General features: G+C 70.0%; 56 protein-coding genes and 1 tRNA gene (1 of these 57 only partly in view). 28 read left to right on the top strand and 29 right to left on the bottom strand.

The window, feature by feature from the left end:
- The 3 genes from C7C45_RS14835 to C7C45_RS14825 all read right to left on the bottom strand — a co-directional run.
- Window positions 1–593: the 5' portion of a BMP family lipoprotein gene (locus tag C7C45_RS14835; protein ID WP_110564248.1), read on the bottom strand. Its footprint begins 475 nt before the window's first position; only the first 593 of its 1,068 coding nucleotides appear in the window; it begins with the start codon at window positions 591–593; the stop codon falls past the left edge of the window.
- Between the two features lie 276 nt (window positions 594–869).
- The gene (locus tag C7C45_RS14830; RefSeq protein ID WP_110564247.1) at window positions 870–1,211 is read right to left on the bottom strand and encodes a hypothetical protein; all 342 of its coding nucleotides are present in this window, start codon (window positions 1,209–1,211) and stop codon (window positions 870–872) included.
- A 102-nt stretch (window positions 1,212–1,313) separates the two neighbouring features.
- Window positions 1,314–2,324 carry a hypothetical protein gene (locus tag C7C45_RS14825; RefSeq protein WP_208641171.1) on the bottom strand — a complete coding sequence of 337 codons (1,011 nt, stop codon included), beginning with the start codon at window positions 2,322–2,324 and terminating at the stop codon, window positions 1,314–1,316.
- A 96-nt stretch (window positions 2,325–2,420) separates the two neighbouring features.
- Between C7C45_RS14825 and C7C45_RS14820 the strand changes: the two genes are divergently transcribed.
- The 3 genes from C7C45_RS14820 (at window position 2,421) to C7C45_RS14810 (ending at window position 5,888) form a co-directional block, all read left to right on the top strand.
- On the top strand, window positions 2,421–3,026 hold the full coding sequence (locus C7C45_RS14820; protein WP_208641170.1) for a TetR/AcrR family transcriptional regulator: 606 nt from the start codon (window positions 2,421–2,423) through the stop codon (window positions 3,024–3,026).
- Window positions 3,027–3,177: 151 nt separating this feature from the next.
- Window positions 3,178–4,224, top strand: coding sequence for a LacI family DNA-binding transcriptional regulator (locus C7C45_RS14815; protein ID WP_110564245.1), 1,047 nt, complete (start codon window positions 3,178–3,180; stop codon window positions 4,222–4,224).
- Window positions 4,225–4,256: 32 nt separating this feature from the next.
- Window positions 4,257–5,888, top strand: a complete 1,632-nt coding sequence (locus C7C45_RS14810; RefSeq protein ID WP_110564244.1) for a glycoside hydrolase family 13 protein — start codon at window positions 4,257–4,259, stop codon at window positions 5,886–5,888.
- A gap of 154 nt (window positions 5,889–6,042) precedes the next feature.
- On the opposite strand, the gene C7C45_RS14805 is transcribed toward C7C45_RS14810, so the two are convergent.
- The 6 genes from C7C45_RS14805 to C7C45_RS14780 all read right to left on the bottom strand — a co-directional run bounded on the left by C7C45_RS14805 (window position 6,043) and on the right by C7C45_RS14780 (window position 10,712).
- A complete protein-coding gene (locus tag C7C45_RS14805) occupies window positions 6,043–6,480 on the bottom strand; it encodes a hypothetical protein (protein WP_091394593.1) in 438 nt (145 codons plus the stop codon).
- A 112-nt stretch (window positions 6,481–6,592) separates the two neighbouring features.
- The gene (locus tag C7C45_RS14800; RefSeq protein ID WP_167454723.1) at window positions 6,593–6,961 is read right to left on the bottom strand and encodes a GntR family transcriptional regulator; all 369 of its coding nucleotides are present in this window, start codon (window positions 6,959–6,961) and stop codon (window positions 6,593–6,595) included.
- A 17-nt stretch (window positions 6,962–6,978) separates the two neighbouring features.
- A complete protein-coding gene (locus C7C45_RS14795) occupies window positions 6,979–7,905 on the bottom strand; it encodes a YihY/virulence factor BrkB family protein (RefSeq protein ID WP_110564243.1) in 927 nt (308 codons plus the stop codon).
- 79 nt (window positions 7,906–7,984) lie between these two features.
- Entirely contained in the window at window positions 7,985–8,566 is a 582-nt protein-coding gene (locus C7C45_RS14790) for a 2'-5' RNA ligase family protein (protein WP_110564242.1), read from the bottom strand.
- 13 nt (window positions 8,567–8,579) lie between these two features.
- Window positions 8,580–9,605: a tryptophan--tRNA ligase gene (gene trpS / locus C7C45_RS14785; RefSeq protein ID WP_110564241.1), complete on the bottom strand. Its 1,026-nt coding sequence runs from the start codon at window positions 9,603–9,605 to the stop codon at window positions 8,580–8,582.
- A gap of 33 nt (window positions 9,606–9,638) precedes the next feature.
- Window positions 9,639–10,712 (bottom strand): hemolysin family protein, encoded by a 1,074-nt coding sequence (locus tag C7C45_RS14780; RefSeq protein ID WP_110564240.1) that lies wholly within the window; start codon window positions 10,710–10,712, stop codon window positions 9,639–9,641.
- A gap of 194 nt (window positions 10,713–10,906) precedes the next feature.
- Between C7C45_RS14780 and galE the strand changes: the two genes are divergently transcribed.
- Together galE and galK are read left to right on the top strand one after the other, a co-directional pair.
- Window positions 10,907–11,893 carry a UDP-glucose 4-epimerase GalE gene (gene galE, locus C7C45_RS14775; protein WP_110564239.1) on the top strand — a complete coding sequence of 329 codons (987 nt, stop codon included), beginning with the start codon at window positions 10,907–10,909 and terminating at the stop codon, window positions 11,891–11,893.
- A complete protein-coding gene (gene galK, locus C7C45_RS14770; RefSeq protein WP_110564238.1) occupies window positions 11,890–13,059 on the top strand; it encodes a galactokinase in 1,170 nt (389 codons plus the stop codon). Before galE ends, galK begins: the two co-directional genes overlap by 4 nt.
- 210 nt (window positions 13,060–13,269) lie before the next feature.
- On the opposite strand, the gene C7C45_RS14765 is transcribed toward galK, so the two are convergent.
- The 8 genes from C7C45_RS14765 to C7C45_RS14730 all read right to left on the bottom strand — a co-directional run bounded on the left by C7C45_RS14765 (window position 13,270) and on the right by C7C45_RS14730 (window position 21,038).
- On the bottom strand, window positions 13,270–14,598 hold the full coding sequence (locus tag C7C45_RS14765; RefSeq protein WP_110564237.1) for a sulfate adenylyltransferase subunit 1: 1,329 nt from the start codon (window positions 14,596–14,598) through the stop codon (window positions 13,270–13,272).
- A complete protein-coding gene (cysD, locus tag C7C45_RS14760) occupies window positions 14,598–15,509 on the bottom strand; it encodes a sulfate adenylyltransferase subunit CysD (RefSeq protein ID WP_110564236.1) in 912 nt (303 codons plus the stop codon). Before cysD ends, C7C45_RS14765 begins: the two co-directional genes overlap by 1 nt.
- 75 nt (window positions 15,510–15,584) lie before the next feature.
- Window positions 15,585–16,415 (bottom strand): inositol monophosphatase family protein, encoded by an 831-nt coding sequence (locus C7C45_RS14755; RefSeq protein ID WP_110564235.1) that lies wholly within the window; start codon window positions 16,413–16,415, stop codon window positions 15,585–15,587.
- A 156-nt stretch (window positions 16,416–16,571) separates the two neighbouring features.
- The gene (gene pth, locus C7C45_RS14750) at window positions 16,572–17,162 is read right to left on the bottom strand and encodes an aminoacyl-tRNA hydrolase (RefSeq protein ID WP_110564234.1); all 591 of its coding nucleotides are present in this window, start codon (window positions 17,160–17,162) and stop codon (window positions 16,572–16,574) included.
- A gap of 88 nt (window positions 17,163–17,250) precedes the next feature.
- On the bottom strand, window positions 17,251–17,940 hold the full coding sequence (locus C7C45_RS14745; protein WP_110564233.1) for a 50S ribosomal protein L25/general stress protein Ctc: 690 nt from the start codon (window positions 17,938–17,940) through the stop codon (window positions 17,251–17,253).
- A 341-nt stretch (window positions 17,941–18,281) separates the two neighbouring features.
- Entirely contained in the window at window positions 18,282–19,262 is a 981-nt protein-coding gene (locus C7C45_RS14740) for a ribose-phosphate diphosphokinase (RefSeq protein WP_030329105.1), read from the bottom strand.
- Window positions 19,263–19,320: 58 nt separating this feature from the next.
- On the bottom strand, window positions 19,321–20,856 hold the full coding sequence (glmU, locus tag C7C45_RS14735) for a bifunctional UDP-N-acetylglucosamine diphosphorylase/glucosamine-1-phosphate N-acetyltransferase GlmU (RefSeq protein ID WP_110564232.1): 1,536 nt from the start codon (window positions 20,854–20,856) through the stop codon (window positions 19,321–19,323).
- A 110-nt stretch (window positions 20,857–20,966) separates the two neighbouring features.
- Window positions 20,967–21,038 (bottom strand) — tRNA-Gln (locus C7C45_RS14730).
- Window positions 21,039–21,354: 316 nt separating this feature from the next.
- On the opposite strand from C7C45_RS14730, the gene C7C45_RS14725 reads away from it, so the two are divergent.
- Window positions 21,355–22,320, top strand: coding sequence for an acyl-CoA desaturase (locus C7C45_RS14725; protein ID WP_110564231.1), 966 nt, complete (start codon window positions 21,355–21,357; stop codon window positions 22,318–22,320).
- Between the two features lie 225 nt (window positions 22,321–22,545).
- Window positions 22,546–23,247 (top strand): TetR/AcrR family transcriptional regulator, encoded by a 702-nt coding sequence (locus C7C45_RS14720; protein ID WP_110564323.1) that lies wholly within the window; start codon window positions 22,546–22,548, stop codon window positions 23,245–23,247.
- Between the two features lie 7 nt (window positions 23,248–23,254).
- On the opposite strand, the gene C7C45_RS14715 is transcribed toward C7C45_RS14720, so the two are convergent.
- The 7 genes from C7C45_RS14715 to C7C45_RS14685 all read right to left on the bottom strand — a co-directional run bounded on the left by C7C45_RS14715 (window position 23,255) and on the right by C7C45_RS14685 (window position 29,806).
- Window positions 23,255–23,731 carry a DUF4383 domain-containing protein gene (locus C7C45_RS14715; RefSeq protein ID WP_110564230.1) on the bottom strand — a complete coding sequence of 159 codons (477 nt, stop codon included), beginning with the start codon at window positions 23,729–23,731 and terminating at the stop codon, window positions 23,255–23,257.
- Between the two features lie 219 nt (window positions 23,732–23,950).
- Window positions 23,951–24,406 (bottom strand): DUF4383 domain-containing protein, encoded by a 456-nt coding sequence (locus C7C45_RS14710; protein WP_110564229.1) that lies wholly within the window; start codon window positions 24,404–24,406, stop codon window positions 23,951–23,953.
- 102 nt (window positions 24,407–24,508) lie between these two features.
- Complete coding sequence (locus C7C45_RS14705; protein ID WP_110564228.1) at window positions 24,509–26,314, bottom strand: ABC-F family ATP-binding cassette domain-containing protein; 1,806 nt, start codon at window positions 26,312–26,314, stop codon at window positions 24,509–24,511.
- 112 nt (window positions 26,315–26,426) lie between these two features.
- A complete protein-coding gene (locus C7C45_RS14700; protein WP_110564227.1) occupies window positions 26,427–27,377 on the bottom strand; it encodes a 4-(cytidine 5'-diphospho)-2-C-methyl-D-erythritol kinase in 951 nt (316 codons plus the stop codon).
- Window positions 27,374–27,958, bottom strand: coding sequence for a Uma2 family endonuclease (locus C7C45_RS14695; protein ID WP_244200385.1), 585 nt, complete (start codon window positions 27,956–27,958; stop codon window positions 27,374–27,376). Before C7C45_RS14695 ends, C7C45_RS14700 begins: the two co-directional genes overlap by 4 nt.
- A 32-nt stretch (window positions 27,959–27,990) precedes the next feature.
- Window positions 27,991–28,860, bottom strand: a complete 870-nt coding sequence (gene rsmA, locus C7C45_RS14690) for a 16S rRNA (adenine(1518)-N(6)/adenine(1519)-N(6))-dimethyltransferase RsmA (protein ID WP_110564226.1) — start codon at window positions 28,858–28,860, stop codon at window positions 27,991–27,993.
- A gap of 46 nt (window positions 28,861–28,906) precedes the next feature.
- The gene (locus C7C45_RS14685; protein ID WP_110564225.1) at window positions 28,907–29,806 is read right to left on the bottom strand and encodes a TatD family hydrolase; all 900 of its coding nucleotides are present in this window, start codon (window positions 29,804–29,806) and stop codon (window positions 28,907–28,909) included.
- 140 nt (window positions 29,807–29,946) lie between these two features.
- Here C7C45_RS14685 and C7C45_RS14680 point away from each other — a divergent pair, with 140 nt between their 5' ends.
- The gene (locus C7C45_RS14680; RefSeq protein WP_110564224.1) at window positions 29,947–31,194 is read left to right on the top strand and encodes a hypothetical protein; all 1,248 of its coding nucleotides are present in this window, start codon (window positions 29,947–29,949) and stop codon (window positions 31,192–31,194) included.
- Window positions 31,195–31,239: 45 nt separating this feature from the next.
- Here the strand turns inward: C7C45_RS14680 and metG are convergent, their stop codons facing one another.
- A complete protein-coding gene (metG, locus tag C7C45_RS14675) occupies window positions 31,240–33,042 on the bottom strand; it encodes a methionine--tRNA ligase (RefSeq protein ID WP_110564223.1) in 1,803 nt (600 codons plus the stop codon).
- Window positions 33,043–33,191: 149 nt separating this feature from the next.
- On the opposite strand from metG, the gene C7C45_RS14670 reads away from it, so the two are divergent.
- On the top strand, window positions 33,192–34,238 hold the full coding sequence (locus tag C7C45_RS14670; protein ID WP_244200384.1) for a hypothetical protein: 1,047 nt from the start codon (window positions 33,192–33,194) through the stop codon (window positions 34,236–34,238).
- A gap of 167 nt (window positions 34,239–34,405) precedes the next feature.
- On the opposite strand, the gene rsmI is transcribed toward C7C45_RS14670, so the two are convergent.
- Window positions 34,406–35,245 carry a 16S rRNA (cytidine(1402)-2'-O)-methyltransferase gene (gene rsmI, locus C7C45_RS14665; protein WP_393141047.1) on the bottom strand — a complete coding sequence of 280 codons (840 nt, stop codon included), beginning with the start codon at window positions 35,243–35,245 and terminating at the stop codon, window positions 34,406–34,408.
- 141 nt (window positions 35,246–35,386) lie between these two features.
- Between rsmI and C7C45_RS14660 the strand changes: the two genes are divergently transcribed.
- The 3 genes from C7C45_RS14660 to C7C45_RS14650 all read left to right on the top strand — a co-directional run bounded on the left by C7C45_RS14660 (window position 35,387) and on the right by C7C45_RS14650 (window position 39,489).
- Window positions 35,387–37,054, top strand: a complete 1,668-nt coding sequence (locus tag C7C45_RS14660) for a dolichyl-phosphate-mannose--protein mannosyltransferase (protein ID WP_244200391.1) — start codon at window positions 35,387–35,389, stop codon at window positions 37,052–37,054.
- A gap of 369 nt (window positions 37,055–37,423) precedes the next feature.
- Window positions 37,424–38,707, top strand: a complete 1,284-nt coding sequence (locus C7C45_RS14655) for a VWA domain-containing protein (protein ID WP_110564319.1) — start codon at window positions 37,424–37,426, stop codon at window positions 38,705–38,707.
- The gene (locus tag C7C45_RS14650) at window positions 38,707–39,489 is read left to right on the top strand and encodes a peptidase (RefSeq protein WP_110564320.1); all 783 of its coding nucleotides are present in this window, start codon (window positions 38,707–38,709) and stop codon (window positions 39,487–39,489) included. Before C7C45_RS14655 ends, C7C45_RS14650 begins: the two co-directional genes overlap by 1 nt.
- A gap of 50 nt (window positions 39,490–39,539) precedes the next feature.
- On the opposite strand, the gene C7C45_RS14645 is transcribed toward C7C45_RS14650, so the two are convergent.
- Window positions 39,540–39,809, bottom strand: a complete 270-nt coding sequence (locus tag C7C45_RS14645) for a hypothetical protein (protein ID WP_110564220.1) — start codon at window positions 39,807–39,809, stop codon at window positions 39,540–39,542.
- 201 nt (window positions 39,810–40,010) lie between these two features.
- Between C7C45_RS14645 and C7C45_RS14640 the strand changes: the two genes are divergently transcribed.
- The gene (locus C7C45_RS14640; RefSeq protein WP_110564219.1) at window positions 40,011–40,667 is read left to right on the top strand and encodes a 4'-phosphopantetheinyl transferase family protein; all 657 of its coding nucleotides are present in this window, start codon (window positions 40,011–40,013) and stop codon (window positions 40,665–40,667) included.
- Window positions 40,668–40,871: 204 nt separating this feature from the next.
- Window positions 40,872–41,225 (top strand): hypothetical protein, encoded by a 354-nt coding sequence (locus tag C7C45_RS14635; RefSeq protein ID WP_110564218.1) that lies wholly within the window; start codon window positions 40,872–40,874, stop codon window positions 41,223–41,225.
- Window positions 41,226–41,328: 103 nt separating this feature from the next.
- Here C7C45_RS14635 and C7C45_RS14630 read toward each other — a convergent pair whose 3' ends face one another.
- Window positions 41,329–42,333: a hypothetical protein gene (locus C7C45_RS14630; protein WP_146247321.1), complete on the bottom strand. Its 1,005-nt coding sequence runs from the start codon at window positions 42,331–42,333 to the stop codon at window positions 41,329–41,331.
- 119 nt (window positions 42,334–42,452) lie between these two features.
- Window positions 42,453–43,538 carry a Gfo/Idh/MocA family protein gene (locus tag C7C45_RS14625; RefSeq protein WP_110564216.1) on the bottom strand — a complete coding sequence of 362 codons (1,086 nt, stop codon included), beginning with the start codon at window positions 43,536–43,538 and terminating at the stop codon, window positions 42,453–42,455.
- A gap of 216 nt (window positions 43,539–43,754) precedes the next feature.
- Between C7C45_RS14625 and C7C45_RS14620 the strand changes: the two genes are divergently transcribed.
- The 14 genes from C7C45_RS14620 to C7C45_RS14555 all read left to right on the top strand — a co-directional run.
- Window positions 43,755–44,642 (top strand): hypothetical protein, encoded by an 888-nt coding sequence (locus C7C45_RS14620; RefSeq protein ID WP_110564215.1) that lies wholly within the window; start codon window positions 43,755–43,757, stop codon window positions 44,640–44,642.
- A gap of 150 nt (window positions 44,643–44,792) precedes the next feature.
- Window positions 44,793–45,488 carry a hypothetical protein gene (locus tag C7C45_RS14615; RefSeq protein WP_110564214.1) on the top strand — a complete coding sequence of 232 codons (696 nt, stop codon included), beginning with the start codon at window positions 44,793–44,795 and terminating at the stop codon, window positions 45,486–45,488.
- 148 nt (window positions 45,489–45,636) lie between these two features.
- On the top strand, window positions 45,637–46,422 hold the full coding sequence (locus tag C7C45_RS14610) for a hypothetical protein (RefSeq protein WP_110564213.1): 786 nt from the start codon (window positions 45,637–45,639) through the stop codon (window positions 46,420–46,422).
- 514 nt (window positions 46,423–46,936) lie between these two features.
- Entirely contained in the window at window positions 46,937–47,644 is a 708-nt protein-coding gene (locus tag C7C45_RS14605; protein ID WP_146247320.1) for a restriction endonuclease, read from the top strand.
- Complete coding sequence (locus tag C7C45_RS33615; protein WP_146247319.1) at window positions 47,634–49,568, top strand: hypothetical protein; 1,935 nt, start codon at window positions 47,634–47,636, stop codon at window positions 49,566–49,568. The genes C7C45_RS14605 and C7C45_RS33615 overlap by 11 nt, the downstream gene beginning before the upstream one ends.
- 599 nt (window positions 49,569–50,167) lie before the next feature.
- Entirely contained in the window at window positions 50,168–50,485 is a 318-nt protein-coding gene (locus C7C45_RS14600; RefSeq protein WP_110564211.1) for a putative quinol monooxygenase, read from the top strand.
- Window positions 50,478–51,674: a helix-turn-helix domain-containing protein gene (locus C7C45_RS14595; RefSeq protein ID WP_110564210.1), complete on the top strand. Its 1,197-nt coding sequence runs from the start codon at window positions 50,478–50,480 to the stop codon at window positions 51,672–51,674. Before C7C45_RS14600 ends, C7C45_RS14595 begins: the two co-directional genes overlap by 8 nt.
- A gap of 186 nt (window positions 51,675–51,860) precedes the next feature.
- Window positions 51,861–52,193, top strand: a complete 333-nt coding sequence (locus C7C45_RS14590) for a hypothetical protein (RefSeq protein ID WP_110564209.1) — start codon at window positions 51,861–51,863, stop codon at window positions 52,191–52,193.
- Window positions 52,194–52,312: 119 nt separating this feature from the next.
- A complete protein-coding gene (locus tag C7C45_RS14585; protein WP_110564208.1) occupies window positions 52,313–53,242 on the top strand; it encodes a hypothetical protein in 930 nt (309 codons plus the stop codon).
- 109 nt (window positions 53,243–53,351) lie between these two features.
- Complete coding sequence (locus C7C45_RS14580; protein ID WP_110564207.1) at window positions 53,352–54,227, top strand: FtsK/SpoIIIE domain-containing protein; 876 nt, start codon at window positions 53,352–53,354, stop codon at window positions 54,225–54,227.
- Window positions 54,224–54,409: a hypothetical protein gene (locus C7C45_RS14575; RefSeq protein ID WP_110564206.1), complete on the top strand. Its 186-nt coding sequence runs from the start codon at window positions 54,224–54,226 to the stop codon at window positions 54,407–54,409. Before C7C45_RS14580 ends, C7C45_RS14575 begins: the two co-directional genes overlap by 4 nt.
- A gap of 84 nt (window positions 54,410–54,493) precedes the next feature.
- Window positions 54,494–55,009 (top strand): DUF6197 family protein, encoded by a 516-nt coding sequence (locus tag C7C45_RS14570; protein ID WP_110564205.1) that lies wholly within the window; start codon window positions 54,494–54,496, stop codon window positions 55,007–55,009.
- Window positions 55,006–55,428: a DUF6197 family protein gene (locus tag C7C45_RS14565; RefSeq protein WP_110564204.1), complete on the top strand. Its 423-nt coding sequence runs from the start codon at window positions 55,006–55,008 to the stop codon at window positions 55,426–55,428. The genes C7C45_RS14570 and C7C45_RS14565 overlap by 4 nt, the downstream gene beginning before the upstream one ends.
- A 770-nt stretch (window positions 55,429–56,198) precedes the next feature.
- A partial coding sequence (locus tag C7C45_RS14555) for an RRQRL motif-containing zinc-binding protein (RefSeq protein ID WP_280101376.1) occupies window positions 56,199–56,454 on the top strand: 256 nt, incomplete at its 3' end.

The following is a 56,454-nucleotide window of genomic DNA, read 5'->3' as shown; positions in this document are numbered from 1 at the left end:
CAACCGAGCGCCTGGACGTTCTTGCCCTTGGTCTGGTTGTAGTACGCCACGCCGTCGACGAAGCCGTCCATGAAGATGGTCACCGGCGGGATCGGCAGACCACCGTAGGTGCCCACCTTGCCGCTCTTGCTCATCCCGGCGGCCAGGTAGCCGGCCTGGAACGCGGCCTGGGCGGTGTCGAACTGCATCGGGTAGATGTTGTCCAGCTCGGAGTTGGAGTCGACGATGCCGAACTCCTGCTTCGGGTTCGCCGCCGCGATCTTCTTCGTGGCGTTGCCCATGAGGCCACCGACCGCCAGGATGAAGTTGCACTTCTGGTTGACGAACTGCGTCAGGTTCGGCTCGTAGTCGGCCTCGGCCTTCGACGCGACGAACTTGATGTCGATGTTGTCGTTGGCGGCCTTGGCCTCCTGCAGACCCTTCCAGGCCGAGGTGTTGAACGACTTGTCGTCGATGCCGCCGACGTCGGTCACCATGCAGGCGCTGAACTTCTTGGCGCCACTGCCGGCGTTGTTGTCATCCTTGGGGGCCTCGCCACAAGCGGCGGCGGTGAGCGCGAGCCCACCCACCGCGAAGATCGAGGCGATCCGCATCCCACGCACCGAGCGCAAGACGTCTCCTTCCCATTGCACACCGCGCCTAGTGCGGTGGCAGCCCATCAGCCGACCTGCGGTGTGCCGCCGGCTGTCCCACGTTACGGACGGGAGCGTACGCCCGCGCCCACCCACCGGCCGACAATCGTGCACGACTGTTGAGCGCCTGTTACCCGGGTGTAACCCTTGCGTGGGGCAAGTCACTCTTAGTGCTGGTAAGCGAGTCCCAGGGCGTCCGCAACGTCCGGTTTTTCGGGGCCGGTCCCTCCTCGGACGTTACCGCCAAAAGACCGCGACCGCCGCGTTGACCAGGGTCAGACCGACGATCGCGAGGAAATGACCGCGGTTTACCACGTCCCGCTTCCGGGAGAAGAAGACCATGACGAAGATCAGTAGCGCGATCACCAACTTCGTCACAAGTTTCGCCGGCGCCGGCTCGTCACCGTCGCGCAGCGGCGCGCTGAGCCCGATACCGGTCAGCAACTGGATCACCGCCCCCCAGAGCATGGCCGGGTTGACCCGCAGCCGGCCGCTGACGTACTGGGCGATCGAGCCGCCGAGCAGCAGGGCGAAGCCGATCAGATGGACATAGAGGAGGATCAGTCTCAACGCTTCCACGGGACACATCCTCCCCTATCAACGACACTTTGTAGTAGGGGGGCGCGCCGACCCGGCGCGCCCCCGCCCGACGAGCAGGCACCCGGCCTGCGGCCGGACCGATCAGGCCGCGGCCACCGCGGAGCGCTCGGCCGCCGCCGGACCGCCGACCACCGGCGCCGATCCGGCCCGCCGGGCGAGTAGCACCAGGAGCAGCCCTGCCACTGCGTACCCGGCGAGGATCGCCACCGCCTGCCCGGCACCGGCGCCATCGAAGAAGGCGGCGGAGCGCAGCGCGGTGCCGCCCGCGCCGACCGGCAGCCACTGCCCGATCTCGCCCCAGGGCTGCGGCAGCAGCTCGGGAGCGGCGGAGACAGCCGAGAGCGGGTTGCCAACCAGGAACACCAGCAGTGCGCCGAGCCCGATCCCCGGCCGGCCGAGCACCGCACCCAGCCCGGCGACGGTGGCCGCGGCGGCGAGCGCGAAGAGGCCGATCACGCCCCCCTCGGCGAGCCGGCTCCCGTCGATCACACCAAGCCAGTCGTGCAGCACGACAACGCCCGCCACCCCGGCGAGCACGGCGTAGGCCGCCAACCCGGCCAGCCGGGCGGTCCGCCCGCGCACGAGCAGGGTCAGCAGCGCACCGGCCAGCAGGCTGGTCATCGCGAACGGCAGGAAGCCGGCGGCGAATCCGGCGCCCCGGGGGTCGTCCGGATCGGCGGGGACCACCGACACCACCGGGACCGGCCGGCCGGCGGAGACCTGCCCGGCCGCCTCAGCGAGCAGTGCGGCGACCGTCGGGCTGGCGGCCGGCGCGGTATGCAGGGCCACACCGTCCGGGCCGGCGACGAAGGCGGCGTAGACCTCGCGGTCGCGCAGTGCCCGGTCGGCCGCTTCGGCGTCCGGCAGGGTGGTCACCACGAACGCGCCGGGCCGGGCCGCGGCGAGCCGGCCGGCCAGGTCCCCGGCCACGGGTGCCGGCCCGGCAACGGCGATCGGCAGGTCGCGGGGGGCGATGTTGGCCGCCGGAGCGGCGAAGAGTGGTACGAGCAGCGCCTGCACCGCCACCGCAAGGAGGGCGACCAGGAGGGCGAGCTGCAACGGCGAGCGGCTGCGGGTGGGTGACGGGGGCATGGCAATCTCCTAAAACGAACGCTCGTTCTTTTCTAGAAGAGTGCGCCGCGAGCCGGGGCTACGTCAAGAACGAGTGTTCGCTTTACACTGTGCGACGTGCCACGGGTCTCCGAAGAACACCGCACCGCCCGCCGCCGGCAGATCGTCGAGGCCGCCCGCCGGTGCTTCCTGCGGGAGGGCTTCCACCGCACCTCGATGCAGGACGTGATCACCGAGGCCGATCTCTCGGTGGGCGCGGTCTACCGCTACTTCCCGAGCAAGACCGACCTGATCAACGCGATCGCCGAGCAGGCGATCGGCGGTGCGGGTCAGGTGCTCACCGAGCTGACCCGGCAGGACCCGCCGCTGCCGCTGCTGGCGGTGCTCGACCGGATGCTGGCGTACATCGAGACCCAGCTCGACGAGGATGGTGCGCTGCGCATCGCGATCCAGGTCTGGGGCGAGTCGCAGCGCGACCCGGCACTGGCTGCCTTCGTCGCCGAGACGTACACGGGCCTCCGTGAGCACTTCACGGCCCTGGTCCGGCGGGCCCAGCGGTCCGGCGAACTCCCCGCCCACGCCGACCCGGACGCCACCGGGGCGGCGCTGTTCGGCCTGGTCCCGGGCTGGTACATCCAGCGCCTGCTGACCGGCGTCCCGGACCGCGCGACCTACCTGACCGGAGTGGCGGCCCTGCTCGGCGCGACCCCGCGATCGTCCTGAACCCCCGCGACGAACCTTCGCACCGACCAGCAGGGGCGCGAGCCCGAGCTCACCCCTCGCATGCTGCGAGGGCACTAGAAAGACCTTGCAGGTTATGGAAGGGCTTGCAGAGCACCCGGCAAGAACTTGCCGGTGGGCTAAAGTGCCGCTCATGCGCGCTCGACTGTCCGACATCGCCCAGCAGGCCGAGGTCAGCGAGGCCACGGTGTCGCGGGTGCTCAACGACCGCCCAGGCGTGGCTCCGGAGACCCGGCAGGCCGTCCTCACCGCCCTCGACGTGCTCGGCTACGAGCGCCCGGCCCGGCTGCGCAAGCGCAGCGCCGGCCTGGTCGGCCTGGTGGTGCCGGAGCTGGACAACCCGATCTTCCCCGCCTTCGCCCAGGTCATCGAGTCGACACTGGCGCAGAGCGGGTTCACTCCGGTGCTCTGCACCCAGACCGCCGGCGGCGTGACCGAGGACGAGTACGTCGAGATGCTGCTGGACCGGCAGGTCTCCGGGATCGTCTTCGTCTCCGGCCGGCACGCCGACACCGCCGCCAACCACGACCGCTACCGGGCGCTGCTCGCCCGACCGCTGCCGGTCGTGATGATCAACGGGTACGTGCCCGACATCGGCGCCCCCTTCGTCTCCTGTGACGACCGGGAGGCCGCCGAACTGGCGGTCGCCCACCTGGTCGCGCTCGGGCACCGGCGGATCGGCCTGATCACCGGCCCGGACCGGTTCGTTCCGGTGCAGCGCAAGGTGTCCGGCTGGCGCTCGGCGATGACTCGACTGGCCGGTGTCGCGCAGTCCGACCTGGGTCCACTGGCCGAGCTGTCGCTGTTCGGCGTGGAGGGTGGCGAGGCGGCGGCCGGCCGCCTGCTGGACCGCGGTGTCACCGGCGTGGTCTGCGGTTCCGACCTGATGGCGCTCGGCGCGATCCGGGCCGCCCGCCAACGCGGCCTCAGCGTGCCCGACGACCTCTCCGTGGTCGGCTACGACGACTCACCGCTGATGGCCTTCACCGACCCGCCGCTGACGACCATGCGGCAGCCGGTCACCGCGATGGCGGTGGCGGCCGTCCGGGCCCTGGTGGACGAGATCAACGGGTACGGGGCTCCGCACTCGGAGTACCTGTTCCGACCGGAGCTGGTGGTGCGCGGATCCACCGCCGTCGTCCCGACCACCGCACGATTGTCTTACGCAAGATCTGCTTGACTCTTGCAGCTCCCGGGCGGCATATTGCTCGGATGATCAGCACCGCCGGCCCACCCCACACCGACGACGACTGGTGGCGCTCCGCAGTCGTCTACCAGGTGTACGTCCGCAGCTTCGCCGACAGCGACGGCGACGGCACCGGTGACCTCCAGGGCATCCGGCACCGCCTGCCGTACCTGCGTGACCTCGGGGTGGACGCGCTCTGGCTGACGCCCTTCTACACCTCACCGATGGTCGACGGCGGGTACGACGTCGCCGACTACCGGGACGTCGATCCGATGTTCGGCACCCTCGCCGACTTCGACGCGATGATCACCGACGCGCACGCCCTCGGCCTGCGGATCATCATCGACCTGGTGCCCAACCACACCTCCAGCGCGCACCGCTGGTTCACCGCCGCCCTCGCCACCGGCCCCGGCTCGCCGGAGCGGGCCCGCTACCTCTTCGCCGAGGGTCAGGGCGCACACGGCGAGCTGCCCCCGAACGACTGGGAGAGCATCTTCGGCGGCCCAGCCTGGACCCGGATCGCGGACGGCCAGTGGTACCTGCACCTGTTCGACCCGGCCCAGCCGGACCTGAACTGGCGCCACCCGGAGGTCCGTGCCGAATTCGAGGACGTGCTGCGGTTCTGGCTGGACCGGGGCGTGGACGGATTCCGCATCGACGTGGCGCACGGCATGATCAAGGCCGACGGGCTGCCGGACGTGGGTTTCAGCACGATCACCACCGGCCAGCGTCAGGTCGAACTGCTCGGCAAGGGCCGGCTGCCCTACTTCGACCAGGACGAGGTGCACGAGATCTACCGCGCCTGGCGGCCCATCCTGGACAGCTACCCGGGCGGCCGGATGGCGGTCGCCGAGGCGTGGGCCGAGACGCCGCAGCGCCTGGCCCGCTACATCGGCCCGGACGAGCTGCACCAGGCGTTCAGCTTCGACTTTCTCGACGCCACCTGGTCGGCCGACTCGTTCCGCAAGGTGATCGACACGGCACTGGCCGAGGCGACAGTGGTCGGGGCCCCGACCACCTGGGTGCTGTCCAACCACGACAAACAGCGGCACGTCACCCGCTACGGCGACGGCGCCGAAGGGCTGCGCCGCGCCCGCGCCGCCAGCCTGCTGATGCTCGCCCTGCCCGGCTGCGCCTACCTCTACCAGGGCGAGGAGCTGGGCCTGCCCGAGGTCCTCGACCTCCCCGACGAGCTGCGCCAGGACCCGGCGTTCCTGCGCACCGGCGAGAGCCGCGACGGCTGCCGGGTGCCCATCCCGTGGAGCGGCGAGGTGGCCCCGTACGGCTTCGGGCCGGCCGGCAGCGAGTTGAGCTGGCTGCCCGCCCCGACGACCTGGCGTGCCCTGTCCGTCGCCGCGCAGACCGGCGTGCCCGGCTCCACGCTGGAGCTGTACCGGGCGGCGCTGCGGATCCGCCACGCGCACCCGGCGCTGGCCCTCGACGCCGACGGGGTCACCTGGTTGGAGAGCGGGCCGGGTGTGCTGGCCTTCTCCCGCACCGCGGGTGACACCACGCTGACCTGCGTGGTCAACCTCAGCGGCGCGCCGGTCCTGATCGACGGGTACGGTCAGCCGCTCGTCGCCAGCGATACGCTCACCGGGCAGGGCTCCGGCCATCTGCTGCCCGTTGACGCAGCCGCCTGGTTGGAACGGCACTGAACGGGTAACTCGTACTCGACCTGGTCGTTCGTCGTGCCCCGCGCCGGCGGGCGACTGGGCTACCGGCCCCTTGTGGTGGGGGGTGAGGTGGCACCGGCGCCACGCGGAGTCCGCTCCGCGCGGCGCCGGTGCTCGTCGGTGCCAGCCCGGTCCGTCACTTCGCGGTGAGCAGCGCCGCGATCCGGGTGAAGCCGGCGCGTACCTCGGCCTCGTCCGGTGGCTCGGCGGGCTCACCGTGACCCGCCTCGTCGGCGGCGGCGTCCAACTCCTCGTCGATCACGTCCTCGAAGTCGCCGTACAGGTCGGCGCCCTCGACCTGCCTCGCCTCGTCCTCGGCGGCGACCTGCGCCGCGGCGATCTCACTGCGGATCTCGTCGGCGGACAGCGCCGGCAGCAGCGGCTCCACCACCGCCATCAACTGCTCCTCGGCCACCACCGCCTCGGCCAGCGCCAACGCGTGCGGTCGCTCGTACGGCCCGCAGACCACCGGCTCCCACTCGTCGAGATCGCCGAGCGGGCCGAAAGTGATGATCCACGGCAGACCGAGGAGCGGCGAGTCGGCCGGCAGGTCCAGTGTCATGAGTGCGCCCACCGGCTCATCATGGTCCGCGAACGCGAGCGCCGACGCCTTTCGGCTCAGTTTCCGCCCGTCCGGCGCTCGATCGGCGGCCGGTCAGCCGGCCCGGACCGGTACCCTCCTCGGCTCAGTCGTGCCGGGTGGCGTCGAGGGCGGCGCGGACGAGGGCGACGGCACGGTCCGGGGCGACACCCAGCCGACGGGCCTCGGCGGCGTACTCGACGGCAACCCGGTGCAGCCGATCGACGGCGTCGTCCCGGCCGGGGGCGACGAAGGTGCCGTTGCGCCCCCGGGTCTCCAGCAGCCCGGCAGCCTCCAACTCCCGGTACGCCCGGGCCACCGTGTTCGCGGCCAGTCGCAGGTCGGCGGCGAGTTGACGGACGGTCGGCAGTCGACTGCCGACCGGCAACCGACCGTCGCCGATCAGCTCGGCGAGTTGTCCGCGCACCTGCTCGTACGGGGGCACCGACGAGTCCGGGTCGACCGAGATCAGCACCTACACACCTTCCGTCATCAGCTCGCACCGCCCGGCGTACCAGGATCGGTGTCCTCGTCGACCTCTCCCGGCGGCGTGGCGGCCTCCGCCAGGTCCACCACCCGCCCGTTCGTACTTGTCGCCAGGAGCGCCGCACCGAACAGCACCAGTTGGTTGAGCAGGTAGAGGTAGAGCAGCAGACCGACAGCGCCGGCCACCACCGTGTACGCCGGATTGCGCTCGGTGCGCACCACGTAGTACCGCCCGACCGTGTTGAGCAGCGTGATACCGATCGCCACCAGCAGCACCACCGGGCGCAGCCGGGACCGGCTCATCCGCAGCCGGGGCACCGCGAGGAGCAACGCGGTGGCGAGCACCGCGTTGATCAGCACGCTGAGCACCGCGCTGATCGTGGTCAGACCGACCGACCCGGTGCTACGCAGCAGGAAACGCAGCAGCGACTCCAACGCGTCCACCGCCGCCACCGAGACGCCGAGCAGCACGAAGACACCGATCATCACGCCCAGGTCGACCAGCCGCCGCACCACCAGGTTTCCCGGCTGCTGGTTGAGTTGGTACATCAACCGCTGCGACGACCGGATCGCCTCCACCCACCCGATCCCGGTGAAGACCAGGATGACCAGGCCGACCACGCCGACCGTGCCGCTGGAGTTCGCGATCTGCTCGGCGTCCAGGAACGGCAGGTTCTCCTTCAGGAAGTCGGCCGCCGCCGCACTGACCTCGTCGTTGTCCTCGAGAATCGCGCCGAAGACGGAGAACGCCACCAGGGCGAGGGCGAACACCGCGAAGAAGCCGTAGTAGGCGATCGCGGCGGCCAGCCGCCCGGCCAGCACCTCGGCGTACAACGCGCCGGCCCGCCACACGTGATCGAAGAGCCGCGACCGGCGGCGCGCGGCGCTCACCCAGCGGTCGATGCCCGCTTCGATCCGGCCGATCACGTTCACGCGATCATCCTCGCCGATCTCCCACCGCCGTAGTGGCAACCGGCTCCCGATACTCACCGGCCGGCGCGTCGCCGACGGTTCAGTCGCCGAGGCGGAAGTCCCGACGCGGCTGCCACCGGGCCTGCCCGCTGTGCGAGAAGAGCGTGAACGCCTCGACCTCGAACATCGCGGAGAAGTCGGCCAGATCCTCGTACACCTTGTCCAGGGCCTCCGGTGCCACGTCCTGCGCCACGGTGACGTGCGGATGGTACGGGAAGCGGAGCTCACGGTGCAGGCCTGGCGCCGCGGCGATGGCGGCGGCCAGCAACTCACACTCGCTGATCCCGGCGGCCACCGCGACGAACACCACCTGCGTGACCGGGCGGAACGTGCCGGTGCCCCGCAGGTGCAGGGCGAACGGCAGGTGCGCGGCGGCGACGGCGGCCAGGTGCCGCTCGACGGCGGCCAGGTTGGCCGTCCGGATCTCGGTGGGCCCGAGCAACGTCACGTGCGCGGGCACCGCCAGCGGGTCGCCGGCCTCGACCCGCCGCCGGGTGAGCTGGGCACCCCACGGCTCGGGGATGTCCACCGCGATGCCGATCTGGATGGTGTCGCCGGTCGGCTGCACCCCGCCACTGCGATCCACGCCTCGCGCCGCCCCTCCGGCCACCGCCCTGTCCACCTGTTCCGCGGAGCTACTCGCCGCGCACGGGCGGGAAGAACCCGACCCGCTCGTACGCGGACCGCAAGGTCGCCGCGGCCACCGCGCGGGCCTTCTCCGCGCCGCTGGCGAGCAACTTGTCCAGTTGCGCCGGGTCGTCGAGGTAGGCGCGGGTCCGCTCCTGGATCGGGCGGACGAACTCCGCCACCACCTCGGCCAGCTCCTTCTTCAGGTCGCCGTAGCCGCGGCCCGCGTACGCGGCCACCAACTCGTCGATGCTGCGGCCGCTGAGCGCCGAGTGGATGGTCAGCAGGTTGGACACACCGGGCTTGGTCTCGGCATCGAAGACGATCTCCCGACCGGTGTCGGTCACCGCGGAGCGGATCTTCTTCGCGGACCGGGCCGGATCTTCCAACAGGTCGATGATGCCGGCCGGCGAGGACGACGACTTGGACATCTTCGCCGTCGGGTCCTGCAGGTCGGTGATCTTCGCGGTGTCCTTGACGATGTGCGGCGCGGGCACCGTGAACGTCGGGCCGAACAGCGAGTTGAACCGCTGGGCCAGATCCCGGGAGAGCTCCAGGTGCTGGCGCTGGTCCTCACCGACCGGCACCGCGTTGGCCTGGTAGAGCAGGATGTCGGCGGCCTGCAGGACCGGGTAGGTGAACAGCCCGACGCTCGCCCGCTCGTTGCCCTGCTTCTGCGACTTGTCCTTGAACTGGGTCATCCGGCTGGCCTCGCCGAAGCCGGTGATGCAGCCGAGCACCCAGGCCAACTGCGGGTGCTCGGGCACCTGCGACTGCACGAACAGGGTGCTGCGTTCCGGGTCGAGCCCGACCGCGAAGAGTTGGGCGGCGGCCACCCGCGTCCGTTGGCGCAACAGCGCCGGGTCGTGCCCCGCGGTGATGGCGTGCAGGTCCACCACGCAGTAGAAGGCGTCATGGGTGTCCTGCAGCGCCACCCAGTGCCGCACCGCGCCCAGATAGTTGCCGAGATGGAACGAGTCGGCCGTCGGCTGGATTCCGGAGAAGACGCGGGGGCGGGCGGGAACGTCGGACATGGCGATAATTCTGTCAGCAAGCAACCGGGTCCGTCATGACGGGCCGGCGGGTCGGCCGCGGCCCGCCGGTGTCGGGGTGCTGACCTCGGGTGCTTCGTCCGCGCCGACCCGGCGCGTCGGGTTGGTTGCGACCCGGCGGTGCTGCTCGGGCACTCGAACGGCGGAGACCGCGAGCCGGGCCACCCGGCGGCCGTCCAACGCGAGCACTCGCAGCAGCCAGCCACCCGGCGGGTCGACCGTGTCGGGCGTGCCGACGTCGGCGGGCTCACCGGGCACCGGCACCTCGTCGCCGGTCACCGGGAGCCGGCCCAGCGCGGCCATCACGAACCCGCCGACCGTCTCGTACGGCCCGGCGGGGAGCACCACCCCGGTCCGTTCGGCGAAGTCAGCGAGGTTGAGGCGGCCGTCCACCACGGCCGGCAGGCCGGCGTGCACCGGGTCCGGGGTCGCGTCGTACTCGTCGTGGATCTCGCCGATCAACTCCTCGATGAGGTCCTCCAGGGTGACGATGCCGGCGGTTCCGCCGTACTCGTCGACCACCACCGCCAGGTGCTGGCCCTCCCGGCGCATCTCGGTCAGCGCGGGTAGCACCCGTTTGCTGCCGGGGAGTCGCTTCACCTCCCGGGCCAACTCGCCGACGCTGACGCACGGATCGGTGTCCGGGCGCAGCAGCACGTCACGGAGGTGCACGAAGCCGACGACGTCGTCGTGGGTGCCGTCGGTGACCGGGTAGCGGGTGTGCGTTTCGGCGCGTACCAGTCGGGCGGCCTCGGCGATGGTCAGTCGCGCCGGGAGGAAGACCACCTCGGTGCGCGGCATCATCACCTCGCGGATCAGGCTGGCACCGGCTACCAGGACCTCGTCGATGATGCGCCGCTCGTCCGGGTCGAGCACCGTGTTCGCCGCGACCAGGTCCCGCAGCTCGGCCTCGGAGATGCGCTCCCGACCGGCCGCCGGGCCGGTCCCGAGCAGGTCGGTGACGAGTCGGGTGGCACCGTCCGCGGCGCGCACCAGCACCCGGGCGACGGCCCGGGCGAGCGGACCGGGGTCGCGGCGGGGCCGCACCCGCACGCGTCGCCGGAGCCCGGTACGGGCCGCTTCCCGCATGACAGAGATGGTAGACACCGTTGGCTCACCACACCGGGGATCACGCGGACGGACCGCAGATGTTCGGCTCTGTTTAATCATGAGAGATTATGATGAAATGACGATGGCGGTGGCGTCGGCGAGGGTGCCGGCCACCGCCTTAGGGTGATCACCGAACGGCCACGTCCCGGGCGGGCCAGGCAGGAGGCAACGACGTGAAACTGCTCGTCACCGGGGGCGCCGGCTTCATCGGCAGCGTGGTGACCCGAATGCTGCTCGACGCCGGCCACCAGGTGGTCGTCCTGGACGACCTGCGCACCGGCCACCGGGAGGCGCTCGCCCCGGACGCGACCCACGTCGAGGCGCCCATCCACGGCGCCGCCCGCATCCTCACCCCGGACGCCGGCTTCGACGGGGTGCTGCACTTCGCCGCTCTGATCGCCGCCGGTGAGTCGATGGTCAAGCCGGAGCTGTACTGGCAGACCAACACCGTCGGCACGCTCGCCCTGATCGACGCCGTCCGCGCCGCCGGGGTGCCGCGAATGGTCTTCTCCTCCACCGCCGCCGTCTACGGCAACCCCACCGAGCTGCCCATCACCGAGACCGCGGTCAAGGCACCCACCAACACGTACGGCGCCACCAAGCTCGCCGTCGACATGGCGCTCACCTCCGAGACGATCGCGCACGGGCTGGCCGCCGTGTCGCTGCGCTACTTCAACGTGGCGGGCGCCCACCTCGACGGCGACGTCGCGCTCGGCGAACGGCACGACCCGGAGACACACCTGATCCCGATCGCCCTGGAGGTCGCCGCCGGCCGGCGGGACAAACTCCAGCTCTTCGGCGACGACTACCCCACCGTGGACGGCACCTGCGTCCGCGACTACATCCACGTCGCCGACCTGGCCCGGGCGCACCTGCTGGCACTGGACGCCGCCACCGGCGGCCAACACCGGATCTACAACCTGGGCAACGGCAACGGCTTCACCAACCGTCAGGTCGCCGACGTGGTCCGCGAGGTCACCGGGCACCAACTGCCCGTCGAGGTGGCGCCGCGCCGTGAGGGCGACCCGGCCGAGCTGGTGGCCTCCTCCGCACTGGCCCGCGACGAGTTGGGCTGGGTGCCGCAGAAGCCGACACTGCACGACATGGTCGGCGACGCGTGGGCCTTCTACCGCACGCACATCCTGGAGAAGAAGTCATGACCCGTTCCACCGGAGACGTCGCCGAGCGTGCCGCCGCCGGCTTCGCCGAGCAGTTCGGCAACCAGGCCGCCGGCCGGTGGGCGGCTCCCGGCCGGGTCAACCTGATCGGCGAGCACACCGACTACAACGAAGGGTTCGTGCTGCCCTTCGCGCTGCCGATGCGTACGGTCGTCGCCGCCGACCGGCAGGACGGCGAGCAGTGGACGGCCTGGTCCGAGCTCTCCGACGAGACGATCACCTTCGGGGCGGACGACGTTGCCGAGGCGGGTCGGGTGACCGGCTGGGGCGCGTACGTCGCCGGGGTGGTGTGGGCGCTCCGCGAGGCAGGTCATCCGGTTCCGGGCGCCCGGATGGCGATCGCCTCCGACGTGCCGCTGGGCTCCGGGCTCTCCTCCTCGGCCGCGCTGGAGGCGGCCGTGCTGGCCGCCCTGCTCGACCTGGGTGGGCTGGAGCTGTCCCCGGAACTGCAGCCCCGCCTGGCGCAGCGGGCGGAGAACGTCTACGTTGGCGCACCGACCGGCATCATGGACCAGTCCGCGGTGATCCGCTGCCGCGCCGGGCACGCCCTCTTCCTGGACTGCCGCGACGAGTCGGTCGAGCAGATCCCGTTCGACCTGGACGCCGCCGGGCTGGCTGTGCTGGTCGTCGACAGCCGGGCACCGCACCGGCACGCCGACGGTGAGTACGCTGCCCGCCGCCGCTCCTGTGAGGCCGGCGCCAGCGCGCTCGGCGTTGCCGCCCTGCGGGACGTGGGCGTCGACCAGCTCGACGACGCGCTCGCGAAGCTCGACGACGAGGAGACCCGGCGACGGGTCCGGCACGTGGTCACCGAGGACCAGCGGGTGCTCGACACGGTGGCGCTGCTCCGCGCCGCCCGGGTCCGCGACATCGGCCCGCTGCTCACCGCGTCGCACGTCTCGATGCGCGACGACTTCGAGATCACCGTGCCGGAGATCGACACCGCGGTCGAGGCGGCGCTGGCGGCCGGCGCGCTCGGTGCCCGGATGACCGGCGGAGGCTTCGGCGGCTGCGTCCTCGCCCTGGTCGAGGTCGACCGCGCCGACGCGGTCGCCGCCGCGGTCACCGCCGCGTACGCCGAACGCGGCTTCACCGCCCCCGGCACCGTGACAGTCCTCCCAGCCCCCGGAGCAACCCGCCTGAACTAACCCCCAAGGCGTTGTGTGAGGGCGACCGTCGGCGAGGCATGGGCTTGATCGCTGGACATCCCTTTGTGGGTGGCGAGGGTGTTCGGGGCTTTGCTCTGCTTCAACAGAGGCAACACTCGGTGTCCGGATATCGGACGCGCGGTGTTGCCTCCGCTGAAGCAGAGCAAAGGCGGCGATGCGTAGGTGCCGACCCCCCGCCCGACGTTCGGGTCAGCTGGCTTCGACGATCATGGCGGCGCCGACCGTGCGGTTGGTGGCCTCGTCGATGATGACGAAGCCTCCGGTGGTGCGGTTACGGCGGTATTCGTCGGCGAGCAGCGGCACGGTCGTCCGCAGCCGCACCCGGCCGATCTCGTTGAGCCGCAGCTCGTCGGCCGACTCGTCGCGGTGCAGCGAGTTGATGTCCAACCGGTAGTGCAACCCGCGCACGATCGCCCGCGCCGAACGGGTGGTGTGCTTGATCGCGTACCGGCCGCCGACCCGCAGTGGGGCGGTCTCGTCCATCCAGCAGACCATCGCCTCGATGTCCTGGGCCACCGCCGGTGCGTTGTTCGGCCGGCAGATCAGGTCACCCCGCGAAATGTCGATCTCGTCGGCCAGTCGTACCGTCACCGACATCGGCGGGAACGCCTCCGGAACCGGCCCGTCGGCGGTCTCCACGGCGGCGATCCGGCTGGTGAAGCCGGACGGCAGCACCATCACCTCGTCACCCGGCTTGAGCACGCCGGAGGCGACCTGGCCGGCGTAGCCACGGTAGTCGGTGACCGTGGTCGACTGCGGACGGATCACGTACTGCACCGGGAACCGGACGTCGACCAGGTTTCGGTCACTCGCGATGTGCACCCGCTCCAGGTGGTGCAGCAGCGACGGGCCCTCGTACCAGGGCATGTTGTCCGATCGGGTGACGATGTTGTCGCCGCGCAACGCGGAGATCGGCACCACGGTCAGGTCCGGTACGTCGAGTTTCGCGGCGAACGCGGTGAACTCGTCGGCGATCCGCTCGTAGACCTCCTGCGACCAGTCCACCAGGTCCATCTTGTTGACACAGAGGACCAGATGCGGCACCCGCAGCAGGGAGCACAGGAACGCGTGCCGGCGGGACTGCTCGACCAGGCCCTTGCGCGCGTCCACCAGGATCAACGCCAGATCGGCGGTGGAGGCCCCGGTGACCATGTTGCGGGTGTACTGGATGTGCCCGGGGGTGTCGGCGATGATGAACTTGCGCCGCGGGGTGGCGAAGTACCGGTACGCCACGTCGATGGTGATGCCCTGTTCCCGCTCGGCCCGCAGGCCGTCGGTGAGCAACGCCAGGTCGGTGTACTCGTCACCGCGAGCCGCGCTGACCGCCTCCACCGCGGCCAACTGGTCGGTGAAGAGCGACTTGGTGTCGTAGAGCAACCGACCGATCAGGGTCGACTTCCCGTCGTCCACACTGCCGGCGGTGGCGAACCGCAGCAGGTCCATCGCCCGGGCCTCCGGCCCGGCCCCGGTAACAGCCCGGGCCTCCGCATTCGCGGACGCCACGATCTCGGTGCTCATCAGAAGTAGCCCTCCCGCTTGCGGTCCTCCATGGCGGCCTCACTGACCCGGTCGTCACCACGGGTCGCGCCGCGCTCGGTGATCCGGGTGGCCGCCACCTCCTCGATGACCTTCTCCACGGTGTCCGCGTCGGAACGGACGGCGGCGGTGCAGGACGCGTCGCCCACGGTGCGGTAGCGCACCTGCGCCTTGAACCGCTCCTCACCCGCGCGGGGACGGAAGAACTCGTTGACCGCGTAGAACATGCCGTCCCGTTCGATCACCTCGCGTTCGTGCGCGTAGTAGATCGCGGGCAGCGGAATGCGTTCCCGTGCGATGTAGTGCCAGACGTCCAGCTCGGTCCAGTTGGACAGCGGAAAGACCCGGATCGACTCGCCCGGGTGGTGCCGACCGTTGTACAGCGACCACAGCTCGGGTCGCTGGTTCTTCGGGTCCCACTGGCCGAACTCGTCGCGGAAGCTGAACATCCGCTCCTTCGCCCGAGCCTTCTCCTCGTCGCGTCGGGCGCCACCGAACAGCGCGTCGAAGCGGTGCTTCTCGACCGCGTCCAGCAGCACCGGCGTCTGGATCCGGTTGCGCATGCCGTCGCCGGACTCCCGGACCAGGCCGTTCGCCAGGGCCTCCGGCACGCTCGCCACCACGAGCTGCAACCCCAGCTCGGCGACCCGCTGGTCGCGGTATTCCAGGACCTCGGGGAAGTTGTGCCCGGTGTCGACGTGCATGACGGGGAAGGGGATGTTGGCCGGGGCGAACGCCTTCTGCGCCAGCCGCAGCATGACGATCGAATCCTTGCCGCCGGAGAAGAGCAGCACCGGGCGTTCCATCTCGGCGACCACCTCGCGCATCACGAAGATGCTCTCCGCCTCCAAGGCGGCCAGGTGGGAGACCCGGTATGCCGCCGGGGTGGTCATGACACCGGCTCGATTCGCTCGCTCATCCGATTTCCAGACCTTTCCGGTCGGACTTGTCAAGAAAGTGCGCTCAGGCTACCCGGAATGTCTCTGCAGCGCTGCAAGCAACCGGTTGGCGAGATCCTTGCGACAGACCAACAGGTCCGGCAGGCGTGGATCCGCCTCGTTGTATTTCAGCGCAGAACCATCGATCCGGGAAGCGTGCAGCCCGGTGGCCGTCGCCACAGCCACCGGGGCCGCCGAGTCCCACTCGTACTGCCCGCCGGCATGGATGTACGCGTCCACCTCGCCGGTGACCACCGCGGCGATCTTCGCGCCGGCCGAGCCCATCGGCACCAGATGCGCCCCGACGTCCTCGGCCAGGTCGGTCAGGAAGACGGGCGGGCGGCTCCGGCTCGCCGCCAGGCGGATCTTCCGCTCGCCGGCTGTCGCGGCCTCCACCGTCATCGGCGGGTACGCCGGCGGGTAGTCCGTGCCCAGCACCCGGTGTTGCGCCGGCAGCCCCACCGCCCCGGCGACCAGCCCGTGCGGGCTCGGCGCGTTACGCGCCCAGAGCGCCACGTGCACCGCCCAGTCCGAGCGGCCCTCCTCGGAGAACTCCCGGGTGCCGTCCAACGGGTCGATGATCCACACCCGGTCCGAGGTCAACCGCGACACCGCTCCGGTGTTCACCTCGGCCGCCCAGGCCAACCGCGAACCCTCGTCCTCCTCGGAGAGCACCGTGTCGCCCGGCCGCCACTTCGCCAACTCCGTGCGGATCAGGTCGTGCGACACCTTGTCCCCGGCCGACTTCAGCGCGCCGGTGTCCGCGAAACCCATCTCGGTGCGCAGGTCGAGCAGCGCTTGCCCGGCCCGGGACGCCAACCATCGGGCGAATGCGCCATCGATCATCGGAGGACTGGTCATCTGCCCGCTCCCGTCGCCTCGCCGCGACCCGTGACCGCACGGACCGATTCGCCGCGACCCGCGTCGCCGGTCACGGCACGCCGAAAGGCGCAGACTACCGGCCCACCGTTTCCGATCCGGTACGCCTCGCCCGGTCAGCGACGCTCGGGAAACCCCTCAACCGCCGTGGTAGAGGTTCTGCGTCGGCTCCACACCCTTGACGATCACCGACTCCACCACATCGGCCGCCCGGTCCACCAGGAAATCCAGTTCCTTGCGCTCAGCCGCGCCGAAATCCGACAGCACGTAGTCCGCCGGGTCCTGCCGCCCCGGCGGTCGGCCGACACCGAACCGGACCCGCGCGTAGTCCTTCGTGCCCAACGACTTCGACATCGACCGCAGGCCGTTGTGCCCGCCCTCGCCGCCGCCGAACTTGACCCGCACCTGGCCGAACCCGATGTCCAGCTCGTCATGCACCGCGATCACCTGCGTCGCCGGCACCTTGTAGAACTGCGCCAGCGCCGCCACCGGGCCGCCGGAGAGGTTCATGTACGTCAGTGGCTTGACCAGCACCAGCTTCGGCCCACCGAACCCCAGCCGCGCCTCGGCCACCTCGGCCACCGCCCGCTTGTGTCGCCCGAAGCGGGCACTCACCCGCCCGGCCAGCAGATCGGCCACCATGAAACCGACGTTGTGCCGGTTGCCGGCGTACTCCCGACCCGGGTTGCCCAGGCCGACCACCAGCCACGGCCCCGCCTCGTCCGTCACGACCCGTCCCTCCCGACGTCCATCCCACCCGATACGCCGACAGGCGCCCCCGAAAACTCGGGGACGCCTGCCGCACAGTACGAACCGATCAGGCCTCGGTGCGCGCCTCGGTGGTCTCGTCGCCCTCGGCGGCGTCCGCGCCCTCGGAGCCCTCGGTGGTCTCGCCAACCTCGGCCTCGGCCTCCTCGGTGGCCACCTCGACCTCGGGCAGCGTCGCCTCGAGCTGCTCGGCGGTGGGAGCGGCGGTCACCGAGGCGACGGTCAGCTCCGAGTCGGCGGCCAGCTCGACGCCGGACGGCAGCTCGACGTCGCCGGCGGTCACCAGGGTGCCCGCCTCCAGGCCCTCGATCGAGGCCTCGAGGTGGTCCGGAACCTTGGTGGCGTCGGCCGTCACCGAAAGGGTGTCGTGGTCGTGCACGATCAGCGTGTCCTTCGCGGCGTCGCCGGTCAGCTGAACCGGGACCTCGACGGTGACCTTCTCGCCACGACGAACCAGGATCAGGTCGACGTGCTCGAAGGTGTCCCGGATCGGGTCGCGCTGGATCGCCTTCGGCAGCGCCAGCACCTGGGTGCCGTCGGTGATGTCGATCGCGAAGAGCTGGTTGGCACCGCCCTTACGGATCGCCGCAGCGAACTCCCGCGACGGCAGCGCGATGTGCTTGGGCTTCTCGCCGTGGCCGTAAAGCACGGCGGGCACCTTGCCGGCCCGGCGGGTACGGCGGGCACCACCCTTGCCGAACTCGGTGCGGGGCTCGGCGCTGATCTTTACCTCGGACACGGGGAAACTCCTGATGCTTTTCGCTGCGGCGGCTTGTCGTCTGGCGGTGCTGGGGCGAGGGGCTCGCTGGGGCTCATGCGTCATGAACGACTGCCCGGAGCACCGCGTCGATGACGGTGCCTCCGTGCGGCGCTATTCAGCGGCCCGCCGGGCACCCTCGCCGTGGCAACCGCACCAGTCTACCCGAGCTGTTTCCAGGGTTTCCGGCAGTCCCCGATCACGGCTCCAGACCGGCGCGTCGGTGGTGCTCCCACCAGCGCGCCGGCCCCGTTTTCACAAGTTTGACAGCCCGTTCCCTCCGGCGTGCCAAATGGCGAAAACGGGGCTCACCGCAGCGCGGCTCAGCTCAGGCCACCGAAGAGGGTGGTCACCGAGCCGTCGTCGAAGACCTCCCGGATCGCTCGCGCCAGCAGCGGCGCGATCGACAACACGGTCAGCTTGTCCAACTGCTTCTCCGGGGGCAGCGGCAACGTGTTGGTCACCACGATCTCGCTGATCGAGCTGTTCTTCAACCGCTCGGTCGCCGGGTCCGACAGCAGCGCGTGGGTGGACGCGACCACGATCTCGGCCGCCCCCGACTCCTTGAGGATGTCCGCAGCCTTGGCGATCGTGCCGCCGGTGTCGATCATGTCGTCGACGATCAGACAGACCCGACCCTCCACCTCACCGACAACCCGGTTCGCGACGACCTGGTTCGGCTTCATCGGGTCACGGGTCTTGTGGATGAACGCGAGTGGGCAGCCGCCCAGCCGGTCGGTCCACCGCTCGGCCACCCGCACCCGGCCCGAATCCGGCGCCACCACGGTCATCGGCCGGCCGGCGTACTTGTGCTCCACGTACTCGGCCAGGATGTCCATCGCGAAGAGGTGATCCACCGGGCCGTCGAAGAAGCCCTGGATCTGCGCGGTGTGCAGGTCGACGGTGAGGATGCGGTTCGCTCCGGCCGTCTTCAACAGGTCCGCCACCAGGCGGGCCGAGATCGGCTCCCGACCCCGGTGCTTCTTGTCCTGCCGCGCGTACGGGTAGAACGGCAGCACCACGGTGATCCGCTTGGCCGACCCCCGCTTCAGCGCGTCCACCATGATCAGGGTCTCCATGACCCAGGTGTTCACCCCGTGCGTGACGGACTGCACCACGAAGGCGTCCGAACCACGCACCGAGTCCTTGAAACGTACGAAGATCTCGCCGTTGGCGAACTCGTACGCGTCGGCGGGCGTCGGCGCGACGCCGAGCACCTCGCCGATCTCCTTGGCCAACTCCGGAAAGCCACGTCCGGAAAAGAGCATCAGGCTTTTGCGGTTTTCCGCGACGATGCTGCCCATGGGCCCGTCTGCTCCCGTTATGTCGGCGGTACCCGACCCGGTGGTGGTGGGTCAGGGACTATTCGGTTGCAGTATCTCCCGTGCCGGATGCGCCGCCCACCGTCTCGGCCACCCCGTGCATTGCCTCACTGTCGCTTGCGGCTCCGGTCACCTCCGACGCACCCTCGGCACCGCGCTGCGCACGCTCGGCCGCCGCCGCGGAGACCGTCCCGGGTCGCTTGCGCGCCACCCAGCCCTCGATGTTGCGCTGCGGCGCGCGAGTCACGCCGAGCGCGCCCGGCGGCACGTCCTGAGCGATCGCGCTGCCCGCCGCCACGTACGCCCCGGCGCCCACCTCGACCGGCGCGATCAGGCTCGTGTCGCAGCCGACGAACGCACCCTCGCCCACGACCGTCCGGTGCTTGTTCACCCCGTCGTAGTTCACGAAGATCGTCGCCGCGCCGATGTTGGCCTTCGCGCCGATCGTCGCGTCGCCCACGTACGTCAGGTGCGGCACCTTCGCGCCCGGGCCGATCTCGGAGTTCTTCACCTCGACGAACGTGCCGACCTTGGACTTGTCGGACAGCCGCGCGGCCGGCCGCAGGTACGCGTACGGCCCGACGCTGGCGCCCGCGCCGACCTCGGCGCTGACGGCGTGGCTGCGGACCACCGACGCGTCGGGGCCGACGATCGTGTCGATCAGCGTGACGTCCGGACCGATCTGTGCGCCCGCGCCGACCACCGTGCCGCCGCGCAGCTGGGTGTTCTGGTCGATCACGGCGTCGCGGTCCAGTGCCACCGTCACGTCGATCCAGGTGGTCACCGGGTCCAGCAGGCTCACGCCGGTGCGCATCCACGCCTCGTTGACCCGGTCGCGCAGCAGCCGACGCAGCGTCGCCAGCTCCACCCGGTCGTTGCAACCCAGCGTCTCGGTGTGGTCGACGGCAACGTGCACCGCCACCGGCTCGCCGGCGGAGCGGAGTAGCCCGAAGACGTCGGTCAGGTACTCCTCGCCCTGGTCGTTGTCGGTGGAGAGCTTGCTCAGCGCCTCGCGCAACCGCACCGCGTCGAACGCGTAGATGCCGGCGTTGATCTCACGGATCGCGCGCTGCGCGGCGTCGGCGTCGCGCTCCTCGACGATCTGCTCCAGCCGGCCGTCAGCGTCCCGGACGATCCGCCCGAGCCCGGTCGGGTCGGGCACCTCGGCGGCCAGCACGGTGGCCGCCGCGGCGGCCTCCTCGTGTGCGGTCACCAACGCGCCCACCGTCTCGGGTCGCAGCAGTGGCACGTCCCCATTGATCACCACGACCGTGCCGGCGCCGTCCGGGACGGCCTCCAGCGCGATCCGCACGGCGTGCCCGGTGCCGAGCTGCTCGGCCTGGAGCACGGGCGTGGCGTCCGGGGCGACCTCGGTCAGGTGCCCCCGGACCTGGTCGGCGCCGTGCCCCACCACGACGACGGTGCGGTCCGCGGCCAGCGGCGCGGCGGCGCTCAGCACGTGACCGAGCAGCGTCCGACCGAGCAGGGGGTGCAGCACCTTGGGCAGTGTCGACTTCATCCGCTTGCCCTCACCGGCGGCGAGCACGACGACGGTACGGAGGTGGGGCTGGGGCACGACGTGGCTCCCGTCGGGACGGCGGACACTCTCGCGGCCATGCTAGCCGCGGCGTCCGGCGCGATCCCCTGTTACCCCCACCGGACCCTAAAACGGACGTAGGTGGGCAGCTCGGCCGCCAGGGTTCGAACCTGAAATACGGGTACCAAAGACCCGGGTGTTGCCAATTACACCACGGCCGATCAACGATGCGAGCAGGTCGCATCAGGGGGGATGTGCATCCCGCGCTACACCTTAGCGCCCCGCCCGCCGGACGCCATCGTTCATCCCGCCCCACCCGGTCGAGCCGCGACCCCGCGTACTCCCGCGCGTCGTTGCGAGCCGTGCCTGCACCGCCGGAATCCGCCCCGGCCCATCCACCGACAGTACTGTCCTGACCTGCGGTTTTGGGCGGCTACGCGAGGGTCATTCAAAAGTTCCCCGTGCGATCTACGGTGCCGTAAGTTACGGTGACGTAGGCGTAGCTTCGTGATCGCAATCGTCCCCCTGCGAGGTCCCATGTCCACTGCCCTGCTCGATCCCAACCCCGCCGGCACCGGCCCCAAACCACTCACCGACGGCAGCCAGTCCCCCGGCATCCTGGCCGCCCTCTGGGGTTTCGTGGTGATCCCCTTCGTCGCCCTGCTGATCGCCGTTCCGGTGGCCTGGGGTGGCTGGCTGGGCTGGACCGACGTGGTCATCGGCCTGGTCTGGTACGTCGTCTCCGGACTCGGCATCACCGTCGGCTTCCACCGCTACTTCACGCACGGCTCGTTCAAGGCCAAGCGGTGGCTGCGGGTGACGCTGGCGGTGGCGGGCTCGCTGGCCGTGCAGGGCGAGATCATCCAGTGGGTCGCCGACCACCGGCGGCACCACGCCTTCTCCGACCTGGAGGGTGACCCGCACTCGCCGTGGCGCTTCGGCACCAGCTTCTGGGCGTTGACCCGGGGCCTGTTCCACGCCCACGTGGGCTGGCTGTTCCGCCGGGAGCTGTCCAACCGCGAGCGTTTCGCGCCGGATCTCATCGCCGACCGGGACATCAGCCGGGTCGATCGGCTCTTTCCGGCGATGGTGGCCATCTCCCTGCTCGGCCCGGCGCTGATCGGCGGCCTGGTGTCCTGGTCCTGGCAGGGCGCGCTGACCGCGTTCTTCTGGGCGGGGCTGGTCCGAATCGGCCTGCTGCACCACGTCACCTGGGCGATCAACTCGGTCTGCCACGTCTACGGCGAGCGTCCCTTCGCTATGCGCCAGGGCGACCGCGCGTCAAACTTCTGGCCGCTGGCGATCCTGTCGTTCGGCGAGAGCTGGCACAACCTGCACCACGCCGACCCCACCAGCGCCCGGCACGGCGTGCTGCGCGGCCAGGTGGACATCTCCGCCCGCGTGATCTGGTTGTTCGAGAAGGCCGGCGCGGCGACGCAGGTGCGCTGGCCGAAGCCCGAACGACTCGCCGCCAAACTGGTGAAGCCGGTCGCACCCCGGTAAAACCGGGCGGTACACCGGGAGGCCGCCTGGCAGGATGTCCGGATGATCGAGCCACGCGGGGGGACCGGACGGCTCGACACACGGGGGAGCCGGGCCCGATCCGGGTACGGTCGGACGGCGTGGCAGGGTGGTCGGACCGCCCGCCAGTGAGGCGACGACGTGAACGGGCACAGCGGAAGCACCATTCCACGGCAGGGCGTCACCGAGCGCCAGCGAGGCGGCGACATGCCTGAGGTCACTGACGGCAACGGTGTCGGCGGCCGGCGCACGACGCCGCCGACACCGGCCCCGACGTCCAAACCCAAACCCACCTCACGAGTCCGCATGCCGGCGGCCCAGCGACGCGAGCAGTTGATCGCGACCGGGCGGCAACTCTTCGCCGAGCGCGGTTTCGACGCCACCTCCATCGAGGAGGTCGCGGCCCGCGCCAAGGTCTCCAAGCCGGTGGTGTACGAGCACTTCGGCGGCAAGGAAGGGCTCTACGCGGTGGTGGTGGACCGGGAGGTCCGGGCCCTGCTGGACCGGATCACCACGGCGTTGACCGCCGGGCATCCACGGGAGTTGCTGGAGCAGGCGGCCCTGGCCCTGCTGGGCTACATCGAAGAGGAGACCAGCGGTTTCCGGGTGCTGGTCCGCGAGTCGCCGTTGATGTCCGGCACGGCCAACTTCAGCAGCGTGATGAACGACGTGGCGCACCAGGTCGAGCACATCCTGGGCGCCGAGTTCAAGAGCCGCGGGTACGACCCGAAGCTCGCCGAGCTGTACTCGCAGGCGCTGGTCGGCATGGTGGCACTGACCGGTCGCTGGTGGCTGGAGGTGCGCAAGCCGCGCAAGGAGACGGTGGCGGCGCACCTCGTCAACCTGGCGTGGAACGGGTTGTCGCACCTGGAGGCGAAGCCGACGCTGATTACCGCCCGACGCCGCTGATCGTGGGTCAGCGCCGGTGCACGTCGGCCACCGGGTGTTTGCGGTTCTCCAGCTCCGCCGCGGCGTGCTCCGGTGGGCCGACCTTGTCGTAGAGGCCGGTGCCGAGCAGGATCAGGCCGAACAGCATCGACACGACCACTGTCGACATGGAGAAGTTGAGGAAGTTCGCTCCGGTCTGCAGCACGGACATCATCAGGATGCTGGTAACCAGGAACACCACCCCGGCGGTGAGGTTCATGTAGTGGCCGAGGTTGGTACGCCGCGAAGCCCCGATGATCAGGACCACTCCGAAGACCACCGAGGCGAGCGAGAAGGCCAGGTTGGTGCGGAGCCCGAGGGCCCAGGTGCTGCTTCGGTCAAAGAGCGGGTCGCCGATCGTCTCGGCGATGCCCCAGACGCCGAAGACCAGGATGTAGACGCCGATCAGGCCGGAGAGGACCCGGTAGAGCGGCCGTGCCGGATGGTTCACCGGAAAGTGCGGCATACCCCTGATCCCCGTCCACCTGAGTTAGACCGTTTCAGGAGGATTGTCACCCAAGGCAGAGCCAACTGTCCGAAGAACCCCAAAGCCGGAAGGGTCCGCCGAATGGCAGGACCAGGTCAGGTTTTCGCCGGAGCCCGAGCTGCGCAGGGATCAAGCCTGACCGCCCGGAGCAGCTCGGGCTCCGGCGAAAACCCACAACGGCAACCAAACTCGGGAAGCTCAGAGCACAAGCCGAGCCTTCTGGAAAGCCTCCGCCTCCTCGTCCGACCCGACCTTGCCGTACATGCCGACCACCAGCAGCACCAGAGCGGTCGCCATCACGACCATGACGGTGACGATGCTGAAGTTGAAGATGTTGGCGTCGGTCCGGATGAACGCCAGACCGGCCAGGCTCACCACCATCAGGGCGTACGCCAGCCACTGGTTGATCGCCACGTCGATGTTGCGGCCGAGCGCGGTGCCGACCAGCACGACGATCCCGAGCAGAACGGTGAGCAGCGAGAAGCCGAGGTTGGTGCCCTGACCGAGGACCCGGGTGTCGTCCTGGGCGAGGATCTCGTTGCCGGTGCTCGCGATGATGCCGAGCACACCGAAGACCACCAGGTACAGACCGGTCAGCCCGCCGATCGCCCGGTAGACCGGCCGCGCGGGATGGTTGACGGGGGTGTGGGCCATGTCTGTGTCTCCAACGCCGTGGGGTGAGGTGTCGCCGACGATTGTCCCGCATGTGGCGGTGTGACGCCGCACACGGCCCCCGGGCCGGCGCGTTCGGCCCGGTCAGCTCTCGGGAAGCTCCTCGGCGAGCGTCATCCAGCTCTCCTCGATCCGCTCCCGCTCGGCGCGCAGATCCTTGAGCTGGGCATCCAGATCGGCGACCCGGGCGTAGTCGGTGGCGTCCGCCGCGAGCTGATCGAGCAGCGTGGTCTCGCGCTGGTCGAGCTTGCTGAGCTGCCGTTCCAGCCGGGTCAGGTCCTTGCGCGCCTGACGGACCTCGGCGGCGGACATGCCGCCTCCCGAGGAAGCGGCGGGCGCGGAGGGCGACGTGCCGCCCGGCCGTGAGAATCCGGCCCGCTCCGCGGTCCGGGCGAGGTACTCATCCACACCGCCCGGCAGGTGCACCAACCGGCCGTCGCCGAACATCCCGTACGCCGTGTCGGTGACCCGCTCGATCAGGTAGCGGTCGTGGCTCGCCACGATGATCGTGCCGGGCCACGAGTCGAGCAGGTCCTCCAGCGCGGCGAGGGTGTCGGTGTCCAGGTCGTTGGTGGGCTCGTCGAAGAGCAGCACGTTGGGCTCGCCGGCGAGCAGCCGCAGCATCTGCAACCGGCGGCGTTCCCCACCGGAGAGGTCACTGACCGGGGTCCAGAGTCGGCGGTCGTCGAAGCCGAACACCTCGGCGAGCTGCGCGGCCGAGACCTCCCGGTCGCCGAGTTGCACCCTGCGGGCGACCTCCTCGACGGCTTCGAGCACCCGCAGGTGCCCGGGCAGCTCGCTGAGCTCCTGGGAGAGGAATGCGGGCCGCACGGTGGAGCCGGTGCCGAGACGGCCACCGTCGGGGCGGGTGATGCCGGCCAGCATCCGCAGCAACGTGGTCTTGCCGGCGCCGTTGGCACCGAGGATGGCGATCCGGTCGCCCGGGCCGACCAGCCAGGTGACGTCGCGCAGGATCTCCTTGGGGCCGGCGTGCAGCTCGACGTTCTCCAGGTCGTACACCTGCTTGCCGAGACGGGAGGTGGCCATGCGCTGCAGCGACATGGTGTCGCGCGCCGGCGGCACGTCGGCGATCAACGCGTTCGCGGCGTCGATGCGGAACTGGGGCTTGGAGGTCCGGGCGGGCGGGCCACGGCGCAGCCAGGCGATCTCCTTGCGGAGCAGGTTCTGCCGGCGGGCCTCGGTGGCGGCGGCGACGCGTTCGCGCTCGGCACGGGCGAGGGTCCAGGCGGCGAAACCACCCTCGTAGGCGCGGACGGTCTGGTCGGCGACCTCCCAGGTGTTGGTGCAGACCGCGTCCAGGAACCACCGGTCGTGGGTGACCACGACCAGGGCGCCCTTGCGGCCGACCAGGTGCCGGGCCAGCCAGTCGACACCGCCGACATCGAGGTGGTTGGTGGGCTCGTCGAGGATGAGCAGGTCGCAGTCGCGGACGAGCAGCGCGGCGAGCGCCACCCTCCGGCGTTCGCCACCGGACATCGGGCCGACCGGCTGGTCGAGGCCGAGATGCGGCATACCGAGGCCGTCGAGGATGGCCCGCACCCCGGCGTCGCCGGCCCACTCGTGCTCGGCGCCCATGCCCTCGGCGAGCCAGGCGGTCCCGAGCACCACGTCCCGGACGGTGGCGTCGGGGGCGAGCGTGAGCTGCTGCGGCAGCCAGAGCACGCGCAGGTCACGGCGGTGGGTCACCCGGCCGTCGTCGGGGTCCTCCTGCTTGGTGAGCAGCCGCAGCAGGGTGGACTTGCCGGCGCCGTTGAGGCCGACCACGCCGATCCGGTCGGCGTCGTCCAGGCCGAGCGAGACGTCCGTGAGCAGCCGCCCGGCGGCGCCGTACCCCTTGGACACCCGGTCCAGATTGACGATGTTCGCCACATTCCACCCTTCATGATCAAAGCGTCCCGGTGCCGGCGGGCACCTGGACGCCTGACCCAAGGGTACGCGGACGACATGGATGGCCGCGCCGCGCGCCCGGTGGGACGCGCCGTCAGCCGACGCGAGCGCCGGCGACCGGACCGTGCGCGACCCGGGCCTCCCGGCACACGCCCGCGGCAGTCAGCTCGGCGGCGATCCGCTCCGCGTCTGCCTCGTCGGCGGCGAGGAACACGCAGGTCGGCCCGGAGCCGGAGACGATGCCGGTGAGCGCGCCGGCCGCCTCACCGGCCTTGAGGGTGTCGGCCAGCGCCGGGCGCATGGCCAGCGCGGCGTCCTGGAGGTCGTTGCCGAGCGTCCGGGCGAGCACCCGGGGGTCACGCTGGCGCAACGCGCCCAGCAGCGCGTCAGTGCTGCCCAGCGGGGCACCAGCGGTCCCAGCATCGCGGAGCCGATCCAACTCGCGGTACGCGGCCGGGGTGCTGAGGCCGCCGTCGGCGACCGCCACCACCCAGTGCCAGGAGGTGGGGCGAGCCAGCACGGGGCTGATCGCCTCGCCCCGGCCGGTGCCCAGCGCGGTGCCGCCGTAGATCAGGAAGGGCACGTCGGAGCCGAGGTCAGCGGCGATCCCGGCCAACTCGTCGCGGGACAGCCCGGTGCCCCAGAGCGCGTCGCAGGCCACCAGCGTGGCGGCCGCGTCGGCGCTACCGCCGGCCAGCCCACCGGCGAGGGGGATCTGCTTGCGCAGGTGCAGTCGGGCGTGCGGCAGCACCCCCGCGTACCCGGCGAGGGCGTGCGCCGCGCGGATCACCAGGTTGGTGTCGTCCAACGCCAGCTCACCGGTGCCCTCGCCCTCCATGGTCAGGGCGAGGGTGTCACCGCGGCGGGCCGTCAGCTCGTCGTAGATCGAGATGGCGTGGTAGACCGTGTTCAGCTCGTGGAAGCCGTCCCGGCGCAGCGGGCCCACCCCGAGGTGCAGATTGACCTTCGCCGGCACCCGGACCTTTACCGGGCCGATGGCCCCGCGTCGCTCGTCCTCGCCGTCCGGTCGCCAGGCCTCGGTCACGGGGTGATGTCCCGTACGCGCAGACGAATGTCGAACGGCTTGGCCACGATCAACTCCTCGGCAGAGTCGGCGGCCAGCTCGTACCGGCCGTCGACCAGGTCGTACGCGTACACGTGCACCGGATTCTGCTCGATCCGCCAGTAGTGCGGGATCCCGGCATCGGCGTAGTCGGCCGGCTTCTCCAGCCGGTCCCGCCGACGCGTGCCGGGCGAGACAACCTCGACGGCCAGCATGACCTGCTCAGCCTCGAAGTAGTGGTGGTCGGCCGCCACCGGACGCTTGAGAAGCACGACGTCGGGTTCGAGCGAGTTCCGGTAGTTGATCGCTACCCCGACGGCGGTGGCCGGCGTCAGGTCGACCGGCGCGTGCTGCCGCAACCACATCCACAACAGGTTGCCGATGTTCTGATGACCAATGGTCGGGGAGGGAACCACGACGAGGACTCCGTCACGTAGCTCGACGCGGGGGGCGTCGTCGGGCAGGGCCAGCACGTCCTCGATGGTGTGGTTGGCCAGTCGCTGCCGGATGGGGTCCGGGGTCCACATCCCCTGGGCGGCGGGCTCGATCGGCTGCGCGGTCACTCGTACACCTCCTCGGCGGGCACGGCGTCAGCCTACTTCGCGGCCCGCGTACCGACCGGAGCCGACGCGGCGATGGCGGTGAACTGCTCGACGGTCAGTGACTCCCCCCGGGCACCGGGGTCGACGCCCGCCGCGGTGAGGGCGGCGGCGGCCCGGTCCGGGCCGCCGGCCCAGCCGGCCAACGCGGCCCGCAGCGTCTTGCGCCGCTGCGCGAACGCCGCGTCGACCACCGCGAAGACCGCTTCCCGCGGTACGTCGGCTCGGGGTGGTTCGCGGCAGGTGAAGGCGACCAGGCCGGAGTCGACGTTGGGGACCGGCCAGAACACGTTCGGGGGCACCCGGCCGGCGCCCCGGGCCTGGGCGTACCAGGCGAGCTTGACCGACGGGATGCCGTACACCTTGGAGCCGGGACCGGCGACGAGCCGGTCGGCGACCTCCTTCTGCACCATCACCAGGCCGTGCCGCAGGGTGGGCAGCACGGCGAGCAGGTGCAGCACCACGGGCACGGCCACGTTGTAGGGCAGGTTCGCCACCAGCGCGGTCGGTGGCGGGTCCGCCAGCGCGGCGGCGTCGATGCGCAGCGCGTCGGCGCGGTGCACGGTGAGCCGGCCGGCATCGGCCCCGGCGTGCCGCGCGGCGGTCTCCGGCAGCGCCCCGGCGAGCACCGGGTCGATCTCCACGGCGTGGACGTGCCCGGCGACGGGCAGCAGGCCCAGGGTGAGCGAGCCGAGCCCCGGCCCGACCTCCAGGGCCACGTCGTCGGGGGTCAGGCCGGCGGCGTTGACGATTCGGCGCACCGTGTTCGGGTCGTGCACGAAGTTCTGGCCCAGCTTCTTGGTGGGCGCGACGCCCAGCCGGGCGGCGAGTTCCCGGATCTCCGCCGGGCCGAGGAGACCGGTCATGCCTGGCAGCGTAGCGGCGTCGTCGGGGCCGACCGTCGGGCCGGGCTCACCACGGGCCGAAGACCCGGTCGCCGTTGGCGGAGATGGCCGCGCACAGCTCGTCCAGGTCGCTGCCGGTGGTCGCGGCCAGCGCGCGGACGGTGACCGGGATCAGGTACGAGGCGTTCGGCCGGCCGCGGTGCGGCGTCGGGGTGAGGTACGGGGCGTCGGTCTCCACCAGGATCTGGTCCATGGGGGTGAGCGCGGCGGCCTCGCGCAACGCGGTGGCGCTGCCAAAGGTGACGGTGCCGGCGAAGCTGAGCAGGTAGCCGCGCCGGACGCACTCACGGGCGAAATCCGCGTCACCGGAGAAGCAGTGCAGCACCACCCGCTCCGGAGCGCCCTCGTCGTCGAGGACCCGCAGCACGTCGGAGTGCGCGTCCCGGTCGTGGATGACCAGCGTCTTGCCGTACCGCTTCGCGATCGCGATGTGTGCCCGGAAACTCTCCTCCTGCGCGGCACGCCCCTCGTCGCCGGTCCGGAAGAAGTCCATTCCGGTCTCGCCGATCCCCCGGACCCGGTCACGGGCGGCGAGTGACTCGATCTCCCGCAACGCCTCGTCGAGGTCGTCCAACCGGGGTGCCTCGTTCGGGTGCAGCGCCACCGTGGCCAGCACGGCGGGGTGCCGGTCGGCGGTGTCCGCGCCCCACTGGGAGGAAGCGACGTCCACCCCCACCTGGACCAGGCGGTCCACGCCGACCTTGGTGGCCAACGCGATCGCCACGGCGACCGGGTCGTCGGCCGGCCCGCCGCCGGGCACACCGGCCTCGCTGACCGTGATGTCCAGGTGGGTGTGGCTGTCCAGCACGGGCCGGGGCAGCGGCTCGGGGGCGGGCGGAAACTCTCCGGCCCGCCGCGCGGCACGCTCTCGACGGGATTCAGTCGGCTCGCTCATCAGCGACAGCATCACACACCGGGGCTGTCCATCTGCCCGCCACCCGACGTTCACCCCGGCTACGCCGCGCGACTCTACCGTCCCCAGTGCGCCACCGGGCCGACGCGACAGCGGGACGGTCCCCATCTCACCGAGCAGAGGGAGGTGACGGCATGAGCGTCACCCCTCAGGCCGGCGGTACCGCCGGCGAACGCACCGGGCTGCGCGTGGCGTTCGACGGCGGCGTCTACCCGGCCGAGGAGATCGCCCGAGGCGCCGCGTACGAGCTGTTCAGCGCCGACGAGGTGGCCGGCTTCGAGTGGGCGCCCCGACCGGGCAGCGCCCTGCCGTGGCGCCGGTTCGTGCACGTCACCGAGGTGACCGCGGTGCACGGGGCGACGGAGCCGGCCGACGAGCCGGAGACGCCGCTGATGATGCCCGCGCACCGCGAGCGGGGTTGGGCGTACCTGCACCAGCTCAGCCAGCAGCCGGCCGCGGCGGGTGATCCGACACTGACGGCGGCACGCGCCTCGGCCGTGATCCGGCGAGGAACCCGGATGGTGAAGATGCTCTCTGCCCGGCAGCTCGCCGGGTACGTACGGGGCTGGCTGCCGCACGGCTTCTGCTACCGCGAGCATGACGTGGCGCATCTGCGTACGCCGGCGACGACGACAGTGCTGCGCACCGACGGTGAGGTCGGCCGGGACAGCTCGGATGTGGCGTACGCGTTGCGCTGGCGGGCGTCCGACCCGGGCGACTACGACGTGCCGGTGGGCGGGGCACACCGCGGCCTGACCGCGCTGGCCTCCCGGGACCGGCTCGGCGCACCGGTGCTGGGCACGGGCTTCGTGCCGAGCAACGGTCAGCTCATTCCGGAGTTCATCACCCGGGACTTCGCCGATCTGCCGATGCCGGCGAACGCCACCCTGATCGCCTACCCGGCGGAGGGGGAGGAGGTGGTGCTCTACACCTACCAGGCCGAGCAGCGCGGGTGGCTGCGGATGGTGGGCCCACAGTGGCGGCACCTGCTGGCCGCGGTGCCGAACATCTCCCCGGACCAGGAGTACGTGCCGAACTCGGACGCGCCCCGCTCCACCCAACTTGTCGGCATGTACGGCGACAACGAGTACGAGGCGGTGGCCGACCTGCCCGGCGGGTTCCGGGTGCTGGCGAAGACCAGGGCGGCCCGTTACCCGGTGGACGCGGTGGCCCGCCGGCTCCGGTTCGCCCAGTGGCGGGGCGTGCCCTGCCTGGTGCTGCGGGAGGAGGCCGGTTGGCTGCGGATGCGACTGCGCTACCCGAACCCGGACGCGGTGGTCACGACCGGTGCGCAGTGCCACGAGCGTGGCGTCTACGAGGCGTGGGCACCGAGTGCCGAGGTGACCGACGACCAGGTGATGGACACCCGGTACGCGATGTGACGCCGTGCGGCGGCAGGGCACCCTGCCGCCGCACGCGTCCTGCGTTCATTCGGCCAGCCGGGCCAGCTCCTCGTCGACGATCGACGGGTCGAGCTTGCGGAACACCGGCTTCGGCACGGCCAACGGTCGGCCCGCCTCCAGCGACACCGACTCCCAGCGCGCGCCGACGGTGTAGTCCCCGGTGAGAATCGGGTACGCCGGACCGCCGTCCAGGTCGTCGACCTGCTCGATGACCGGCATCGGCGCGTGCACGCCGGTGCCGCCGAGCAGCTCGTGCACCTGCTGCGCGGAGTGCGGCAGGAACGGGGTGAGCAGCGTGTTCGCGTCGCTGATCACCTGGAGGGCGACGTGCAGGATGGTGCCCATCCGAGGCTTGTCCGCCTCGTCCTTGAGCTTCCACGGGGCCTGCTCGGAGAGGTACCTGTTGGCCTCGGCGACCACCTTCATGGCCTCGCCGATGGCCTGCTTCTGCCGGTGCCGGCCGATCAGGTCACCGACCACTGCGAACCCGGCCCGAGCGGTCGCGAGCAGCGCCTCGTCGGCCTCCGTGAGCCCGGCCGGGTCGACCGGCGGGATCGCCCCGAAGTTCTTCGCTGCCATCGAGACGGACCGGTTGACCAGGTTGCCCCAGCCGGCGACAAGTTCGTCGTTGTTGCGACGGAGGAACTCGGCCCAGGTGAAGTCGGTGTCGTTGCTCTCCGGACCGGCGGCGGCGATGAAGTAGCGCAGCGCGTCGGCGTCGTAGCGCTCCAGGAAGTCGCGAACGTAGATGACCACCTTGCGGGACGAGGAGAACTTGCGCCCCTCCATGGTCAGGTATTCGCTGGAAACCACCTCGGTGGGCAGGTTGAGCCGACCCAGCTCGCCCGGCTGACCGTCGCGGGAGCCCTCGCCGGAGTACCCGGAGAGCAGCGCCGGCCAGATCACCGAGTGGAAGACGATGTTGTCCTTGCCCATGAAGTAGTAGGACTGGCTGTCCTTACCGGCCCCGTCCGCGGACCACCACTTCCGCCAGGCTTCCGGATCGCCGGAGCGGCGGGCCCACTCGATCGAGGCGGACAGGTAGCCGATCACCGCGTCGAACCAGACGTAGATCCGCTTGTCCGGCCGGTCGCGCCAGCCCTCCAGCGGGATCGGCACGCCCCACTCCAGGTCGCGGGTGATCGCCCGGGGTTGGAGGTCGTCGAGCAGGTTGCGGGAGAACCGCAGCACGTTGGGCCGCCACCCGTCCCGGGTGTCCAGCCATTGCCGCAGCACCTCGGCCAGGGCGGGCAGGTCCAGGAAGAAGTGCTCGGTCTCGACGAACTTCGGGGTCTCCCCGTTGATCCGCGACTTCGGGTCGATCAGGTCGATCGGGTCGAGCTGGTTGCCGCAGTTGTCGCACTGGTCGCCACGGGCACTGTCGTACCCGCAGATCGGGCAGGTGCCCTCGATGTAGCGGTCGGGCAGGGTGCGCCCGGTGGACGGGGAGATGGCGCCCATGGTGGTCTTCGGCACGATGTAGCCGTTGCGGTACATCCCCTCGAACAACTCCTGCACCACCGCGTAGTGGTTGCGGGTCGTGGTGCGGGTGAACAGGTCGTAGGAGAGGCCGAGGCCGTGCAGGTCCTCGACGATCACCCTGTTGTACCGGTCGGCCAGCTCGCGCGGGGTCACCCCGTCCGCGTCGGCCTGCACCTGGATCGGGGTGCCGTGCTCGTCGGTGCCGGAGACCATGAGCACGTCGTGGCCGGCCATCCGCATGTACCGGGCGAAGACGTCGGAGGGAACGCCGAAACCGGAGACGTGGCCGATGTGGCGGGGGCCGTTGGCGTACGGCCAGGCCACTGCCGCGAGAACGTGACTCATGAGCAGCAAGCCTAGTGACCCGTCCGGGGCATCCGCGAACCAATGGGGGGTGCCGGGCAGGCGGACCGGTCCGACCACCCCGCCCGTTGGTCCGATTTGTCGCCGACACGCGGCTCAGCTGCCCATTCCGCCTCCTCGACCGGTGTGCAATGAACCTCGTGACTGGCAGACGAGCGGCACGGGACCACGAGGACCGTCCCACCGGGCCGGCGGTCGGCGACGACCCCGGCCCCGAGCCCGCCGCGCCCCGCAGTGCCGGGGTCGCTCCCCAGCCCCGGTTGGTGCCCGGCATCGACCCGGGTCCGGCACAGCGACCGAGCCCCACCCCACGGCCGAGCCCCGATCCACGGCCGAGCAGCAACCCCGGGCCGGACGCCGGTCGGCCGGAGGAAGAGCCGGCCGCATCGGGACGGGCTGCCGACTCGGGACCCGCCGCCGCGCAGGCCAGCGGTGAGGCCGTCGAGGTGGAGCCGACCACCGGGGCACCGGTGGACGCGGTGCCGAGTCGGGTGCCCGTCCGACAGCAGAGCCGCCGACACTCCGATCAGCGGCCCGCCGGTGACACACCGGACGACGACAGCGTCTTCTGGGCACCGATCGAGCAGGTGCACTGGGACGGCACCCCGGTCCGGGAGGACCCCCCACCGGAGCGGGACCGCAGCTTCCGGTGGCCGGGGCGCCGGTCCCCGAGCCGTCCGGCCCCACCGCCGGATCCGCTGCCCGGGCTCGCCGCGCTGGTGGTGCTGAGCCTGGTCGCGGCCTTCTTCGCCTGGGTCAGCGCCGGCCCGTTCTGGCTCGCGGTCGGGCATGCCCGGGTGGGCACGGTGGTGATCGACGACTGCACCGGCGGCGGGCTCACCCAGCGGTGCCGGGGGATCTTCACCGCGGAGGACGGGCGGTTCATCGCGCACGGTGTGAAGGTCAGCGGCGTGCCCGCCGGAGGGGACGTGGCCGGTGCACGGCTGACGGCCCGGATGACCGGCCCGGACAGCGGCACCGCGTACGCGGACGCCGGGCTGGGCCGGCACCTGCGCTGGCTGCCCGGCCTGCTGGCGGTGCTGGCCTGCACCGCCGGCATCGTCCGGTGGACCGGGTCGGCCCGGCTGCCCGGCCGCCGGCACCGCCGCTGGGCCGTGGCCGCCGCCATCGCCGGCCCGGCGCTGATCACCGTCGGCTTCCTGGTCGCCGCCTGGTGAACCCGCCGGCCGACGGGCACAGGCCCAGGCTGGCCGCCATGTCGATGTGCTGTTGAGCGGTATACCTCAGAGGTATGAATATGACCCTGAGGTATACCGCTCACTACCGCATCCGCCCTCACGAGGCCCCCAACCAGGGTTAGGAATTACTCGTCTAGGAGCGTCGGTCAGCTGTGCACGATCGTGTAGACGTCCCGGCGGCGCAGCGCGTACTCGGTGGCGACGTCGGTGATGGCGTCCCGGCGGGACCGGCCGGCGGCCTCCCGCTCGGCGACCGCCGCGCGAAGGGTCTCGTCGTCGGGGCGTTCCGGGGCGGTCACCGGTGCGCCGGCCACGACGAGGGTGATCTCTCCACGCGGGTCCCCCTCGGCGGCCCACCGGGCCAGTTCGCCAAGCGGCCGGCGGAGCACCTCCTCGTAGGTCTTGGTGAGCTCGCGGCAGAGTGCGGCCGGCCGGTCCGCGCCGAACGTGTCGGCCAGGTCGGTGAGCGCCGCACCGATCCGGTGCGGCGCCTCGAAGAAGACCAGGGTTCGCTCCTCGGCGGCGAGCGCGCGCAGCCGGGATCGGCGGCCGCCCGGGGTGCGGGGCAGGAAGCCCTCGAAGCAGAACCGGTCGCAGGGCAGCCCGGAGACGGCCAGTGCGGTGGTGACCGCACTGGGCCCGGGGGCGACGGTGATCGGCGCCCCGACCTCCAACGCGGCCCGGACCAGCCGGTAGCCGGGGTCGGAGACGCTCGGCATCCCGCCGTCGGTGACCAACGCCACCACGTACCCGCCGAGGATGACCTCGACCAACTCGGGCGTGCGCCGCTCCTCGTTGCCCTCGAAGTAGGAGACGATCCGACCGCCGACGGTGATGTCGAGATCGCGGGCCAGCCGGGTGAGTCGGCGCGTGTCCTCGGCCGCGACCACGTCGGCGCTGACCAGCACCTCCCGGAATCGGGCCGAGGCGTCGGCGGGGTTGCCGAGCGGGGCACCGAGCAGGATCAGGCGCCCAACTTCGGACATTTCACCCACGAATTCGTCTCCTTCATCGACAGTTGGTACCGGTATCAGGGACGACGGACGCCACCGGGCACCTTGGCAGCCTACGATCGCCGGGTGACGAGTGCGTCGACAGCGCAGAGCCCGAGCGCCGATCCTGCCAAGATGGTCGAGGTGACGGGCGAGCCGAGTCCCGACCAGGAGCCGACGGCACCGCCCGCCGCTGGCGGCGGTCTGCCCGCCCTGGTCCGGCGGCGGTTCGCCACCGTCGACAGCCAACTGGACCGACTCTCCTGGTTGGCCACGGCGGTGGTGGTGGCCATCGCGGCGATTCTGCGCTTCGTCGGGCTGTCCAGCCCGAAGGGCAAGATCTTCGACGAAACCTATTACGCCAAGGACGGCTACGGGCTGATCAGCCGGGGCGTCGAGTGGAACTACAAGGACAACGTCCCGTCGTACGTGGTGCATCCACCGCTGGGCAAGTGGTTGATCGGCCTCGGCGAGTGGGCCTTCGGCTATCAGGACGCCGACTCGAAGGTCTCCGTCCCCGGGCACCTGATGACCACCGCACCGGAGTTCGGCTGGCGGTTCTCGGCGGCCGTGGTCGGCACCCTGTCGGTCTTGCTGCTGGTCCGCATCGGCCGGCGGATGTTCCGCTCGACGGTGCTCGGCTGCGCCGCCGGCCTGCTGCTCGCCCTGGACGGCTTCCACCTGGTGCTGTCCCGCGCGGCGCTGCTCGACATCTTCCTGCTCTTCTTCGTGCTGGCCGCGTTCGGCGCGTTGGTGCTCGACCGGGACGCCCGCCGCCGACGCTGGGCGCGGGCGCTGGACGACGGGCTCGACCCGAGCCGGCCGGGCCGAGCCGGCCGACCCCCGACCGGTTGGCGCACCTGGCCGTGGTGGCGGTTGGCGGCCGGGGTGCTGATCGGCTGCGCCTGCGCGGTCAAGTGGAGCGCCCTGTATTTCGTACCGGTCTTCGCACTGCTGGTGATTTTCTGGGAGGTCGGCGTCCGCCGCTCGGCGGGGGTCCGCCGGCCCTGGCGGGACACCCTGCTCGACGAGCTGCCCTGGCTGGTGCTCGCCGGCGTGCTGATGCTGGGCACCTACCTCGCCACCTGGTCGGGCTGGCTGCTCACCGACGACGGCTACTACCGGCTCGCGTCGTCTCCCCACTATGCGACCGCTTCGCTCAGTGACCGCCCGGTGATCGGCCCGCTGATCAACCTCTTCGAGTACCACCGGGCGGCGTACGGCTTCCACGCCCAGCTCGACGACGCACACAAGTACCAGTCGTGGCCGTGGCAGTGGTTGCTGCTCGGCCGGCCGGTGGCCTTCTACTGGTCCGGTGACGGCGCCTGCGGCGAGCCGACCTGTGCCTCCGAGATCCTGCTGCTGGGCACCCCGCTGCTCTGGTGGTCGTTCCTGCCCGCCCTGGTGGCGCTGGCCTGGCTGGGCCTGGCCCGTCGGGACTGGCGGGCCGGCGCGATCCTGCTGAGCGTGGCCGCCGGGCTGCTGCCGTGGTTCGCCTTCGCCCTCCAGGGCCGCACGATGTTCGCGTTCTATGCCGCCCCGGCGGTGCCCTTCCTGGTGTTGGCCGTGGTGTACGTGTTGGGCGCGTTGATCGCACCCGCCGGGGGTGACGTGGGTGAGGTGGCGCCGCTGGTGCCCGGTGACCCGAGTTACGAACGCCGACTGGTGGGCAGCGTGGCGGCGGGGGCGTACGTGCTGCTGGTGGGGCTCTGCTTCGCGTACTTCTATCCGATCTTCGTCGGTAAGCTGCTCCCATACTCGGACTGGCTGTCCCGGATGTGGCTCGACGGTCGGTGGATATAAGCACCGACAGGCGACGCGCCGCATAGCGCGACGGAAAAGGGCCCGCACGCCTGAAGCGTGCGGGCCCTTTTGACAAAGACGCGCGCCCCGATCGCCTGCCACGGGGGAAGCGGGCGATTGGGGCGCGCATGAAGAGCTTAACCACCGCGCACCACCGGCACAACGGGTCGACTTGAGTCAGATTTCCGACGGATGCCGACCGGGGCGATGTTTGCTATGGGGCAGTTGACCGAGGGTGACCTGGCGTGGACCCAGAGCGCGAGACCGGCCGGCCAGAGGTGGTCGCCGGGCTGGTCGGAGGCGCCAGGCGGGGACGAGCCGGACCGACCCAAGTGATCATCCAAAGTGGATCTCACTACACTGCGGGCCGTGATCAACTTCAGACGATCGGCGGCCGTCCTCTGCGGACTGTTGGCGACCACCGCACTGGCCGGGCCGGTCCCGGCGCAGGCCAACGAGGAGCCGGTGCCGGAGCCTCCCCGGGTCGAGCTGGTGCTTGACGTCAGCGGCTCGATGGGCGCCGCCGACATCGACGGACGCAGCCGGATCTCGGTGGCCCAGCAAGCCTTCAACGAGGTGGTGGACGCCCTGCCGGAGCAGACCCAGCTCGGCATCCGGGTGCTCGGCGCGACCTACCGCGGCAAGGACAAGAAGGTCGGCTGCCAGGACACGCAGCAGATCGTGCCGGTCGGCCCGGTGGACCGGTCCGCAGCCAAGGCCGCCGTGGCGACGCTGCGGCCGACCGGGTTCACACCGGTCGGCCTCGCACTGCGCTCCGCCGCACAGGACCTGGGCACCGGGGCCACCACCCGGCGGATCGTGCTGATCACCGACGGCGAGGACACCTGCGCCCCGCCCGACCCGTGCGAGGTGGCCCGGGAACTCGCCGCCCAGGGCACCAGCCTGGTCGTCGACACCCTCGGCCTGGCCCCGGACGAGAAGGTCCGCCGGCAACTGCTCTGCATCGCCAGCGCGACCGGCGGCACCTACACCGCCGCGCAGAGCGCCGACGAGCTGACCGACCGGATCAAGCAACTCGTCGAGCGGGCCGGCGACACGTACACCGCGGCCCCGACCGTTGTCGGCGGCGCGAACGCCTGCGCTGCGGCGCCGCTGCTCGCCCCCGGCGTGTACGCCGACCGGGAGGCGTTCTCCGAGCACCGCTACTACCGAGTGCCGGTACGCCCCGGGCAGGAGCTTCGGGCGTCGGTCAGCATGGCGCTGGACCGGCCCGTGAACCGGGACTACGGCGTGCTGCTGCGGGCCACCGCGGCGGACGGTCGAGAGCTGGTCCGCGGCGCGGACGCCGGCAGCGGGCGGGCCGACGTGCTCTCCGCCGGGCTGCGCTGGTCGGCCACCGCCGATGACGAGGATGCCGCTGAAGCCGAGGAGACCGCCGCCGCGGTCGTCGAACCCAGCACCGTCTGCCTGGTGGTCAGCAACTCGTTCGCCCCCCGCCCCGGCACGGCAGCGACCCCGGGCATGCCGGTGGAGCTGACCATCGACGTGGTCGCCGCCGCACCCGCACCGGACGGACCAGACCTCGGCCGGGGCTGGGTGCTGCTCGCCCTGCTCACCATCGCCGGACTGATCACCGGTCTGCTCGCCGGCCTGCTCACCCGCTGGTGGGTCGCCACCTGGAGGGAGAACTGATGCGTACCGCACTGTTCCGGTCGCTGGCGGCGCTGCTCGCCGCTGGCGGGGCCGCGCTGCTCCCCACCGCGGCCGTCGCCGCCCCGACGCCCTCCCCCGGCGCAACGCCGGTGAACCGGGCCGGCACGTCGTTCCTCACCGCGACCCCGATCACCGCCGGGCAACCGGTACGGGTCGACGCCTCGATCGGCGACCACCTCTACTGGTCGTTCCCGGCGACGGCCGGTCAGGTGCACGAGATCAATGCCACCGTCACCTTCCCGAAGGGGCGCAGCGGGGCCTCCACCTGGACGGTCGACGTCTTCGACGGGTTGCGCCGACGCCAGGCGTGCACCGCAGGGGCGCAGACCCCCACCGTGGACGCGACGGCGACGAGCGTGGCGCTGGGCTGCACGCTGCGCGAGGTACGACCGTGGGCGGAGCCCTGGTCGGCCGATCCGCTGCCCGGCACGTACGTCGTCCGGCTCTCCGTGATCGACCTGCCGGAGCCGGATCTGGGTGCGCCGATCGACGTGGATTTGCTGGTCGGCACCATCGCCGACCGGGGCGCCTCGGCTGACGACGGCGAGTTGGCCGCACCGCTGGTGCCGAACACCAAGGCGGGCACCGTGCTCAACGCCGTACCCCCGGTGGACCCGGAGGCCGACGACGAGAGCGACCCGTTCGCGGACTGGTTGCCGGATCTCGGCTCGCGCTGGGTCTGGACCGGCATCGGCGGCGTGCTCGCCGCCGTGGGCGGCGTCGTCGGTTTCGCGGTGACCCGGCGGCCCCGGCGCCGCTGAACCCGTCCGGCCCCGCTGGTGGCCCCGCCCGTCGGCGGGGCCACCAGCGGTCAGCTGCGCCGGGGGCTGCGGGGCAACCAGCCGATGAACCGGTCCTGTAGCGACATCACCGGGGCGGCGCGCAGATCCTCGGTGGCGGCGGCGAGGCAGGAGCCCAGGTAGACGCTGAGCATCGCCCGGTCACCCCCGTACTCCGCCAGCAGCCGGCTGCGTTTCGTCGCGCACGGCCACTCGTCACCGCAGGAGCGGCAACTCCAGCAGGGGGTCTTCGGGGCGTGGTCATCAGCCCGCACCCCCGACTGTTCCGCACCATCGGTCATCGCACGTCCTTCCAGATGTCCACGGGACTGGCCGGCTGTCGTGCCCGGCCAGTGTTCGATGGTGGTCCCCCCGGAGCCATCAGTGAGGGCGGCGCGCAGCCCTCCGGTGTTACATCCTTCCGGTACCTTCACCGGTTGTGGGAGTCGGAAAGTTGACGGTTGAGCCGATGCTCCATTCCTACCGAGCGGTAGGCGGCAGCGATGCGTGACCTGCTGCCGTCGACGGTCGCGGTGGCCGTCGCCGGTCCGGCCGACTGGACCAGCGAGCTGCTCCCCGCCGAGCAGGCGTGCCTCAGCGAGCGGGCCGTTGCGACCCGCCGCAGGGACTTCGCTGCCGGGAGGGCCTGCGCCCGCAGGGCTCTCACCGATCTCGGCCTCCCACCGACCGCCGTGCCGGCCGCCGCCGACCGCGCGCCGGTCTGGCCGGCGGGGATGGTCGGTGCCATCACCCACACCATCGGCTACTGCGCGGCCGCGGCCGCACACACCACCGACGTCCGGTCCGTCGGAATTGACGCCGAGCAGCACCGCGAGGTCAGCCTAGGAGTAAACCGGCTCGTGCTGCTGCCCGAGGAGGAGGCCAACTGCGCCCGCCTGCCGAGCGGCACCCACTGGCCGGTCGTGCTGTTCAGTGCCAAGGAGACCGTCTACAAGGTCTGGTACCCGGTCGTCGGTAGTTGGTTGGATTTCCACGACGCCCGGCTCGATCTTGATCCGGACGCGGGCACGTTCACGGCTCGGATCGCGCCCGCCCAGGTGGACGCGGCGGGGGTCGACGACCCGCCAGCATCGATAAGCGGCCGCTTCGTGGTCGCCGACGGGCTGGTCCGCACCGCCGCCGTACTCTCCCTGCGCTAGCCGGTGTGCTCACCGACAGCGATGGGTAGACCACCGCGTCCACTGTGCCGGCCGGTTTCCGACCGGACGGCGTCCAGGCTGGCCGTACCGGCGCATCGTCGTCATCAGTGAGACGCGATCCAGCGCGACGGCCGGACGATCGGCCACGCACGGTAGCGTCGGCGGAGTTCCCGAACCGCACGTACCGAGGCGTCAAGGAGTACGGTGACCCACCCCCAGCAGTATCGCCAGCAGTCCAACCCGGAGCCGTCGACCCATCCGTTCGCGGCGACACCGCAGCCGCCGTTCTCGGGCGCCGCGTACCCGGTTGCCGGCGGTGGGCACCCGGACGCTGGCGGCGGACACCCGGTGGGCCGGGTGTCGGGCTATCCGCTCATCGCACCGCCGCCGACGCGGACGAACGCCGCCAAGAAGACCGCCGTGGTCGTCGCGGTCACCGCGGCCGTGCTCACCCTGCTCTGCTGCGCGGGCGGCATCGTGGCGCTCGTCATGGGCGCCAACCGGGCCGACGGCACCAATTCCAACGCCATCGGGACCGCCGGCACCCGGAAGCCGTAAGAGCGTGATGTGGGGCCGGCCCCACCGGTAGGAACAAGGGCGAGCACCGCGTACGGTGCTCGCCCTTGTTCAGGTGCCCGTCCTCACCTGGACGGGCCGCAGGTCAGCAGCCCGTCCAGCGCACCGGGGTGACACGGTCGGCATTGCGGAAGCCGACGATGGTGCCCGTGTCGGAGATGACCCGAGCACCGATGCCCACCCCGACGCCGCCGCCGGGCAACTCCCGGGAGCTGGCACCGCGCGCGACCCGGTCGCCGCCCACGACGACGCCCTTGGCGTTGACATCGTCCAGCGAACTCATCCGCCGGTCGATCGACGTGTACGAGCCGTCCCGAAGATCCCACCGCACCTTGACCGTGTTGCCATCGCCCGGGTTGACGAAGCCGACCGCCCAGTGCCCCGCCACCGCGTTGACAACGGTCGACTCAGCGCCCGGTACGGTGAGTGGCTTGATCCGGCCATTCGGCCGACGGACCCAGCCGGTCCAGTATCCGAAGTCCCCGGCCATACCGACGATGGTCCCGTTATCCGTGATCCCGCTCGGCGTGGCGTTGGCCGGGACGTCGAGCACCTCGACCGTGCCCGGCCGGGCGGCCGGCCAGCGCAGCACGACGAACTCGTTGGTTTCCACGTCCGTGCCTTGGCCGACGATGTCGCCGGCCTTGTTGATGGCGGTGACGCCAACACCGGTGAAGGACGGCAACACCGGCAGCCGCTCGATCCGGCCATCGCGGTACCGCCACGGCTGGCCGCCCCAGTCGCTGCCGATCACGACGCCGTCCTCGTTGATGTCGGAGGGTTCCGCCATGCTCGGCACCTCGACCTCGGTGAGCCGGTCCCCGTCCCAGAACAGCAGCAGGTACTGGTTGCCGGTCTCCTCGATCCGCAACGCGGTGCCGGCGACGAAGCGGCCCGTCGGGTCGATGGCGTTCGCGTCGGCGCGGTAGGTGTCAGTCGGGTACGGCAGGGTGCTGATCGTGCAGGCCCCGAGGGCCGCCCTGCCGGTCGCGGCGGTCGCCGGTGCGGCGACGGCGACGCCGAGAGAGGTGGCCAGCAGTCCGGCGGCGGCGGTGCCCGCGAGCATCCTGCGTCGAGCGGTGTACGTCATCTTCTTCTCCCCGTGTGCGCCCGGGTGCTCCCGGGTTTTGATTGATACCGGTCTCACACCTGGGGAGGCTCCACGGTTGCGATGTGTCAGGGAGGAGACAGAAACGGTTTCCAGCGGGGCTACCGGGCCCACGGCTGCGTGCCGGCGACGACCGGATGGCCGGTGCGGGCCGACTCTTCGATGGCGAGGCTGATCAGATGGTCCTGGCAGGCCTCGGCGAGGGGGTACGGCGCCGGGCCCTCCTCCCGCGCCCACGCACCGCTGCGGGCGAGGATGTCGGCAACCGCGATGTCGTCATCGGACATTCCACTGCCGACGAACGGATTGCGATAGACGACATCGCCGTCGAAGCTGATGTGCTTCAGGTCGAGCCCTTCCAGGTTCAGGTCGTGACCGGTCTGCCGTCGCGTCAGGGACGACTCCACCGGCGTGGTCGGGTCGACCAGGCGGACGACCCGGTCGTCGACCAGCTCACCGAGCGAACCCCGCACCACCAGTCGGCGGGCGCGCAGCGGATTCCACCACTGGTTGTCGGTGAAGTCGTACAACCCCATCCGCCCGTCGAAATCGATGGACGCGAGGGTGGTGGTGAGCTGCCGCGGGGTGGCGTCGCCACTCCAACCGGCAGGTGACAGCGGGTTGGCCAGCGGCGCGACGAAGGCCCGCGCGCTGACCTCTGCGGCGTCGAACCCGACGCCGAGCAGGCCACGGATCAGCGAGACCGCGTGGTAGAGGTGTGTCGAGGAGATCTGGACCGAGGTCGGCTCGCCGAGCACCCCGGCGCGGACCAGCGCCAGGCGGGCCGCGTGCCCCGGCATCAGCAGGTACTGCTCGGCGACCTGCACCAGACCGCTGCCCCCGACATCGGCCCAGAGCGAGCGCAGGCCCGCCAGGTCCGGGGCGGGAGGCGTTTCGGCCAGCACCGGTACGCCGGCCGCGACCAACTCGCGGGTCACGTCGGGGGTCACGGGCCAGGGCACCGAGACGATGACGAAGTCCGGTCGCTCGTGAGCGAGCAGTTCGGCCGTCGTACGGAAGGTCCGCACGCCCCATTCGGCCGCCACCACGTCACCCCGCGATTCGGTACGCGTCACCACTCCGGTCGCCCGGAACCGCTCCGGCAGAAGCCGGGCCAGGCGTAGGAAGAATTCCCCCCGCCAGCCACTGCCGACGATGCCGAACCGGGTCTGGGCCGTCGTTGTCATCTGGGCTCCTCAGGTCGAGATCCGGATGCTAGCCGCCCGACGCGTCGCTCGCGTCTCGCCCGCCTCCGGCTGCGCGCATGGCCGCCGTCGGCGGTCTATCCACTTTGTACTTTGTGTCGCTGCGGACGGTCGGCACCATCGATCCGTGCGGTAATTGGCCGACAGCAACTATCGGGCAGGCGCCCGCGGCTGTCTCGTCTCCGAGAGAGGAACGGAATGCAAGGAACCTGGCGTAAGGCGGCTCTCGCGGCCGCCCTGTCGATCACCGGAGTGTTGGGTGGGCTGGCCATTGCCGCGCCCGCCCAGGCGCAGACCGTGGAGTCCGGTTCGGTCTCCTTCAGTGGCGACCCCGGCGACTACATCACCGGTGGAGATTCCTACTCCTACTCCACCGAGAACGGCGACCAACTCACGACGAACGGCTCGGCCGACAACAGCTACGTGTCGGTCAGCATCAGCGGCTACAACGGCGACTGGTGGTCGGTGGACTTCGACGCCCCGGGCAGTGCGGCGTTGGCCCCGGGCACCTACAAGGGTGCGACCCGATACCCGTTCAACGGCGCTGGTCCCGGGCTCGACCTGTCCGGCGAAGGGCGGGGCTGCAACGAGCTGACCGGCACCTTCACCGTCCTCAACGCGGTGTTCGGCCCCAACGGCTACGTGCAGACCTTCGACGCCACCTTTGAGCAGCACTGTGAGGGCTGGGAGGCCGCCGCACGCGGCGAGGTGCACATCTCCAACCCGCCGCCGCCGGAGCCGCTGGACCTCGAACTCGCCGTGGCGACCGACGGCATCGCCAACCGGATCAACGGCAACGCGGTCCTGCAGGGCACGGTGACCTGCAACCAGCCCACCTCCGTGTCGCTGGAGGGTGCGGTCACCCAGATCGTCAGGAGGGTGCTGGTGCGCGGCACCTTCTCGGCGCAGGTGAGCTGCACGCCGGGCAGCGCGACGCAGTGGACGGCCACCGCCGTCCCGACCGGTACGACCCCGTTCGGCAAGGGCAAGGCGGAGGCCATCACCCGGGCCACCGGCCATGACGTCGAGTACGACGAGTACGTCACCGTCAGCAACACCTCGATCGTGACGCTGACCAGGTCCTGACGCATTGAAGTCGGGCGGCCGGACAGACGTTCGGCCGCCCGGCCGCGAATCGCTACGGTTGCCGGGTCCGCGATGGAGGCACGACGGAGGATGTCGCCGATGGCTGCCAACCCCCTACACGTCGCACCTGGCGGCTCAGACGTAAAGGCGATGGAACGAGCGTCGTCCCTGGACTACTACCTGGTCCTGCCCGGGCAGGACGAGCGTGACCCGACCACTGCGGTGGAGGGGATCGTCGTCGAAGAATTCACCCGCCAGCACGACTACTCCACGACGGGTCTGGACAGCGCGGGCTGGACGCCGACTTCCGGCTGGTGGAGTTCCGCCTCGCTCAGCCGCGCCATCCGCACCGATCCGGAGACGCTGGCAAGGGTGGTGCCCACCTCTCGCCGCGAGGCCGAAAGCGTCTACCGCACGCTCGGGGGTGAGCAACTGCCCGACGACGCGGTGCTGCGTACGTACTTCCTCGACCACCAACCGATCGCGACCGCACCGCCGCTGCGGCTCGGCCCCGCGCAGCCCCCGGCCGGCTTCCACGAACGGCGCGTCTACCGCGTCCTCTTCGCCAAGGATCTCCGCGCCGAGCAGGTGACGAGCCTCTGGGCAGCGTGGCGGACGCCGGTTGACGGCACGAACGCATCAGCCGCGAGCGGTCGCCTCGAGAAGGACGGCGACCAACTCACCTGGGATCTACGACGGGTCGGCCACACACTCGCCTGGTGTCTCGACGTGACCGTCCTGTTGAGCACCGCCACCGCCGACGCGGTGGGTTCGACCCTGTCCGACCTGACGAGCGTCCTGCGACAGCACGGCCTGATACCCGTGACGACCGAACGATTCTCCTAGTCGTCCTGCCGCAGGACGACTGCTCGGCTGTCGGCTTCGCGGGCCTCGGGAGCACCGGACACTCACGTACGATCCGGGTCCGCCTGTTCCACCGGGAGGTACGACACCTGTGCAGACCGACGACCTGCTCGATACGGCTGTGGCAGCAATGAATCGCACTGGCCGTCGCCGACGGATCGGCGCCACGGCGGCAGGTGTCACCCTCGCTCTCGCGCTCGTCGGCGGCATCGTTCTCAGCCGCCGGGTGCCCGACCAGGCCGCGACCCAAGGCGTGGCCGCGACCACGGCTGCGCCGGTGGTGCCGGCCATGGGCTGGAACGCCGCGATGGTTGGTCGCGACGACAGGACCATCACCGTGTGGGCCACCCCCGGCGACACGGCCTGCAAGGAGCTCGTGCAACCGCAGGCCACGCTCACCGAGCAGACCGACACTCAGGTGGTCGTCGCGGTGAGCGGCCGCGTGGTGGACGCCACCGACTGCGCGACCAGCGGCCTACGGGTGCCCCTCGTCGTGTCGCTGCAGAAGCCCCTCGGCGGTCGGGTGCTCCGCGACGCCACCAGTGCGCTGCCACCACCGACCTTCTCCGATCGCGACCTGCCAGACCTGACCTCCGACAAGCGGTGGAGCCCGCATCCGAGTCACTGTGACGAGGGCTTCTGCCAGGGCTACAACGGCCCGAACGGCTCCACGCTGTTCGCGAGCGCGAGCGCGAGCGCGGGCCGTACGGTCGGGGGAGGCAACGGCCCCTCCCCTGTCGGCACCATGCTCGTCGGCTCACACCGGGGCACCATCACGGGGAGCCCCGGTTCCTTCTGGTCGGTGCAGTGGGAGGTCGGGGACCTGACGTACTCGCTGCGGTTGACGCCCTCCGAGGGCGAAAAATTCAGCCTGGCGCAGTTCCGCACCGAACTCGCCAGCTTGAGGTGGAGCTGACGACCGGATTCGTGCCCCGCCAACACCGAAAAGGCCGTTTCCGACTTACGGAAACGGCCTTTGATCCGGGGTGGAGCTGAGGGGATTTGAACCCCATACACCTGCGACCTCGATGGATCATCTTCTATCGGGCGGATCGCAGCGCTGACCTGCACAACCGTCGTCATCGCCTTTCGACGTTTGACACGGCTTCTCGGTCCCGGTTGTGCCGGATCTGTGCCCAGCGATCTTCGTCCCAGGACGACCGCTTGACCCCAGAGATCGGCAACCGGGTGCCGTCCGCCTCGCACCGCTGGTCGAGGGGTCTAATGGTCGTCACCGTGGTTCCGCTTGGTGTCGTCGGTTGCTGCACTCCCCTGCTGTACTGCGTGACCCAGCATCGTCCGTCGGTCGGGCTAGCGAATGCAGGCCGCGATGTAGCACCACCGCGAGGACTAGCACAGCAAGTGTCGGGATAGCGACAAATGACAAGCGACTTGCTGTTGCGGAAGGGGTTTCAGCCGATAATTCACTAGTGACGCCTCAACGCCGACAGTTCGATCTGCCCGATACTGAGCAGGCACGCCTATTCGATTCCCTCGACCCTGCGCCAGCGTTGGCCGTGCCGCCGGGAGGATACGCGCCGCTTGCGCGCCCCAGACCGAGTCGTTTGCCCTTTGAGGCCATGTCGCCGTATGACTTCGAGGCGCTCATTGCAGAGGTAGCCACGATGGTGGACGGCCACCGGGAGGCCCGGCTGTACGGTAGGTCGGGCCGGGCTGACGATGGCCGGGATGTGATTGCCACCGATGACGGTATGACGTATTTCGCATACCAATGTAAGCGTGTGGCACAATTCGACGGAGCTGCCCTACGACGCGCGGTCACGGCGTTCGAGGTCCGGCAGCCGTTCGTCGTCACTAGTTTCATCGTGGTTGTGGCATGCATCGTCGACGCAAAAGACATTGAGACCGATCTGATCGAACTTCGGGCTGCGAGGTCCGGTCTAGATATTCAGGTTCGAGACGGCTGGGATCTGTCCAGGTCGCTACGAGAGTTTCCGACCGTTGTCGAAACCGCGTTCGGGCCTGCCATCCGCCGGGACTTCTGCAATGAGGAGGCGTCATCGACCGCGCCGAGTAGTGGTCCAATGACTGCCACGGTGGCGGAGGGCGGTATTTCTATTCAGGCTGGCCGAGACATCAACGGAGCGATGCATTTCGGACAAAGCAGTGGAAGGTGACGACAACGCTGGCGCCGATATTGGGGCAATGATCGCCGAAGCTGGCCCCCATGCAACCATCCTCCAAGCGCGCCGTGATTTGAACGTTACCTATGTGCGTGCTCGAGTGCCGCGCGTAGTGGTCAGTTCTAGAGACGTTAATGTCGCCGTTCATGCCTTCAGCCCACCGCAAGGCTACGAGCGGGCAGAGCACATTCTTTGGCGCGGGCATGGCGCGGGCGTAGTTGTGCTGATGGGAGAGCCCCGCACCGGGCGGCAAACTTGTGCGTTGTCAGTGTTGTGTCTCGGCACTGCTCAGCCCGTCCATAGGCTGAACGTGACCTGGGGAGAGTATGATTTTCGTGATCTCCCGCGAGAAGGAAATGCTCGGTACTTGCTCGACATTACTTACGCCGAGGAATTGTCCGACGATTTTGCCGCCAATCTGCGTGATTATGGCCGCGAACTGGAGGCGGTGAACGCAAGGCTAGTCGTCATCGCGAGCACTGCAATCTGGCAACAGTACGCCGACGAGCTTGCCGACATTACGGCGTCTATTGGCCAACCTCAGGTCCTCGAAGTTGTGCGGGTCCGGTTGGATTATCAGGCGCGACGTACTGCCATGCCTGGAGGGGAACTCCTAGATGTCCAGGCTCTAGCGGGGATCGTCGAAGCGTTGAAGGACAGCGATGCCCCGCCAGACTACGGCGTTGGCCTCGCATTTGACATAACCGCGCATGCGGAATCGCAAGAGGAATTGCTGCGCTTTGCCGCGTCATGGAAGCGCTGGAATCGGTACATTGTTGACCATCTCGCCAAGGACGTGCCGGGTAGTGCGGGCGAGCGAATTTTGCTCATAGCCGCAGCGGTTCTCGGCGGAGCAACGGTTGAAACACTTTCGGAAGAGGCCGGCGCTCTGAGTGGGAAACTTGGCATAGCGGTTGATCCTACGAGAACGCTTGAGGGTGCCGACATACGTCAACAGCTCGCCAAGGTAGGGGCGCGCAGAATCGGCGACCGGATTTATTTATCGGCCCGAGGTGCGGACCATGACGAAGTTATTGACTATCTTTGGGAGCAAAGACCTAACATTAGGAAGGCACTCTTTTCCTGGATCACCGACATGTCAGCGCGCAAACCTACTGACAGCGCTGAGAGCCGTCGGCTTATCGAAGTGGTTCATCGTCTAGCATCCCGCCATCGATGGGTATCCGCAATTGATGTGCTTTTCAACTTGTTGAACGGCAATCGTGATCAGAATCGGCGGGCTTATGCAGCTCTCGCTGGGCTCTTAGAGGATCCGCACGTCGGCCAGGCATTACAAAAGCGCCTTTACGACTGGGCTGGCGGCAGCCGAAATCTCGTCGAAGTAGCCCGGCTCTGTGGCGGCAAGGTTGGCGACAATTCGTTCACCGTTGCCGTCGTGCGGTTACGTCGCGTTGCTAGTCGAGCGCAGACCGCTGCAGTCCGACTGGCAGTACAAGATGCATTGCGTTCTCATGTTGAGAGGACGAAATTGACTAGGGTGCTTTCGGTAGTTGAGCAATGGCCCCAGCATGAGAGAACCATCGCACTGACAGGGCTTCTCGATCCCGAGTGGCTGCATAGGGCGGGCCATCTCAATACCCGTTCGGGTACTCAAGGCGAGCTAGGTCTTCTTGACCCCCTGGCTGATGCATGGCTGTGGCTCATCAACGACCCGGCTGCGGGCGAGTTCAACACGGAACTTATTCGTGGTTGGGGGCGACTAGCAGATCTCCATCCCGAAGCTCGCGCTCTAGCCGTGGAACTGCTTGCGACTGTCGTTGGGGCCGGTCAGCCCAATCCCCCCATAGCGACAATCTTCCAGCAGCTATCCCCCGATATGTCTGCGGCAGTCATTGACTGCCTGAAAGGCAAACACGGCATCGATTCGGTCGAAAGCAGAACGGATATGGGGGGCTGACATCTGACCGCGCCGTCGCAGCTGAGCCGTTTCCTGTACATATCCCGCTGCACCTGGCAGCCATCCCGTCGGCCTTCGTCCGCACACCGTGGAGTGGGTGGGGCCTGCCCGGTCAAGGTGGAGCACCCAGCGGCTGAACGACCTTGACCGGGCAGGCCCCACCTGCTCGGCTCTGCCCGGACGGAGGTTGTCGGGATGGCACCACCATCCCAGAGCGCCCGAGCGCCCCGCCGGAGGCACTGTCCGTGTCTCGACCAACTTGAAGCCCCGGAACTGCCATCGATCATGGCGGCCCAGGGCTTCTTCGTATGTCGCGCCGCCGGCGGGCTGTCACCGATCGCGCCGTGGCCGCAGGCCTAAGGCGCGAGCGGCGGGCCAGCGGCCCGGCCCAGGTTCGGCGGCGCGAACGGTCCGCGAAGCGGGCCGCCTTGATCCCGTACAGAAAGTTCTCACACAGGTGCTACTCGCCTCAGACCCCCCACTGCTCACCGACTACCCCGCCGAACAGATCCGTAATAGAATACGGGTGGCCGAACAAGAGTACGGCTAGAGTTGCGTACACAAGCCGTAACTCTCGGTTAGACAGGAAGGGTGGCTGCATGTTCGCATTGGTGGTGCGCTTCGATCTGAAAGACGACGAGAGCGCGAAAGCGTTTGACGCGCTTGTCGCAGAGACAGGGATTGAGATCCGTGCCCGCGAACCAGGGACGCTGATCTATGCTACCCACTCCGTAGAGGGGGCACCGCTCGCCCGAGTCTTCTACGAGTGCTACGCAGACCGAGAAGCATTCGAGGCGCACGAAGTGCAACCCCACGTGATCCGCTTCCACAAGGAGCGCGAACCGTACACGCAGGACGCCCGGGTTGAGTTTCTGACGGTCGGACCTAGCAAGGGTCTTGGTTCACTAGATGCCTGACAGCAACGAGCAAGGTCGACTTATAGCTAGGCGGCGGCAGAAGCGCGGTCTATCTCAGCGTGAGTTTGCCGAGATGATCGGGCGGTCTGAGGCGTGGCTTTCGCAGGTCGAGCGTGGGGTGCGTTCGATCGATCGGGTCTCCATTTTGGAGCGGATTGCGGGTGCGCTCGGTATCCCAATGGCCGAACTGGCCCCCGGCACTGCGGATACGGAGAGCACTGAGGTTCCCTCGGCGGCTACCGCCCTACGTTCGGTGCTAAGTACCAGCTACCTCATGGCCGCGATTCTGGGCAAGGACCGAGAGCTTCCCCTGCCGCAGACAGCCGAGCGAGCCGATCTGTGTTGGACGTACGCACACGCCGCCCGTTACGAGGATCTGGCCGAGCTGCTGCGGGGCCTACTGCCGGATCTGGAGAGAGCAACGCGATCCGCCAAAGGCGAGGCGCGAAAGACGTACCTCAACGAGCTAGCGTCGGTGTATCACGCCCTCTCGGCCGCACTGTCGAAGCTTGGTCAGCATGAAGCGGCCTGGGTGGCAATCGATCGGGCCTTGCTCGTTGCGGAGCAGGTGGGAGACCCGCTTTTGGTCGCCGCTGGAACGTTCCGCCTTGCGCTGGTGTTTCAGGGCGGGCGGCAATTCGAGCAGGTCATAAGCGCTGCATCGTCGTCCGCGGAAGCGCTTGAGTCCGAGGTATCGGCAGACAAGCCGGCGGCTGTGTCGCTGTTCGGCGCGCTGAATCTGCAACTGGCTGTGGCCTCTGCGCGGATGGGAGATGATCAGAGGGCTCACGCGTATCTCGGAGTGGCGCGAGAGGCAGCTCAGCTCCTAGGGGTCGACCGCAACGATTACGAAACCGAGTTTGGTCCCACGAATGTCCAGCTACACGAGGTCGCGGTGGCAGTCGAACTCGGTGACGCTGGTTCTGCGCTCCGGGCGGCCGAGCGGATCGACTCGTCCGGCCTATCGTCCGAGCGGCAGGCTCGGCTCCTCATGTACGTGGCAGGGGCCTGGACTCAGCGTCGCAGGGTATCTGAGGCGGTCGATGCGCTTGAGCAGGCCGAGGCGCTGACCCCGGAGCAGGTCAAGGGACACCCGGCGGTCGAGACGATGGTTTCCGACCTTGTACGGATGGAACCCGTCCCCTCCGACCGACTGGCAGCCTTGGCTCGCCGCGTAGGAGTGGCCTAGCTACCGTCACACCTTCCGAGCCGCACCGAAGGGCGTCCCACAGCGGGGCGCCCTTCTTCGCATCAAGATTCCGGTCGATGACCCGTACCGAAGTACTAGACACGTACTTTTGTACGGGCTACGCTGATCCCATCGAACACGGGCAATCGCTCAAGGTGAGCGAGCCCTAGTTGAAGGGAGTCAGTCATGGGACGTCTGCTGCTGGACACCTCGCGGGTGTCGTACGAGGTCGCGGTGAACCCGGTTCCGAAGCTGGACCAGTCGGGTCAGCAGAAGTTCGATCGGGAGACGAAGGCCCCGATGTGGGCGGTGCAGCTCTACGCCCTCGCGGACGGTAGCGCTGAGGTCATCAACGTGACCGTGGTCAGCCCGGTGATGCCGGCTGTCACGGTTCGTCAGCCGGTCGTGCCGGTGAACCTGGAGGCGCTGCCCTGGGTCAACGACCGTGACGGCAAGGTCCGCTCGGGTGTCGCGTTCCGGGCTTCGGCTCTGACCGCGATGGACACCGCCGCCGTCTAGGGCGGCGTTCCTGGATCGGCTCCACAGAAGCGAGAGGTGGACACGGGGTCGCCGTTGATTGGCGTCGTCTGCGACCCCGCGTCCTGTCCAACAAGGTCCCTACCTAGGGAGGACTTGTCGTGTCCAAGTCTAGCCAGAGGTCCCCGTTCGGCTGGTCGAACCGTGGGGGTCAAGTCACTGTCATCGAAGCGCCGGTTGCCCGCTCGTACCGTCGTCGGGCCACCATCGCGTTCTGGGTCACCCTCGGTGTGGTCGGCCTCCTGGCCGCCACGGTGGCCTCTGAGTACATGCACCCGATCCTGGGTGGGCTGCTCGGCGTCGTCCTCGGCGCTGTGCTCGGCGCTGTGCTGTTCGCGCTGATCGTGGCGTGGCCGGTCCTGCGCGTCTTCTGGCACTGGCTGCCAGAGATCCTGCTCGGCCTGGCCACCGTCTACGGCTGGACCACGCTGATGCAGTCAACCCCGCTGTGGGGCTCCCTGCTCATCGTCGCCCTGGTCGTCGGCGTCCCCGCCGCCATCGCCCCGACCCGCCGTCGAGTCATGGCCTGGGCCTGGTGCCTGATCGTCCGGCACCGCCTGCGGTTGTGCTTCGCGGCGTTCATCGCCACCAACCGGCACGGCTCACTCCCGCTGATCCTGCTCGCCAAGCCGACACCGGCCGGCGAACGGGTCTGGGTGTGGCTGCGCCCCGGCCTGTCTCTGCGCGATCTGGAGCAGGACGGCCAGATGCAGAAGCTCGCTGTGGCGTGCTGGGCCAACGAGGTCCGCGTCATGCGCGCCGGCCGCAAGTACGCCGCGTTCATCCGGCTGGACATCACCCGCCGCGAGCCCTTGGCGCACACCGTTGTGTCGCCGCTGCCGGACTACGTCCCCACGGACATCCCGGCCAACGCCCCCACCTCTCCGGGCATGCCGCCTGTCGGCCTGGACCTGCCCGACGTACCCGACGTGACGGTCATCGCATCACCCGATGCGCCCCGCCAGCGCAAGCCGCGCAACCCCACCACTGCCGCGAGCCCGAACGGGTTCGACCCCTCCGACTACGCCTAACCACCGGGACGGCGCGGACCAAGCACCCCTGACGGGTCAAGAGTCCGCGCCCCCCACCCATCCCCCACCCGCCTGACACGTACGTGTCAACCAATCCTCGGGAGTCGTCGTGGACCTCACTGACACCATCGAACTACCCACCCCGGCGGACACGGTTCCGGTCGGCGCGGGCCTGTCCATCTTCGACCCGGTCTTCCTCGGCATCGACGAGTTCGGCCACCCGGCCTACCTCCCGATGATTTACCGCAACATCCTCATCGGCGGTGAACCCGGCGCGGGCAAGTCCAGCCTGTTGAACACCATCGTCGGGCACGCGGCCCTGTGCCCGGACGTGCGGCTGTGCCTACTCGACGGCAAGCAGGTCGAACTCGGGCTGTGGAAGGACGCCGCCGACGTGTTCGTCGGCCCCGACATCGACCACGCCATCCGCACCCTGCGCCGCGTGCAGACGGTGATGGACAACCGGTATGCGTTCCTGCTGTCGCACCGCCGCCGGAAGATCGGCCCTAACGACCTGTTCGGTCAGATCCTCGTGGCCTGCGACGAGATCGCCTACTTCTCCGCCACCGCCGGGGACAAGAAAGACCAGGACCTGTTCGCCGCGCTGCTGCGCGACATCGTCGCCCGGGGCCGCGCCGTCGGCATCATCGTCGCCGCCGCGACCCAGCGCCCGTCCTCGGACATCATCCCGCCATCGCTGCGGGACCTGTTCGCATGGCGGTTCGCCGGCCGCTGCACCAACGACGTGTCCTCCGACATCGTCCTCGGACACGGCTGGTACGCCCGCGGCTTCTCGTCCAACAGCATCGACCCAAACAACCAGGGCGAGGGCTACCTCATCGCCGAAGGCGGCATTCCCAACCGCGTGAAGGCCGCCTACATGACCGACGCCGACATCATCCGCGTCGCCGACTACGCCACCTGGACCCGCCGACGTAGCGGCCTCGTCGCCCCCGCCGAGTCCGCCGTGAAGGTCGCGGCATGAAGACCCGGACCGCTGTCCCGACTCGGGTCCTGGACCTCGTGCTCATCGGTGACGGCGAAGACATCGCCGCACTCACCGCCATCGCCCGCCACGCGGGCGCCCTCGTCTTCCGCTCCGCACCCGCTCTTGTCAGCGACGGCAGACAACGGGTGGCTCTCAGGCTCCACCTGCACCACCGATAGAAGCGGCCGACGGCCCGGACCAAGCCCTGGAAAGCGAACCCGGACCGCCGACCCAACCACCGCCCACGAAAGGACGTGGCCGCCATGAACCCTACCCAAAATCAGTCCACCATCCCTGGCGCGCTGGCCGACCTGACTCCGGCCGACATCCTGCGCTGCGCCGCCCGCTACCTCGAAATCCGAGGCTGGACCCAAGGTTCCTACTACGCCTCGACCGAGGACAACCCGTTCCCGCCGGCCTGCGTGGCCGGTGCGATCGGCATGGCCGCCCACGGCCGGCTCATCACTCTGCCCTGCAACAGCGGACCTGGACGGTGTGAGGCCCGACGCGCCCGCAAGTACCTGACGGGCTACCTCGCCGACACCGGCGCGCTCACCATTCCGGCCAACGACTGGCAGGGCTGGCCCACCGCCAGCGACTGGAACGACCGTGACGGTCAGACTGCCGAGAACGTCATCTCCACGCTGCGCGACGCGGCGGACACGTGGGACTGGACCCACGCCACCGAGGACGACCTCGAAACCTACGCCGAACACGAGTACAGCCAGGAACGGCTGCCGACCCGTGCCGGGTTCCTCGTCTGGCGGGCGACCCGATGAGCACCGTCACCGCTTTGCCGACCGGCAACGTTCATGCGGTTCTCGACCGCACCGCCCTCTACCTGGGCCGCTACGGCTGGACCCCCACCGGCCTCTACGACGCCCACGACGCCTGCCCCGCCACGTGCGCCTGTCACCGCACCGGCACCTACCCGGCGTCGATCCTCGGCGCGATCCGGGCCGCCGTGTTCGGCCGGCCCCGCTGGTACCTGACCGGCATCACCGACGCCGACCAGCACGCCTACAGCGCCGCCGTCGAGTGGTTCAACACCTACCTCATCGCCGTCGGCCACGCCGGCCTTCACGCCCCGGTCTTCGACTGGGAAACCCTGCCCGGCCGCACCCCGGCCGACGTCATCGAGGCGCTGTGCGCCGCCGCCATCGCCTACCGCCGACACACCATCCGGAGGGCCGCATGAGCATCGCCGCCCACACCCCCGACCTGACACGTACGTGTCAAAACGACATCTCCACCGCCGCACTCGTCGCCGCTCTGGAAGCCGCTTGGGCCGCGATCCGCGCCCAGCACACCGAAGTTCCGGCCGCTGTTCTCGTGGTCGGCTCTGGCTCCCCCACCAAAGCGAACCAGGGCATGAAGTGGGGTCACTTCGCCGCCCTTCGCTGGCAAGCCGGCGAGCAGCAACTGCCCGAAATCCTCATCTCCGGTGAGGGACTGTCCCGCGAACCGGAAGCCGTGTTCACCACGCTCCTGCACGAAGCAACCCACGCCCTCGCCGACGTCCGGGGCATCCAGGACACCTCCCGGCAGGGCCGCTGGCACAACAAGAAGTTCGCCACCCTCGCCGCCGAACTCGGCCTGTCCACGACCAAGGACGACAAGCTCGGCTACTCGCCCTGCACCCTGACCGACCTCACCCGCGCCCGCTACAAGGCCACCATCACCGGCCTCACTGAGGCGCTGCGCTTCTACCGCCACCCGGAACCGACCGGGGAGGGCAAGACCCGCACGAACAACAACAACGGCGTCTCGTGCGAATGCGAGTGCCCCCGCAAGTTGCGCATCTCCAAGGCCGCCTTCGAGGAAGGCCCGATCGTCTGCGCCCAGTGCTCGGCGGCGTTCCTGCCCGAGGACATCGACCGCGACACCTACGAACACCCCACCTTCGCCACCGGCACCTCTGCCGGCGACGACACCGACGACCAGGCCGACGACGACTCGGAGGACCCGATGGTGTTCTACGACCCGACCGGCGAGCGCTACGGCCTGCCGACCTACCCCTTCAAGTTCGCCCCCGACGGGCTGCTGACCCGCCGGCAACTGCGTACCCGCAACCTGCGCCCCGGCGGCCAAGACCCCGCCGCGCAAATCATGTGGCGTCGCGGAAAGCGCGTCGCCTACCTGTTCCGCCTCGACCTCGCGATGCCCAAGCGCACCGCCACCCCCGCCCAACGGGCGGCCATCGACAAGGCGCTCACCGCCCGGC

This window comes from Micromonospora arborensis (assembly GCF_003205615.1).
Classification (GTDB): Bacteria; Actinomycetota; Actinomycetes; order Mycobacteriales; family Micromonosporaceae; genus Micromonospora; species Micromonospora arborensis.
This window is presented reverse-complemented; position numbering and strand designations above follow the sequence as displayed.

What these genes read in the sequence shown, in the direction of transcription:
- C7C45_RS14825 (WP_208641171.1), bottom strand. Translation starts at nt 2,324, where the DNA reads ATGCCCCCGTCACCCACCCGCAGCCGCTCGCCGTTGCAGCTCGCCCTC.
- C7C45_RS14570 (WP_110564205.1), top strand. Translation starts at nt 54,494, where the DNA reads ATGAACCCTACCCAAAATCAGTCCACCATCCCTGGCGCGCTGGCCGAC.
- C7C45_RS14810 (WP_110564244.1), top strand. Translation starts at nt 4,257, where the DNA reads ATGATCAGCACCGCCGGCCCACCCCACACCGACGACGACTGGTGGCGC.
- galK (WP_110564238.1), top strand. Translation starts at nt 11,890, where the DNA reads ATGACCCGTTCCACCGGAGACGTCGCCGAGCGTGCCGCCGCCGGCTTC.
- C7C45_RS14600 (WP_110564211.1), top strand. Translation starts at nt 50,168, where the DNA reads ATGTTCGCATTGGTGGTGCGCTTCGATCTGAAAGACGACGAGAGCGCG.
- C7C45_RS14590 (WP_110564209.1), top strand. Translation starts at nt 51,861, where the DNA reads ATGGGACGTCTGCTGCTGGACACCTCGCGGGTGTCGTACGAGGTCGCG.
- C7C45_RS14670 (WP_244200384.1), top strand. Translation starts at nt 33,192, where the DNA reads ATGAACCTCGTGACTGGCAGACGAGCGGCACGGGACCACGAGGACCGT.
- C7C45_RS14625 (WP_110564216.1), bottom strand. Translation starts at nt 43,538, where the DNA reads ATGACAACGACGGCCCAGACCCGGTTCGGCATCGTCGGCAGTGGCTGG.
- C7C45_RS14740 (WP_030329105.1), bottom strand. Translation starts at nt 19,262, where the DNA reads ATGGGCAGCATCGTCGCGGAAAACCGCAAAAGCCTGATGCTCTTTTCC.
- C7C45_RS14720 (WP_110564323.1), top strand. Translation starts at nt 22,546, where the DNA reads ATGCCTGAGGTCACTGACGGCAACGGTGTCGGCGGCCGGCGCACGACG.
- C7C45_RS14685 (WP_110564225.1), bottom strand. Translation starts at nt 29,806, where the DNA reads ATGCTGTCGCTGATGAGCGAGCCGACTGAATCCCGTCGAGAGCGTGCC.
- metG (WP_110564223.1), bottom strand. Translation starts at nt 33,042, where the DNA reads ATGAGTCACGTTCTCGCGGCAGTGGCCTGGCCGTACGCCAACGGCCCC.
- C7C45_RS14650 (WP_110564320.1), top strand. Translation starts at nt 38,707, where the DNA reads ATGCGTACCGCACTGTTCCGGTCGCTGGCGGCGCTGCTCGCCGCTGGC.
- C7C45_RS14755 (WP_110564235.1), bottom strand. Translation starts at nt 16,415, where the DNA reads ATGACCAGTCCTCCGATGATCGATGGCGCATTCGCCCGATGGTTGGCG.
- C7C45_RS14610 (WP_110564213.1), top strand. Translation starts at nt 45,637, where the DNA reads ATGAATCGCACTGGCCGTCGCCGACGGATCGGCGCCACGGCGGCAGGT.
- C7C45_RS14645 (WP_110564220.1), bottom strand. Translation starts at nt 39,809, where the DNA reads ATGACCGATGGTGCGGAACAGTCGGGGGTGCGGGCTGATGACCACGCC.
- trpS (WP_110564241.1), bottom strand. Translation starts at nt 9,605, where the DNA reads ATGTCCGACGTTCCCGCCCGCCCCCGCGTCTTCTCCGGAATCCAGCCG.
- C7C45_RS14680 (WP_110564224.1), top strand. Translation starts at nt 29,947, where the DNA reads ATGAGCGTCACCCCTCAGGCCGGCGGTACCGCCGGCGAACGCACCGGG.
- C7C45_RS14640 (WP_110564219.1), top strand. Translation starts at nt 40,011, where the DNA reads ATGCGTGACCTGCTGCCGTCGACGGTCGCGGTGGCCGTCGCCGGTCCG.
- C7C45_RS14710 (WP_110564229.1), bottom strand. Translation starts at nt 24,406, where the DNA reads ATGGCCCACACCCCCGTCAACCATCCCGCGCGGCCGGTCTACCGGGCG.
- C7C45_RS14565 (WP_110564204.1), top strand. Translation starts at nt 55,006, where the DNA reads ATGAGCACCGTCACCGCTTTGCCGACCGGCAACGTTCATGCGGTTCTC.
- C7C45_RS14725 (WP_110564231.1), top strand. Translation starts at nt 21,355, where the DNA reads ATGTCCACTGCCCTGCTCGATCCCAACCCCGCCGGCACCGGCCCCAAA.
- C7C45_RS14620 (WP_110564215.1), top strand. Translation starts at nt 43,755, where the DNA reads ATGCAAGGAACCTGGCGTAAGGCGGCTCTCGCGGCCGCCCTGTCGATC.
- C7C45_RS14815 (WP_110564245.1), top strand. Translation starts at nt 3,178, where the DNA reads ATGCGCGCTCGACTGTCCGACATCGCCCAGCAGGCCGAGGTCAGCGAG.
- rsmI (WP_393141047.1), bottom strand. Translation starts at nt 35,245, where the DNA reads ATGTCCGAAGTTGGGCGCCTGATCCTGCTCGGTGCCCCGCTCGGCAAC.
- C7C45_RS14575 (WP_110564206.1), top strand. Translation starts at nt 54,224, where the DNA reads ATGAAGACCCGGACCGCTGTCCCGACTCGGGTCCTGGACCTCGTGCTC.
- C7C45_RS14660 (WP_244200391.1), top strand. Translation starts at nt 35,387, where the DNA reads ATGGTCGAGGTGACGGGCGAGCCGAGTCCCGACCAGGAGCCGACGGCA.
- rsmA (WP_110564226.1), bottom strand. Translation starts at nt 28,860, where the DNA reads ATGACCGGTCTCCTCGGCCCGGCGGAGATCCGGGAACTCGCCGCCCGG.
- C7C45_RS14630 (WP_146247321.1), bottom strand. Translation starts at nt 42,333, where the DNA reads ATGACGTACACCGCTCGACGCAGGATGCTCGCGGGCACCGCCGCCGCC.
- C7C45_RS14715 (WP_110564230.1), bottom strand. Translation starts at nt 23,731, where the DNA reads ATGCCGCACTTTCCGGTGAACCATCCGGCACGGCCGCTCTACCGGGTC.
- C7C45_RS14765 (WP_110564237.1), bottom strand. Translation starts at nt 14,598, where the DNA reads ATGAGCACCGAGATCGTGGCGTCCGCGAATGCGGAGGCCCGGGCTGTT.
- C7C45_RS14595 (WP_110564210.1), top strand. Translation starts at nt 50,478, where the DNA reads ATGCCTGACAGCAACGAGCAAGGTCGACTTATAGCTAGGCGGCGGCAG.
- C7C45_RS14780 (WP_110564240.1), bottom strand. Translation starts at nt 10,712, where the DNA reads ATGCGGGAAGCGGCCCGTACCGGGCTCCGGCGACGCGTGCGGGTGCGG.
- C7C45_RS14615 (WP_110564214.1), top strand. Translation starts at nt 44,793, where the DNA reads ATGGAACGAGCGTCGTCCCTGGACTACTACCTGGTCCTGCCCGGGCAG.
- cysD (WP_110564236.1), bottom strand. Translation starts at nt 15,509, where the DNA reads ATGACCACCCCGGCGGCATACCGGGTCTCCCACCTGGCCGCCTTGGAG.